Origin of the sequence: Gillisella vitis (assembly GCF_021559775.1) — a bacterium.
Lineage (GTDB): Bacteria > Pseudomonadota > Alphaproteobacteria > Rhizobiales > Rhizobiaceae > Allorhizobium > Allorhizobium ampelinum.
Window position 1 is genome coordinate 173,015 of the sequence record NZ_CP056049.1, and the last position, 57,510, is coordinate 230,524.

Genomic DNA, 57,510 nt, shown 5'->3' on the forward strand with positions numbered 1-57,510 from the left:
GGATCGGAAACACCGTCTCAAAATTGAAGCGGCGCTTGAGGGCGGCCGACATGTCGTTGACACCGCGGTCGCGGGTATTGGCTGTGGCGATGATATTAAAGCCCTCACGGGCGAAGACCATGCCGTCCTCACCGGAAAGCTCCGGCACGGCCAAAACACGGTCCGACAGGATCGACAACAGGCTATCCTGCACCTCCAGGGGGCAGCGGGTGATTTCCTCAAAGCGCACGACCTTGCCGTGGGACATCCCCGTGTGAAGGGGTGCCGGAACCAGCGCCCGACGGCTCGGTCCCTCGCTCACCAAGAGGGCATAGTTCCAGCCATATTTGATCTGATCTTCCGTCAGCGATGCACCGCCCTGGATTGTGAGCTTGGAATCGCCGCTGATCGCTGCGGCCAGCAATTCTGACAGGAAGCTCTTGGCCGTGCCCGGCTCGCCGATCAGCAGGAGCGCTCGTGATGTGGCCAGCGTCACCATGGCACGCTCAACCAGGGAAGGCGAGGCAACCAGCTTGGTTGTGGCGCCGTTGCCGCCGAGAATGAAGGATTTGACGCTTTTCAGTGACAGGTTCCAGCCCGGTGGTCGCGGTCCCCGGTCGGCCCTTATCAGGGCCTCAAGTTCGGCTCGATAGGCTATTTCGGCTGGGGGACGTTGGATTGAGGCAATACCTGTTTTGTCTTGCATGGGGACTCATCAATCTGTCTTGACGATCCCCATGTAGGGCGGGAAACTGTCAAATCCATGGGGTGCGTTTGCGTGGTGGCCGATTTTATTCTGACAATATGTTCCTGAAATATGACATCGTCGTCTCTAGGATTAAGTGCTGACGGTTCATGACAGACCGTGATCTTGCAGCGGAGCAAACCACCAAAGTCGGGATGGTGCAGAGAAATGCCAGAACCGGCATAACAAGGAAAACAGATTTCAGTGACTCCAGCGGGAGAGCGATGTCGGAGATACAGTGGATCACGGTCAGATTGGAACCTAGCCGAACGTGACGTCCTCACGGCAGGGGCCGAAGCTTTTACCTGCGAGCGGACATTGCAAATGACGACGTGCTGCCTCCAGCAGATCTTTGCCAGCGCCGGTTTCCCGAATATTGCTCCGCCACCAGACCGCCTGATCGGCGACCTGATCGAGGCACGTCATTGCGAAAGACGCCTCGACCCGCACTGAAGACCGAGCTTCGTCCTCAAGAATGGTTTTGGCCAGCAGATCGAGATCGAGCGCTCCGAACCTCAACGTGCCCTGCCAAAGGTTAGGGATATTCGTTGCATCTGGGTAGACCATCTCGGGCGTAGCCCGTGGAAATGGACCAGCGCCATGCCGTGTGGCGTAAGCGCGTGTCATGTAGATTGCCTTGATTTCACCAACCCCCCATTCCGCCGCAAGGATAGATGGATTGGCAATTCCGGTCTTGGAGGGAGTGACATGCGGAAAGAAGGCATGATCCTGATCGAGTAACAAGCCTTGGGCGCCCTCGAAAATGAGCCTGTCGCTTGCAGACGCCACTGCTGCGACCGTACCATCATTGGGCCAGACGACACGACTGAAATCTTCAACGTCCTGCGTAAATCGCTCCGCGATAACCGGAGAGGCAAGCCGCGCTTGCCAGGCCTCAGATGGCAAAAATCCTAGCTCCGTTAATCGAGAAGGCACCCACTCCTTCTGGATCCGTCTGACGAGTTCATCCATCTTTGTGAGGTTTGCCAGATCGCTGAACTGAAGCTTGAATCCATCTCTTTCGCTCCGTCGGATGGTCTCATTGATTCCAAGGCCGCAGGAGCCATGTCGCCTGCTATTGCGAGCCTCCTCTGCGATCTGGTTGATCATCATATCCCACGGAGTGGTCACCAGCCCGTTTGGGTCGGCAAACAAGCTTGGGCGAACGCCAATCTTGTCGAGTTCAGACAACTCCCGCAGCAGCAGCAGGGGGTTATGAATAAAGAAGCGCGACATGTAGGTAGTGGCACCCCGAAGGGCACCGCTGCCTACATGATGGAACACATGGCGTGTGCCATCCGGACGCTGGACCGTATGACCAGCTTGGGCGCCACCATTGGCCCGCACGACAACGCTTCCAGCGCTGGCCAGGGCATCAGTCATCAAGCCCTTGCCCTCATCGCCCCAACCAGCGCCGAGAACTGCATAAGCGGTGCTCATTTCTTACCGCCGAACCAACGTAGGCCTCCGCTTTTGGTCGCAGGCGAAAGACCTTTCGTCGCCTTCTGGACGACCAAAGCTGTATCGCCGCTCCAACTCGAAGCCACATCTGCCGCATGCTCGCCTTCGACGATCTGGATCGTCGAAACAACGACTTCCGCGAGCTTCGTATAGTCGGAAAGCATGAGGACATGCTGGCCCAGCACGGACTGCCAACTGTTGCGGACGCGGTCGGGATAGCTCTGGAAGTGAGAGCCCTGCTCAACCACGACGTGGAACACATGATACCGACGGCTCACAAGGTCCAGAAGCTGTTCGGCAGTGTAATCCATTTGGGGGCGAACGCCCATCACGCGTTCGATTTCCTCAGCCTTCAACAGAGGAGGGACTTCTTCATCGCCAACAGTGAAAAGAAACCCCTTTTTCCCGCGCTTTTCAAACGCATCAGTTGATGTGTGCATGGCGGCGAAATACCACGGCAGAGTATAAGACTCGCTGGAGTTACCACCGCCGCCGCCTTCCAGAAAGAGATCCTTCAGCTGTTCGGCAATGCGAATATCCGCTTCAAATTGCGAAACCTGTAGCGGAGCGCGATCACATACCACGTCCCCAATTCCCATGAACATGACGTGCGGATCGGATACAGGCTTGCGCTCATAGATGCTGGTAAAAAACGCGGGAAGCCCATCGCGAACCATATAGTCCGGAATCGTCCCCATGGAGCCAGTCACATCCAGCCCAATGATGATCGGGTTGGACGACGGGTTAACTGTGCCATCGCGCGATTCCCGCATAAGCCCCTTTGCCTTGGCAGGGTTAAGGCTGTCATGGAGGCTGCGACTGGAAAACACCGCGTCCCGCGTTTTGCCTGCCGTAGTCCTGGTTGTGAAGCTATCCCAGTCAGTTGGGTCAAAGCGGCCGTCACCCATTGTGGGCATCCTTTCCATAAACATCGCTTGCGTTAACGGACAGTTCGGTGAAGCGACGAGCACCGAAGCTGTCTTCAAGAGCCTTGATCCAAGCTCTGTATTCGCCTTTGGCATCGAGACCGCTAGGACGTTGAAGCCAATCCCGCATAGCCTGCGGAATAGCGTTGTCTTCGCCGATACTCACACCGGAGGTTTCGCCCAGCATTTCCCTTCCGATGCCTCGGATGAGTTCGAGATCGATCGCTCCACTTGCGCGCTCGGTATTTCGAGCAGCGGCGGGCAAAAGCTGATCCGTCCACTCTGGAAGCGCAACCAGAGGCTCATTCAGCGGCGTTGAATAGAACCAACCGCCAAGGATGACCGCGACATGTCCTTTCGGGGAGATAAAGACGGTATCAGTACACAAGCCCGCATGAGCGAGCTGACGAAAGGAGCCAAGGTAACAAGCTGTGTTCAGCAGGTCGCTCATAACCCAAGCAACGTGCCGTGGGTCCACCTTGCTGCCGAAATGCGAGATCAAATCACTCAGTCGGACAAGCCCAGCGGGCTTTTCCATCACCAGAACACGCTGACCCTGATCGGTATCAAAGGCTGATTTGATCTGTGGCAGCCGCAGGAGCATCTCGGTGGCCATTCTATCGTTGGCAAACGTCAGCCCTCTGATGGCAGCCTCGGCCCGGTGGGCCAAAGACAGGAAATCCTTTTCCACCACGTAGGCAATGATGCTGTTACCCACGTAAGCCGTTCCGAGTTCGAAGGGGTATGATTTGAAATACCTTATCTTGCGACCAGCGAGCTCAAGCAAACCGGGCACTTGCCAGCGGCCTTGGCTGACGTGGAGGTTTGCCTCGTCCCGCAACAGCGTCAGATGTTCAAACACATCGCGTTGACCGCCGGCATGGTCTGGATGCCACAGCTTGGCTAGCCTGTGATACTGGCCAGTGATTTGATCCGGTGCCTGAAACAGGCGCTCAGGCTCGTTCACCGGTATCGCCAAGATCTCATCTGCCGTGTCCATATCGATAACCCTTAGACCAGATAATCGTCTAACTACGATATGCGCCTTCTGGACTTAGGCGTCAATACCGTCTAAGTCTGTTTTTGCTGGCTATCGGAGCCGTTGAACAATGGAGGACAGTTTGATCACCGAGAGAGTCGCCCACGACGCTGAAGGGTATCCAGTGCCGCTGGTGATGGTCGACTGCGCCATTTTCACCCTCAAGGACCAAGGGCTGCATTTACTTCTGCCGGAGCGGGCCAAGAATCTCCAGACAGGCCAGCGGGCACTGGTGGGTGGTCGGCTTCACCTCAATGTGGACCGTTCGCCGGAGGATGGAGCAATGCGGGTCGCACGAGAGAAACTTGGGATCGACGTGCGCTATCTTGAGCAATTACACAGTTTTGGTGGTCTGGATCGGGATGAAGGTTGGACAGTAACGATCGCCTATATCGCCATTGTGCAGATGGATCAGATCCCGGTCTCGCTGCAGTCAGACCTGTTTCCGGTCGACAAGATACCGAAGCTAGCTTTCGACCACAATGAAATCGCAGCGATGGCGATCGCCCGCATGAGGAGCAAATCGTCTTACTCTTCTTTGCCGGCATTCCTGCTCCCGCCAGAATTCACAATCGATGATCTCAGGCATGTCTATCAGCAGGTCACAGGTGCAAAGCTCGTAAAAACGACCTTTCGAGACCAGGTATTGCGCCAAGGGTTTGTGGAAAAAACCGGAAAGATGAGCACTGGCCGCACATATCGGCCAGCCGAACTATGGAGACTAGCAGACCGCACAGTCGCGAATTTTAACCGCGTTGTATCTCGGGAGGCCGGTTATCGCCGTGCCATTAAGTGACAGTGCTATTCGCCAGTAGTCGGCTCGCGCGGCGCGATATATCGACCAATTGGCAAAGTGGCTGGCCTCGGCTATCGGTGACACGGGTGCTGCCAAGGCGGCCCACGCAAGTTAACGTGATATAGTGGATGGGTTTCTGTCGCAAGTTTTCGGAACGTCCAAAATATAGGAAAGCATTCCTGGAGTCTTCTGGCGGTGAATCTAGATAGCTGCTTCCTCTGCCGCGTGCAGCATCAAACGGGCAAGAATTCGGTCCGAAGCATGTCGATCCATAGGCATATTAGAATTTCATTCTACATCGACAAAACTTTGCGACAGAGCCCTTTTTTGAGATCGTATTCTCGAAAAAGCGCCGTACTTAAGATAAGAGCACCAATTAAGACCTTGATCGGTGGGCTGGAATGGGAGCCGTCTCAGAAACGGACCTACTCTTTTAGAGGGCGTCGGATTGATACTACGCTCAAAAAACGCAAGGTAGAACAAGGCGAGAACGTATGCTGAAAACGAGACTTGAAATCACGAAGGCCCGAAATTTCAGGCCTTCGTGATAAGGCTATATCGGGCTAAAGCGTCGCTAAAGGTCTCCACAATTTCACTCGTTCGGCCTCGGTGGAGAGGTCAATGATAACCTGTATACCAGTTTTGATACGCCGCCGCAGGACGTCGGGGCGGTCAGAATTTGTCTGAAGCATACCACTGTCATGAAACGTTTGGAGCCGCGAACGAGAAATTCTCAACTCTGATGCCAGCAGACTATCAAGGCGTGTGCTGGTTGGAAATAGAACCACCAGTTCTATCTGCAGTTTCGTCCAATGATCGGCTTCATGCAGAATCGCTTTTTCGATGCGAAACTCCAAAAACTCATCAACGCGCTGCGACTTGCGCCTCAAAGCTTCGAGGTTGAACGTCTCCGTCCGTATCCACTGTGGATCGTTGGACTGTAGTGCTTCAAGGACGACAGGATCGATGTCGCGAACATTCTGCCGCTCAAAGATTGGCCGGTTCCATGTCTTTTCGCAGGTCAGGCACTTGTAGATAAGCCACGCATCAAGCTTGCGACCATTGGCGTTGAGCCGGATTTTGCCGCTGGATTGGAAGGCTCTGAGGCCCCCACATCCGCTGCACACAATCCAAGGCTGGGGAGCAGTCTGAGGAATAATGGTCCATCGGACCCGAAGTGTATTGCACATATCGTCTTGGTCTTCCGTTCGGAAGTCCACCAAGATGGTGCATGAGAAAACCCTTGCGGGCACGGCGTGGCGATGTTTTGGGCGGCTGAAGAGCTGAGACAGCGGAGCTGCACATGGCACATTGTAACAATGCCAAACCGGTCTCTTGCCACCACCCGATGAACATAATCATACGCCGACAGCATGTTGCTATCCGGCAGTACGGGTGAAACTGGATTGAGACCGGTATTTACTTAGGCAAAGTCTACCTCAATGCGCGAATGCTCTTCGACAACAGCGATAACAAGTGATCGTCCCGAATTGAAGTCTCTTGGTCGTATCCATAAGCTGAAAGCTGCGGCGTTGCGGCTTTTATGCAACGTTATGATGAGAGAAGATAGCGGCTTATCGGGCTATGATCGACTCCGAAGCCGCGCTCGCGGACCATCTCTTCCAAATCCCGATAGCTGAGCGGATGACGTAGATACCAAGCTAACGCCTGCACGATGCAGCCATGCCTCTAAATGCCTGCCTTTGAAATCATCCTTCGACTCGCTCCACAACATTGGGAGCGCAAATTTCTCTGACGATGTTCCACACAGCGTTAACCAGAAAATTTGCGGCAAGGCCCTGCAGCGAATCCATATGCATGTTTCCAAATCTGGCGCGCAGTTGATGCGAGCTATATCGGTATAAAACACACGACCTTTAAGAAGATAATTATATCCGATAATGCATTATCGAGCATTATGCTCATTATGGTGAAATGACCCAAATCATCGAGCAAAACACCGAAGTTCACTGTCGGATGACCGGGACCTCTGAGATTCAAGGGCGGCTTGGGGTTTTGGGCATCCTTTTCAAGAAAAGCCGCTGAATAAAGCGAACTCCTGTAAAAACACAACCAAAATAAAATCTACAACCCAGATCTTGACCTTTTAGGATGCTGGCCTATTTTCGCCATGCGTATGGCGCGATTGGGATATTTTCGCACCTTGCCAATATTGCATTCGTTTTTAATGACGCGATAAGTGGAGGGGCTTTCCATGGACGACGTTCTGTCATCCACCGATTTCATTCAGGCAAGCCGTGTGCTGAAACTGTTGTCGCCCTTGGGTGAAGACCAGCTTTTGCCGGAGCGGATGACGGTGGATGAGGGCGTCAATCGTCTGTTCGAGATCACTGTGTCGGTGCGCGCCAAGCGCGAGGCAGTGAAGCCGGAAGAACTGATCGGCAAGCTGGTCGATGTGTCCCTGGAAATCCGCCAGGGCGAACTGGATGGGGATGGCGTGCGCCGACCATTCAATGGACTGGTGACAAACCTTTTCGAAGGCCCGCCAGTGACGCGTGGATTGCGGTCCTATACCCTGACCATCCGTCCGCAACTGTGGCTGCTGTCGCGCCGGTCCGATTGCCGGATCTGGCAGAATATGACGGCGATCCAGGTGATGGAAACGCTGTTTTCCGAGCATGGCATTCCAGCCGCCGCATCCGCGCCCCTGCATAAAACGCCGCCATCGCGCGAATATTCTGTCCAATGGAATGAAACGGATCTCGATTACCTACTGCGCCGCTTCGAGCAGGACGGGTTGTTCTACTGGTTTGAACATGAGACCGGCGTTCATCGCCTGAAGGTCAGCGACAGCAAGGTTGCCTGGAGCAAGCCATCGGCTGCGGCAGAAGGTGTCGACAAAGTCAGATTAGCCCAAGGCTCGTCGGACCGCAACCATATCAACGAATGGATGCGGCAATTCTCCTATGTTCCCGGCCAGCGCGCCGGTGCGGACTGGAATTTCGAGACGCCGAGCACTGTGCCACTGAATGTCACGCCGTCACTGATCCAGATGCCGGGCGCCAAGCAGCGCGAGCTTTACGAATATCCGGCTCGGATCTCCGATATCAAAGAAGCCGAAGTGGCAGAGACCTTTCGAACGCAGGCGACGGAAGCCGATCATGAACGGGTGACGGGCCAGTCCAATGTGCGCTTTCTGGAAGCAGGACGCCGGTTCACGCCCTATGAGGAGCCGCATCCCGAACATAAATACGAAGAGCATGTGATTACCCGCATCATGCATCGGGTGGTGGACCGCTCCTATGAGACGGCCAGCAATGAGATGGAATATGCCAACGCGTTTGAGGCCATTCCATCACGCGTTCCGCTAACGCCGCACCGGGAGACCAGGCGCCCGCGTATTGAAGGTGCGCAGGTGGCGATTGTTGCAGGGCCATCGGGCGAGGAAATCCACACCGACAAATACGGGCGCATCAAGCTCTGGTATCCCTGGGATCGCAAGGCAAAGAAGGACGGCAGTGACACTTGCTGGGTGCGGGTGGCGCAAAACTGGGCGGGCGGCCAATGGGGAGGACAGATCATCCCGCGCATCGGCATGGAAGTGATGGTTGCTTTCATCGATGGCGATCCGGACCGGCCGCTGGTGACGGGCGTCGTGCCGAACCCCAAAAACGCTGTGCCTTATGATCTGCCAACGAATAAGACGAAGAGCGTGTTTCGGACGAACACACATAAGGGCAAAGGCTACAATGAACTGACCTTTGAGGACGAGAAAGACCGCGAGGAGGTCTATATCCATGCTCAAAAAGACCAGAATATAAAGGTCGAGAACAATTATTCGAAGCGCATCAACACCAATAAGGTGGAAAGCGTGGGACATAACAAGGCGACGGAGGTGACCAATAACCATTATGAAGTGGTTGGTGGGGATATGGAAATTTCTGTTGGTCCTACCCAAAAAGGCAAGTACACCCCGCAGAATGCGTCGGACCTCAAAGAGGGAATTGGTGGCGTTGCCTATAGCCTGGGCAAAAATGGCGAGACGGCCAAAGGTTCTGGTACAATGCAGATCAGCATCGAGAAGAACAAGGTCGAGAGCATTGGTAACAACCACTCCCAACTAATTCAGAAAAACAAAAGTGTTAACGTAAAGAGCAATTATTATATCGATGTCACAGAAGAATTGGTCATCGATGCCGGAAAACGCATTGTACTCAAATGCGGGCAGAGCATCATTCTGTTGAACTCGGATGGATCGATTCAGATAAATGGCAAAAAATTAAGCAACAATATAAGTGATATTATCAAGCTTGTTTCTGATGTTGTCAAAGTCAATTGAGACGCTAATGAGGATGACACGGCGCGCAGCGATCATAAATTTCTTATTTTTCGTTCTTTTGTCCACAGGAGCCTGGTGGGCGTATAACGCAGTTTCGGAGTATTTTATGGAGCCGACTTATACTGCTGACAGGCTGTTCAAGCCTTATGACGAAGATGTTTACCGTATCGCGCAAAAAATAGAGCGGGGTCAGCCAATCAGCGCCAGTGCTGTGAAAGACCTGCCCGGTGGTGTCAATGCCCGGTATGGCGAGGAAATCACCCTGCTGTTTCATGCTGTGGGAGCACGTAATGTCGCGGCTATCGACACATTGCTGGGTGCGGGAGCCGATCCCTACATGGTGGATCGCCCCTCAACGGGATCAACACGTGATTTCGTATTCGTTCTGACACTACCCGGCAACTCAACAGATCCCAATGCGGGTTTTCCGTTCATCAATCAGCTGATCACGCTTTACCTCAAACATGGCGGTGACCCAAATAGGCGACTACAGGGGAGTGAGAAGGAGCCGTTGATTTCGGGTGTCGCACTCATTGAAAATTATGAAGGGTTTAAAATTTTGCTTAAGGCAGGAGCCGATCCTTGGATAGAAGATATTAATGGATACACCGCGATGTCGACCTTGGGATTTGAATCAACGGCCTATGAATTCGTAAATTTCTTAATTAACAATGGATACTTTAATAATGTTGAGGCACGTAAGCTTCAAGTATTCTTCAAGTCAATAGCATTTTATTCGCAACGAGGTGATATAAGAAGTCTAAATAACCAATCGCTTGGCATAAGGGTTTTGAAACGTAATCCAGATTATCCATCAGATGAAAACACACTCCGTTTGTTTCAAGGGCCTATCCCTTGGGATAAAGTTAAACAGGCGCAATGATAGCTGGGATGACTGGGTGTGATGACAAGACGTGTGGCTTTCATAAGTTTTGTTTTCTGCACCCTTTTATCCCTAGGAGCCTGGTGGGCGTATAACGCAGTTTCGGAGTATTTTATGGAGCCGACTTATACTGCTGACAGGCTGTTCAAGCCTTATGACGAAGATGTTTACCGTATCGCGCAAAAAATAGAGCGGGGTCAGCCAATCAGCGCCAGTGCTGTGAAAGACCTGCCCGGTGGTGTCAATGCCCGGTATGGCGAGGAAATCACCCTGCTGTTTCATGCTGTGGGAGCACGTAATGTCGCGGCTATCGACACATTGCTGGGTGCGGGAGCCGATCCCTACATGGTGGATCGCCCCTCAACGGGATCAACACGTGATTTCGTATTCGTTCTGACACTACCCGGCAACTCAACAGATCCCAATGCGGGTTTTCCGTTCATCAATCAGCTGATCACGCTTTACCTCAAACATGGCGGTGACCCAAATAGGCGACTACAGGGGAGTGAGAAGGAGCCGTTGATTTCGGGTGTCGCACTCATTGAAAATTATGAAGGGTTTAAAATTTTGCTTAAGGCAGGAGCCGATCCTTGGGCGACCGATGGACGTGGAAATAGTGCAATGGATAAGTTAATTTTGATGAATTCAGAAGAGGAAAGGAAGCAACTAAATCATCTTATCGATGAAGGGCTTTTTAATGGCGTTGCACTGAAACAGCTTCGATCTTTTATGAGAGGTTTATCTGGGTATGAACCGCGTGGAGATGAAATTACCCGAGAAAACCAAGAAATTTGTATTCGAATTTTGGCTCGAAATCCAAATTATACTGAAGATCAATATACTGAGAGATTATTTAACGGGCCAGTCCCCGTGGATAAGATCAAACAGGCGCGATGATTGCTGTAAGGACTGGGTGTGATGACAAGCGACAGCACAGTAACAGAATTACCAACGATTCCTGTGACAGCGCCGCCTGAGGCGCAAAATTCCAGCAACGCGACAGAGATCAAGGGCAAGGCAAGCTGGAAAACATGTTGGCGCCATGCCTGCTATCTTTCCAAATACATTTACAAGGATCCGCCTCCACCGAATGGATTTCATACGCAGTTCCCCGAAAAGATGGCCGACGTGGAGACGCATTGGGAAAAATGGGACGAGTTCGTTGATCAGACTGGAAGCGGTCTCGTCGCACGATTGTTCAAGGTGAAAGGCTATGATCCAAATTCGAAAACGGATTTATGCCCGCCTACTCTGGTGTTTCGCGGCACAGACTTCGAAGATATGCGCGATCTTGCCATCGTTCCGACGATCAAAATTTATGGGTATACGGTTTACGACACCCCTTTTCTTCTGGACAAAACAATTGCTCCAGCCACCAAGCCAGACGACTTACTAAGGCGTGGTTTCAAGCCGATTAGGATCTACGAGGAAACGGGTACGGTACGTGCACCTGGCTCGATAGAGGGCACAGGGTTTATCGATGCGGAGATCTTCATCCAACTCGATATTTACGCCAAAGAAAATGGCGATTGGACAAGTAATATTTATCAAGGCCTAGGAAAAGGGAGTTCGCAATATAAAAAATCGATAGATTACGGCAGAAAAATAACTTCAAATAAAATAATACCATCAGCAGATAAAAGATTGGAGATATCAGGTCACTCTCTAGGAGGTGGTTTGGCGAGCGCTGTTTGCGTCGTATTGGATCACGAAATTAACGGTATCTACTTTCACTCAATTGTATTCAACCCGGCTGGCGTTCATCCCAATACGATAAATCCAGCAACAGCGGCCGATGGACATATTAATGTATTTACCGTTAACGATGAAATATTGACAACCGTGGAGAATTATCGCGGTAAACTCCCAATCATCGGTGCTATTTTTCGCTTAGCGAAGCGAACCATTGGACAGGACGGCATGCCGCATACGATTGGCACGCTTCTGACCAATGATGGTATTAGTCCGGGCAAATCTGACGAGAAATGGGCAGTTCCACCCAAAGGGAAGCTTCTTCCCAAGCTTTTTCCTATCGGTGAGCAAAATCTGATAAAACCTCCGAAACCAGAGAAATTTCCTGAAATAACAAATCTGGACAATCTGTTAAATGGCTCAGCATCCGCTACCGATTTTGCCAATAAGCTACTAGTTTATTTACATAATAAATATGTTCCAAATAAATTTTCTCAAAAAGATATGTTGTGGCTTGATCCAAGATCAATCCTGACAAAAGATATTCTCGATTATTCGAATATTTACAAAAAGTATAAGGAAGAGCTTCAGCCAGAGATTGATGCACTCATGAAGATAATTGAGGCATCGATCAGCTATCACGGCATGGATTACGTCATTGCTACCTATGACCGTTATTACGGCGGCGCGTGATGGTAGAGATCAAAACCAAACTCCCATTCCCGCACATCTATTTTCGCCACTGGGGTCGCGATGACCGCGAAATGGCCGTTCTGATTGTAAAGGCTGGGTTGCGCATTTCAGATGGCGGTATCGCGGAAGACCTACGGTCTCCTCAACCTGACATTCTACTCAGCGATCTGTTTCATGGAGACGTGAACCGTTCAGCGCTTCGCCAGGAGAGCGATCTGGCGCCATTCAAGCCTAGGACAGACCTGACATTCAATGCCGTTGCTCGCTCGCCGGAAGAGAAGGAAATCGATAGTTGGCCCGTGTCGATTGCTGTCGATGGACGGTTGTCTCACAGCTTTCACGTTTTCGGGGAGCGGTTTTGGGAACCGCAGATCCGAGCGGTGAGGCGAAAGTGGCAGCTCTCGTCGGTAAAGCCGACGACGTCCGTACCTTTAACCTATGAACGAGCTTATGGTGGCGTCGCACCGATATCGGACGAAGAGCACACTACTCACGCTTATAATCCCATAGGGCGCGGCCTGATTTCCGATTATATGCTGGAGATGAACCGGGAGGTTGCCGCCCCGCAGATTGCGCTTGTCGGCGAATTTGCCGCCGAGCGTCCAACTGAATCTATGACGGTCTGCGGTTGTGGGCCAATTCAAAAATCCTGGCTGCCGCGGCTATCTCTCGCCGGCACGTTCGATGATGCCTGGGTTCGAGAGCGCCATCCGCGCATGCCTCTCGATTATGATTTCGCCTATTGGAATGCAGCACCGCTGCCGATGCAGGCAGCCCCTTATCTGATTGGCGATGAAACCATCAGGCTCACAGGGTTTCGGCATGATCCAAGGCCTTATGTGTTTCGGCTGCCGGGAATGGCACTTGGCATCAAGATTAGACGCGAAGGCCTTCATGATATTACCGAGCACATGTTGAATCTGGATACGGTTCACTGCGATATCGCTGACGGCGTGCAGGAACGACATACCCTTAGTATGACCTGGCGTCTGACATTGGCTGAACCGGATGACATCAGGGATATTGAACTGTTCGCACGCCGGCCATAGCCGTTCCCGAAACATCCTGGAGACAATTGCTCGTCAGCAAGTGAGTGAAGATAAAGTTTTGAAGGAGTAGCGACCATGAGCCACAGTGCTGCCCGTTACACGAATAAAAATAACGCGATTGTCTGCCTTTCTCCAGATGTGTGCCTGACGCCACGTGGATCAAAGGATGTGGCGGTTCCTTACATGATCCTATCGAAGCTGGAAGCGAGTGAGCGGACCGTCAAAAATGTCTCTTTCGGCGGCGATGAGGCCTTTACGATGAACAGCAGAACCTCAACAGTCACAGGGAACGAGGCCGGAACGAGCGGCGGTGTTCAATCCGGCGTCAATACTGGTTGGTGCCGGCCGCAATCGAACAAAACAAGCTTTTTCGTCAACGGACATCAGGTGATTCAAGACAATTGTCTTTATGAGATGAACTGTTCAGGGCCGGATGGATCGTCAAATACCCTGGGTAAGCTGATGTTTGTTGATACGGGCGGTAGCGGGAGAGATGGCTGATACGAAGGCCCAGTCGAAAGTAACCAACTCAACTTCAGCGATTAATGCTGACACCTACGCGCTGTTTCGTGAGGAGCATAACGAGAACCACGGTGGCGGCTGGTGGGTGGATTTGAGGCGACGCGGCATCCGGGTCGTGCGGCTGTTCAAGGACAGCATTTACGGATCGCCGCACGCAAGCTTCGATCAGGCGAAAGCCTATCGCGATGCGGTCATGTCTGTTTTGCCGCCTGCCACCAATCATGAGCAGGCAGTTCTGCTCCGCAAGAATAACAAGAGTGGCATCTCAGGTGTGCGCCACGTCGAACTGGCAGAGGACGAAGCTTGGGAAGCATCTCTCCTTAACCGCACAGAGCACAAACGCGAGAAGTTCTCCGTACGCGAATATGGTGAGGAGCAAGCGAAAGCCATGGCAATCGCACAGCGCCGAAAATGGCTGGAGGAATTGCCGGTCAAACACCTGGCTTATGCAGAACACTCAGAGGAGATGACCCGGCAATATTTCGGCGAACCGGTCATTTGCTCAGTTGCCTATGCCACTGAAGCGTCATCGCGGCATGCGGGCAAATCCCTTGGCAAGTATCGGTCCTGTGGGACGGCCTGTCGGCGAACCGCCTGCCTGCTCAAGCGTCAACTCATAAAGCTGATCGTTGCGCGGCTTCGGCAGCGTCGGCCCATGGAGGCGGGCGGAACGCACGCCTTCCAGCAGGCCGAGAGGGACCGGCCCGACATCGCGAGAGGGCAGGGTCCAGACCTGGATCGTCTTGTCACGCGGAACGACGAAATCCGCCAGAAGCCGCACGGAGGCCTCGTCATTGCCGAAATCCTCGACAACCGCCTGAACCTCTCCCGCCTCGTTGACGAGGACGGCGACGACGAGTGGCTCCACCGTTCTGGTCAGGCTGTAGACGAGGCCGACGACGAGCAGGAGTGAGGCGGCAAGCGACGTGAGTGCAGCCAACTTCCAGCGGCGAGAGCCATTATCGTTTGCGATATGTGTGTTTGGTTTGGCGGGACGGTTGTCCTGAACTGGCAGGGAAGCCTCGATACGCTTCCAGAGATCCTCGCTGACGGGTCGCGGAGCCATACTCGTATCGAGCGGCAGGAAGCGATCTCGACTGGCAGCAACGGCAGCCTTGAGTTCAGGGTCACGTTCCATGGCATTCTCGATTTCTTCCGCCTGCGTTGGCTCGAGCAATCCCAGCACATATTCGTCGGCGAGATGCGCTATGTCTTTGCGGTCGTAGCTCATGCCATGCACTCCCGCAGCGCCAGAAGCCCGCGCCTGATCCACGACTTGGTGGTGCCGAGCGGAATGCGCAGCGTGCCTGCAATTTCGCCATGGGAATAACCGCCAACATAGGCCATGAGAATTCCCTGCCGCTTTGTATCTTCTAGCGCACCGAGACAGTCATAGAGACGGGAATTGCGATCCAGGCGATGCCATGCTGCCATGATTTCATCCGTCTGCTGATCGTCCTGAAGCGTTTCAAACTCCTCGACGGAGTGTTCCCGCTTGCCATCACGCAACAGGTTGAGCGCCCGGTTTCGAACGATGGCATAGATCCAGCCGCGCGCCGAACCGCTATCAGAACGGTACTGGTAGGCATGCGTCCATATACGGATGAAAGAGTCCTGCACGACCTCTTCAGCAAGCTCGCGACGTCTGACGATGCGCTGGGCAACCGCCATGAGCTTACCGGCCTCCTGATCAAAGATGTGTCGCAATGCCAGGCGGTCGCCCTTTGCACAGCCATCAAGCGCCTCATCGAGATTAACCGGCCTGGAGCCCATCACTGTCAAAACCATCTCCTTAGATCAGTGCGCAAACCGCCTGCCTTTTGCAAACTATACCCGCCGCAAGAGCGGAATAGATGCAGTCATCAAAAATATTTTCGAGCGCTGCATCCAAACGCATCGTCTGTTGTGTCTTCAAGATGGAAGGTCGTGAGCCAGACGGCGGAACCTTCTTCGATTTTGAACGCACGGGAGAAAAACATGCAGACCATTCGTTTTACTTTAGCAGCCTCCATATCCGTCATTGCCACGGCAACATCGGCCTTTGCGGCACCCGTTCTGGCATTGAGCGGCGACAAGACGCTCGTGATTTTCGATACGGAAAAGCCTTCCGTGACAAAGACGATGGATGTTACCGGCGTTGATAAGCTCGTCGGCATCGATTATCGCCCCGGCAACAAGACGGTCATTGGCGTAACGCCGGACAACCGCATTGTCAGCATCAACCTGGAGACGGGCGCTGCAAGCGAAGTGGCGAAGATGGACAAGATGCTGACCATGACTGACGCGCCTGTCGTGGTCGATTTCAACCCGATGGCAGACCGCCTGCGCTTCATGACCGGCACCACCAACCACCGCGTTCACCCCGATACGGGTGCCGTGACGGTTGACGGCGTGCTCGCTTTCGAAGAGGGCGATATGCATAAGGGCGAGACCCCGAACATTGTAGCCGCCGCCTATACCAATTCCATCGGCAAGCCGGAAAAGACTGCGATGTACAATATCGACGCCACTATCGGAGCGTTGATCCAGCAGACAAAGCCGAATGACGGCACACTGAAAGCCATCGGCAAGCTTGGCCTGAAAGACAAGCCCGCGACCTATGCCTTCGACATTCAAGGAATGGAGGGTGGCAAGAACACGGCCTATCTGGTGGCAAGCAAGATGCTTTACACCGTCAATCTCGAAACGGGCGCAGCGACCGAAGTCGGCGCGATCTCCGGTCTGGAAAATGAGGTGCGGGACATCGCAGTCCTGCCGGCGACCTAATACTGAAGAGCAAGGCAGGCGATGAGCCTGCCTTGCTCGTCTTGTGACGCGGCGTCGGAGGGTGACCCCTGCGATTGGTTCCGTAAGGCTCTGATTAATTGAGATGAAATGGAGAGGTGCCGTGCAGACTTTAACAGAGAACAGTTCGCGTCACGTTACATCGGGATTATCTGAAATTGGATCAAAATTCCCTTTTGAATTATGTTCCATAAGATATCTTATCGATATTTACGACTTTAGTGGGTGGGTTCAAGGATGAAGTGCGACTTGCAATAGATAACAAAGGTTTATCGTTTGCAAGGAAAGCGCAATGAAACGCACTTACTCCCATATCGACTTGGACGAACGTCGCAAGATCGCTCGCTGGCGTATGGCGGGCCAGAGTATTGAGATGATCGCCGAGACACTCGGTCGCCATCGCTCGACGATCTTTCGTGAAATCAAGCGGAATACGTTTATCGATGAGGTGGTCCCGGACCTCAATGGCTATTACTGCGTCACGGCGCATGACATGGCTTGCGAACGGCGGGCCAAGCTGCGGAAGCTGGCGCGCTTTGCGAATGTGAGGCAGTCCGTGATCGACCGGATCATGCATGGTTGGTCGCCCCAGCAAATCGCCGGTCGCATGCGGCTGGAACAGCATCCGATCTTTGTCAGTCACGAGACAATCTACAAGTTCGCATACTCGGCCGACGGTCATGCCATCAAGCTGTGGCGTCACCTGCCGGAGCATCGAGCCAGACGGCGACCACGACATGCAAGACGTGAGCACAGTCAACGCTTTAGTCCGGAACTCAACATTCTGCACCGGCCGGATGTCGTTGCTGAACGCAAGCAGTTCGGGCATTGGGAATGCGATCTGATCCAGTTCCGCAAGAAGTTCGGCAAGGCGAATGTGACATCGCTTGTTGAGCGGGTGAGCCGCTTTACGATCTTGTTGCGCAACAATGATCGCCAGTCCCGCCCGGTCATGGATGGCATCATCCAGGCGCTGAAGAGCCTCCCTCACCTCGCCCGCCGATCGTTGACATTCGACCGAGGCACCGAATTCACTGACTGGCCGTACCTTCAGGCAGGCATAGGCACGCAAACATGGTTTTGTGACCCACAATCGCCCTGGCAAAAAGGAACGGTCGAAAATACCAACCGGCGAGCGCGAAAATGGCTTTCGAGAGACGTCGATCCCTTGTCCGTAGCCGCCGCCGATCTGATGGAGATCTGCAATCGGCTTAATCAGACACCGCGTAAATGCCTCGGCTACCGAACGCCGGCTGAGGTCTTCCGCAAGAAACTGCTCGCGCAGATGCGACATGCCAGCTAGCTTGAAAGCCACGCAGGTCGCACTTCGGCGTGAACTCACACTGTTAAAATTGCATAAACCGAATCGGAGGCTCCATTGGATACCGTCACCATTGAAACACGTGCAGACTTTGCTAATTGGGCGATAGAACGGGCGCGTGCCATTGTCGCTGAACAAGGGGGACATCTCGCACTCGCTGCTCGTGATATGGACGAGGCACAGATCGGCGTTGCGGGGAATGCAATGGGTCAAGCGATTGTTGATGCACTCCTCGAAGTGTTCGATGGCTTAAGTACATAATAAGACCTGCAATGATAACAGAATTTAGACGCGCCGAAGTGGTTGTCATGTCTATCTGAGTGTCCGCTGTGGCGTTTAACACCGCCATAGGCACCGAGCGTTGACCGCGATTATAAAAAAAGCAAATTGAACATGCAAAATGGCCCAAGCCGACGATTTATCCGCTTCTTGAGACCGATAATCATCATTCAATAGATCGCCAAGGCAGCAGCAGCTCCTAAAGTGAAGGCCACGCTGTCTTCAGAAGTCGAAGGCCAGTCAAGTCTGGAACCGGGAATCCAGCCACAGAGCAAATCCGCCTTTGAATGCATTGGCGTTATCGCCGTGACGGGCATTGGTCGGAAGCGTTTTTAACTTAGTGACATTGCCGCCGCCGATGACAACATAGTCCGGCTCCAGTGCTGTGCTGAGTTGCTCTACAGCCCTCAACACATGTTTCTCCCATTTACTGTGCCCGCGCTCTTTCAGGCTCGCCTGGCCGAGGTAGTCCTCATAGCTGCGGCCTTTTCGATAAGGAAGATGCGCCAGTTCCATGGGTTGGGTGACGTAGTTGACGATCATGGCCGCTCCCAGGCCGGTGCCAAGGCCGAGAAACAGCATACGTCCGCCATCATAGCTTCCCATAGCCTGCATCAGAGCATCGTTGACAATGCGCACGGGCTTGCCGAACCGCTTTGCGAAATCGAAACCTGTCCATCCGGCCGCTAAGTTATGCGGCTCCGTCAAAATACGATTGTGAACAACCGGACCCGGATAACCAATGGCGATAACGTCATAATCCATGCCTGACGCAAGTGTCTCAACCGCATCGGCCATGGCAGCGGCATCCATTTCCGGACCAGAGACAGCCTTGCTTTCCACGCCGTCAACGCTGTTCATGATTTTGACATGCGACCCGCCGACATCAACGGCAAGCACGATCTGGGGTTTCTCATCCATAGATGTCTTCCTTATGGTTGCGGATCGACCCAGCCACCTGGAGGGGCGAAATCCTTCATGGCATCCGCAGGGCCCCAGGTGCCAGGCAGATAGACGGCTGGCTGTTCCCTCAGATCAAGCACCGGATCCACCACGCGCCAGGCCAGCTCAGCCGCGTCCTGCCGGGTGAAGAGCTGGCGCCTGCCGTTCAGGGCATCGCCGATCAACCGCTCGTAGGGCATCATGTCGTCGGTCGTATCATCAAGCGCACCAAGTTCGACACTTTCACCGACCATCCCCTCGCCCGGCGCTTTACGGCGCGTACCGATGCCGATTGCCACCTGCGGTCCAACACGGAACCGCAAATAATTGGCTTCGGCTGCGGTAACTTCGTCGAAAAGAGCAACGGGCGGGCGGCGAAACCGCACGACAACTTCTGTCGCACGGACCGGCAGGTGCTTGCCGGCTCTGATAAAAAAGGGCACATCCTTCCATCGCCACGTATCCACGAACAGGCGCACGGCGGCAAATGTCTCGACAGGTGAGCCGGGCGCAACACCCGGTTCGTCGTGATAGCCCTGGAACTGTCCCCTGACGAGGTCATGCGTCGAGAGCGGGCGAATGGCCCGGAGAACCTGGACCTTTTCGTCACTAAGTTCATCAGAACCGTTGTTGACAGGCGGTTCAATCGTCAACAGCAGGAGAATATTGATCAGGTGGTTCTGGATGACGTCACGAATGCATCCAACCTCGTCATAGAACTTGCCACGGCCAGCAATTCCAAAATCCTCAGCCATGGTGATCTGCACGCTTTCGACGTGGGTGCGGTTCCACACCGGTTCCAGAAAAGCGTTGGCAAAGCGGAAATAGATCAGGTTTTGCACCGCTTCCTTGCCCAGAAAATGGTCGATGCGGAACACCGCTTCCTCCTCGAACACGGAGTGTAAGACACCATCGAGTGCCTTGGCTGAGGCAAGGTCCCGCCCGAAGGGCTTTTCCACCATCAGCCTGGCGTTCTCAGCAAGGCCTGCCGCCTTCGATGCCTTGATGACTGTCTCGAAAAGCGAAGGCGGGATGGCCAGATAGTAAAGCGGATGGGTGGCAGGACCGAGCGCCTCACGCAGCCGATCGAAGGTGGCCGGGCTTTTGTAATCGCCACTGACATAGCGCAGCAATCCCTTCAGCCTGGCAAAAACGGCCTCGTCAACCGTGCCGAACTGCTTGCTGATGCCATCGTGAGCGCGGGCTGCCAGGCGGTCAATATCCCAGTCGTCGAGCGCCACACCGATGACCGGCTCGTTCAACTGGCCTCGCCGCACCATCTGGTAAAGTGACGGGAGGATCATCTTATAGGCGAGATCACCGGTCACGCCGAACACCACGAGGGCATCGGATCTGCCTTGCATCATGACGTGCTCTCCGGCTTCTCCACATGGCCGCCAAAGGCGTGTCGCATGGCCGAGAGCAGCTTGTTGGCAAATTCATCGTTGTCGCGCGACGTGAACCGTCCGAACAAGGCGGAAGACAGGACCGGAGCCGGCACTCCAGTTTCTACCGCCGCCTGCAATGTCCAGCGGCCTTCGCCTGAATCCGACACGCGACCACCATAGTTTGACAATTGCGGATCCTGCTTCAACGCGGATGCCGTGAGATCAAGCAACCAGGAGCCAATGACACTGCCATGGCGCCAGACTTCTGTCACAGCCACCAGATCAAGATTGAAACGGTAGTATTGCGGATCCCGCAATGGCGCGGTTTCGGCATCGGCGTCACGCGCCTCGCTGCCTGCATCAGCAGCCTTCAGGATGTTCAGCCCTTCGGCATAGGCGGCCATGATTCCATATTCGATACCATTATGCACCATCTTGACGAAGTGACCGGCACCGGGCGGACCGCAGTGCAGGTAGCCTTCCGTTCCCGCGTCGGCCGTGCCGCCCGTGGCCCCTGCGCCGTCTTTTCCGGGAGCAAGCGCCGCAAAGATGGGGTCGAGATGCTGCGCGGCTTTCTTCTCACCGCCGATCATCAGGCTATAGCCACGATCGATCCCCCAGACCCCGCCACTGGTCCCGACGTCAACGAAGGAAATACCTTGAGAACCAAGCTCAGTTCCGAGATCGACCGCGTCGCGGTAATAGGAGTTTCCGCCATCGATCAGAATATCGCCGCTCGTCATTTCGCCAGCCAGGTCGCGGGCTACCTTTCCCGTGATAGCGGCTGGCAGCATCAGCCAGACAGCACGGGGCGTCGCCAATTTGGCGAGAAAATCGGCGTAGCTCGCCGCGCCGACAGCGCCTTCGGCCTCAAGAGAAGCAACGTTTTGCGGATTGACGTCATAAACGACGCATTGATGCCCCGCCTTTATCAACCGCCGCACCATGTTCGCGCCCATACGACCGAGGCCGACCATTCCCAATTGCATGTCTATCTCCGTCAAACGTTAAGCTATGATCTGAACTTTGAAATTGGCATTTTCCCAGAGATCCGCCTCCTCCCAGAAGAAGGTGAACACCAGGTCCTGGCCGATCGCGCCCTCCGCGAGGTCGATATCGACAACATGGGTCCCGAGACCGGTTTCGCGCGTCCTTGTGTCAGTCACCTCGTGCCAGTCCGTGGCGCTCCAATGCACCATGGCCGCTGCGTCCAGTTCCAACCGCAATGTCTTGCCGTGGGGGATGGTGGACATCTGATTGTTGAAACGCCAGATGCGCAGGGTTGATGGCGTCTGATCTTTTACATAGCGCTCAACTGTCTGCGGCGGCATGTCAAAAACCGCGCCATCATTCAGCGAACGCAACAGCTTGATGTATTCCGCATGCGCCCAGACCAGTGGCATGGCACTGCCTGACGGGCGGCCCAGGAACAGCTCGCGCTCGGGGAGATCTGGTCCATCCCAGCTCTGCTCGGGCAGAAGCCCCTCTGTCCCAGCCGAAGCCTCAAGCGTCTCCAGAAGCCGTTCGGCCATGTCGCGATTGCCAGCCGCCAGCTCGTAATGCGCGCGCTCGCCCGCCAGCAAGGGCCATGGACGCCCCTGGCCGATGCCATCGAACGGGCTGCCATCAGGATGTTCGCCATAGCCGTCACCCGTGTAGCGATACCAGAGCGGACCTTGCGGCAGATCGATCTTCAACTGATGGTCGATGACCTTTATCGTGTCGAGGATCCTCGGATCATCAGCGGCCCGCAACCCAAAGCGAACAAGCGCCAGGGCATCGGGGCTGATAACGTCACGGGTCGGCAATATCGACGTGTCGGCTGCCCGGTTGCGGATAATGGTTTGCCCTTGACTGCCCGTCGCCACGTCAGTGACATCTAGACCCCCGATACGGACATAATAGCCTCCCACGCCGACGGCATCGCAAAGGGTGGAATCGCTGGTATAAGTCCAGTTTTCAATCTGTTCATTCCAGCAGTCGGCGGTTTCGCGCAAATGCTGGGCCACATCAGGCTCGCCAACACGGTCCAGAATGTCTGCGCCGGCCAGCAATGCGGCAATCTCGACGGCCAGGGTGAACGGGCTATAACCGCCATCTTCTTCCCAGCGGTCCTGGCTGGTGGCAGGCCCATTTGCGATGATGTAGCCAGCCGCCTTGCGGATCATCGGAAGGAATCGGGTCAGCAGCGTGTCCGGCAGATGACCATTTCGATACAGGAGATCGGCCAGCAGAATAGGAAAAGCGCATTCATCCATCTGCACGCCGAGCCAATAGGGCTTGCCATCCAGCCAGAGATTCTGCGGCCAACGACCGGACGCCAACTGAACCTCGCGCAGATATTCCAGGATTTCGATTGCTTCCTTCCAGTCGCCAGCAGCCAGAAAGCCGCCCGCGCTTTCCACGAGATCGCGAGGCCAGACAAGGTGATAGCCACCCAGATCATCATCACCCTTGCTCGCCCCCCAAGGAATGGACAGGCTGGCGACAACCGCTCCTCGCCGATCAGCGGCGCGATGGGCTGCAAGCACGGCAGTCGAGACACGGTACATATTGATGGGCTTTGCGGTCTCGCGGTCCAGATCGTAGAGGCCCTTTTGCCAGCCGCGCCAGTTCGCGCAATACATGCCGAAAGCGACATCGAATCCATCGCGCAGACTGGCGAGTGCCTGGGCGCCCGCTTCCGTTTCCGACTGGCCAAAGCTAAGGGCCAGAATTGCGGTGTTGGCACTTTCCGTGAACGGGATTTGCCCCGTCAGCGCGGTATTGCCATCATCGGCACGCTGATATTGGGGATCGAGACTGCCGTTTTGCAGCAATTGGGTATAGCCATCGGACTGCCCGGCAAAGCCAGCAGATCGCTCGGCCCAAGGAAGTGATGATCCAAGCGCAAGATAGCGTGATCGGCCGCTTGCAAAGAGAAGTGTAGTATCGTCCTGCTCACCAATCCAAGCAGAATTATCCATCCCCGCGTTGACAAGATGAGGAGCAAGCAGCGCATAGACCTTGTAATCGGATATGTTACCGACCAAAGGCATGAACGTGATGCGCTGAAGAACCGTTGCGCGAGCAGGATCGGAAATTATCTGCTTTTCGATCCGGTAGCGGCCATCTCGTGACATGTTGACGACATGAAACGCCAGTACGCCGCTTTCGACCTGATGGGTCGTTGTGGTGCAATCGCGCTTTTCCTCGGAAAAATATCCTTCAGGACCAATAACGAGCAGCCCAAGATCTCGAATACAGGCGCTGTCCACTCTGGGATAATAGACCTCATTCAGCACCCCATGGCTCAACGTGAACCAGACGGGAGACCGGGCGGAAAGCGCAGTACCCAAACCGCTCTTTGCGCTCGACGTCCAACGCGCTTGAATTCCTGGATTGCCGGGAGCAAAATCGACGAGGGTGGTCAACTGCGTTCCCCTTGCTATGCAAGCCCGATAACGACTTATCGGCTCTCAAACATGTTGGACAGTGATCCAGAATACATAAGGCCGTTTTGTGATTTGGTAGTGCAAATAGTCGTGATTGTTATGAAATCGCTCGAAACAGCATTCCGGTTGCCGCGGCTTACGTGAGTGCGACTTTCTTGGGCGCGATTGTCAGAAGAAGGTGCCGGCCATTTGGGGAGAACCCTCCAGAGCGTGGCCCATGAACTCCAGCGCACCCTTGAGGGTCTCCCGGCGTATGGGGCCGCCGAGGCAAACCCGAACAGCTTCCTCGGCCACGCCATCGACAGTGAAGGCATCACTTGCGACGACGCCAATGCCGGATGCCCGCATGTGCGTGCCGAAGGTTGAGCGCGTCCATCCATTCTTCAAGGGTAGCCAGATGTTGAAGCTGATGGGGTCGCTTTGATAGCTGCCCGCCGGTAGCACTTCGGCAACGAGCGCCTGGCGTGCGGCGGCCTCGGTGCGGATAAAGCGCAGGATACTGTCGGCTGTGCCATCCTCGATCCAGCGGGTGGCAAGAGCGGCCGAAAGCGGCGAGGCCATGACGCTTGCCGCCCGCATGGCGCTGGCAAAGGGCCATGCGGCCTTGGTGTCGGGAACGACGACATAAGCAAGCCGCAGGCCAGCACCGATGCATTTCGCCAATCCGCCAATATGCCAGGTGAGATCCGGCGCCATCGCGGCAAGCGGTGCCGGGCTATGAAGCGGGATGAACCCATAGGCATCATCCTCGACGATTGGAACATGATATTTGCGGGCAACCGCGCAAATTTCCTCCCGTCGCTTTTCGGGTATGGTGAGGGTCATCGGGTTCTGAAGCGTCGGATTGAGATACAGCGCCTTTGGCTTTGCGGTCTCACAGATCTCGGCGAATGCGCCGGGAATAATGCCTTCCGCATCCATCGGCAGGCCTGTCAGATTGAGGCGGAGCTGGGCTGCAATCGAGCGCATGCCGGGATAGGTGATATTCTCGGAGAGCACCATTTCACCCGGTTTTGCCAGAAGCCCGAAAATCGCCAGAAGGGCCGGATGGGCGCCGGGCGTGACGAAGATACGCTCCTGGGAAGGAACAAGGCCACGGCGACTGAGCCATGATGCGGCGGCCTCCTTGTCCATGCCAGCTCCGCCGAATCCCTGATAGCGCAGGAGCGGGATCATATTGGTCGCGACGGCGGACAGCCCCTCCTGCATGCGCGCCAGAAGATCTGGATCATCAGGCTCCGGCGGCATGTTCATCGAAAAATCGACCACCGACATGCGTCGGGCATCCAGTGCTGCCTCCGATACGAAGCCGCGCCGTTCCTTTTCAGGACCGCCAGTCACGAAGGTTCCGCGCCCGACATGGGTCGCCACAAGTCCACGCTTTTGCGCCTCGACATAACCGCGCGCAACAGTCGTAAAATCGATGGCCAGCCGTTTGGCAAGGTCTCTTTGCGGCGGCAACCTGTCGCCCACCAGAAGCCTGCCGCTTTTCAAATCCATCTCGATAACGTCGGCGATCGCCAGATAACGCGGGCCGTCGCTGCGGGAAAGGTCGGGAGTCCAGGTTTTCATGAGAACTCATCAATATTGAACATTGACTGTATATTGTTGCTTTCTTTACCTGTCACTCTTGAAAATCGATTTTCACCAAAAAGAAGCATTCACGCATCAGACAAGGCTCATTGATCGCACATTGACTGCACTCAAAGTTGCTCGTCATGCCTATGAGCACAGCACAAAATTGCCTTGATATTGGCACTACGTTTCGTTCTTCGCTTATATTGACTGTAATATTGACTGCAAATTTCTCGATTTTGATTTGATAATAGGCAAAACCTCATCTGGCATAGGCTTTGCAATTGAGTGGGAGTGGCCCGTCAGGTGGGCCGACCTCTAAACAGGAGCCATTCATGCCCGCAATTACTGCACCGGCCCACGCTGATGGGGACTTCTTCGTTGATTACGAAGAAAAAGTTTTTGAAGACATCCAGGCCAATGAAGGTGAAAAAGCCCTCATCACCTTCCACACCGTTGCCTTTGAAGGCTCTATCGGCCTCGTCAATCTGCTTCAGGCCAAACGCCTTAAGCGCAAGGGCTATGACACGTCCATATTGCTCTATGGTCCCGGCGTCACCCTGGGCATCCAGCGGGGCTTCCCCAAGCTCGGCTCGGAGGCTTTCCCGGGGCATTTGAACTTCAACAACCAGATCAAGGGTTTTCTGGAAGAAGGCGGCAAGGTCTATGCCTGCCGTTTTGCCCTCCAGGCACTCTACGGTCATGGCGAGCCTGCGTTGATCCCCGGTATCACACCCATCAGCCCGCTGGATGTGCTGGACCTTATGCTCATCCACCGTCGTGCCGGGGCTGTCATTCTGGACACCTGGACGCTCTGACTTACCCCGCGCTGGTGTCAGCGTGCCCGGAAGGCGGGGCCAGCCCCGCCTCCTTCACCCCAATCCAAGGAATTCGTCATGGAGAAAAGCAGGACCGTTCGGGCTGCCGCCGCACAGATCGCGCCGGATCTCACCTCACGCGACAAAACGCTTGCCCGCGTGCTGGAGACCATCCGTGAGGCGGCTGGCAAGGGCGCGGAGCTCATCGTCTTTCCAGAAACCTTCGTTCCCTGGTATCCCTATTTTTCCTTCGTCCTGCCGCCGGTTCTGTCTGGCCGCGAACATCTCCGGCTCTACGACGAGGCTGTCACCATTCCGAGTGTCACGACCGAGGCCGTGGCGGCAGCGGCACGCGAGCACGGCATCGTCGTCGCACTCGGCATCAACGAACGGGATCATGGCACGCTTTATAATACACAACTGGTTTTTGATGCGGATGGAGAGCTTGTGCTCAACCGGCGCAAGATCACGCCGACCTTCCATGAGCGGATGATCTGGGGCCAGGGCGACGCCTCCGGCCTCAAGGTGGTCGATAGCAAAATCGGCCGCATCGGCGCGCTGGCCTGCTGGGAGCACTACAATCCCCTCGCCCGCTATGCGCTGATGGCCCAGCATGAGGAAATCCACGTCGCGCAATTCCCCGGCTCCATGGTCGGGCCGATCTTTGCCGACCAGATGGAAGTAACGATCCGCCATCATGCGCTGGAAAGCGGTTGTTTCGTCGTCAACGCCACCGGCTGGCTGACGGACGAGCAGATCCGGTCGATCACCCCTGAGGAAGGCCTGCAAAAGGCACTGCGCGGCGGCTGCATGACGGCGATCATTTCGCCGGAAGGCAAGCACCTGGCGCCGCCGATTACCGAGGGCGAAGGCATCCTCATTGCCGACCTGGACATGAGCCTGATTCTGAAACGCAAGCGAATGATGGATTCCGTTGGCCACTATGCGCGACCGGAACTTCTGCATCTCGTCATCGACGACCGCCCGGCAAATCCGATGGTGGCCGCCCATCCTTTCCTCGAAACCGCACCGACAGGGAGCAATACCGATGGATACCAGACCCCAGCTTTCGACGGAAACACTGATCAACGAATTGCAGTCGTTCGGCGCGAGGCTCGTTGATCCGAAGGCCGGCCACGAAAGCCGCCGCGGTGGTGCAGGCCCTTCCGATCACAAGGCCCTGACCATCGACGGCATGACGGTGATGGTGCCGGTACACACGGCACCGGCATTTGAGAGTCCGTACCTCGTCGAAAAACCTGACGACGCTGGCAACAGCCGCATCAGTCGCGACGGCCGTGTCATCGGGGAAGTCTCCTTCCCCTTGCGTCCACGCTTTTACGAGCGCTCAACGGCGGACGGTATTCCCTATTCGCAGATTGCCGTGCTTCACGGTCGCGACGTATTGGCAACAACCGTCCTACAGACCTGTATCCGCTACCAGAGCCGGACGAAAACCTGTCAGTTCTGCGCCATCGGCCAGTCGCTGGCGGCTGGCCGCACTGTTGCCCACAAGACGCCGGAACAGCTTGCTGAAGTCGCCAAGGCCGCCGTGGAACTGGACGGCGTCAAGCATATGGTCATGACCACAGGCACACCGAAAGGCGACGACCGGGGAGCCGAAGTGCTTGCCGAAAGCGCCCGCGCCATCAAGGCTGCCGTCAACATCCCTATTCAAGCACAGTGCGAGCCACCGGAGGATGACATCTGGTTTTCCCGGATGAAAGACGCTGGCGTCGATGCGCTGGGCATGCATCTCGAAGTCGTGACGCCGGAAATCCGCGCCCGCATCATGCCGGGCAAGGCGCAAGTCGGCATTGAAAAATACATGGCCTCCTTCAAGGCGGCAGTCGAGGTATTCGGGCGCGGACAGGTCTCCACCTATATCCTCGCCGGGCTTGGAGACACACGCGAGGCCATCCTCGATATCTGCGAAAGGCTGGTGGCGATAGGCGTCTATCCCTTCGTCGTGCCTTTCGTGCCGATCTCGGGAACACCGCTGGAAAGCCACCCCGCACCGAAACCGGACTTCATGCATTCGATCCTCGGCCCGCTCTCAAAAATGCTCGTAGAGAGTGGCCTGAAGGCCGTCGATATCAAGGCTGGCTGCGGAAAATGCGGTGCCTGCTCCGCCCTTTCCACCTATGAGAGGATGCTGACCCGATGATGATCGAACCTTTCTCCCCCTTTCACACCAGCGAATTTCAGGTGAAGTTCGCGACATCGACCTGGGAGCGTCGCGAGGCTCATGCCCTTCGCCGCGATGTCTTCTGCCGCGAACAGCAGATTTTTGAGAGCGACGACCGGGACGCGATCGATGACCACGCCACCCCCATCGTTGCGCTTTCCATGCTGGGTGTGGCCGCCGACAGGCTGGTCGGCACGGTGCGCATTCACGAGGAACAGTCGGGCCTCTGGTGGGGGTCGCGCCTTGCTGTGCATGAGGATTTCCGCAAGATCGGCGCGCTGGGCGCAACGCTGATCCGGCTTGCCGTCTCCTCCGCCAATGCCATGGGCTGCCAGACGTTTCTGGCCAATGTGCAGGTGCAGAACGGTCTGCTCTTTCGCCGCCTGCACTGGGATGTTGTCGAGGAATTCGAGATTTACGGCAAACCACACCTGCGCATGAAGGCGGATCTAAGCTGGTATCCGCCCTGCGCCACACCGGAGGCAGGTTTCGTGGCGTTGGCCAAACGGGCGGCATGACGATGGCCGATTTCAGGAGGGACATCGATCTCGACGCACTGGCTGAAAAGCTGCGCTCAAGCGCCGGGATCGCAGCAAAACACGATATCGGCAGCGTCACCGCGCGGCTCGGCGTGAAAGGCAAGTCTGTTCCGGTGGGGGACGACTGCGCCGCCCTGCGGGAGGGGGATGGCTACCTGCTTTTCGCCATCGAAGGGTTCATGAATGCCTTCGTCGCCGCCGACCCCTGGTTTGCCGGGTGGTGCGGTGTCATGGTCAACATCTCCGACGTCGTCGCCATGGGCGGCAGGCCAACCGCCGTGGTTGATGCCGTCTGGGCCGATGGCGAAGCGGGTGCGGCCCCGGTGCTGGATGGTATGCGGGCTGCCGCAGAGGCCTATGGCGTGCCCATCGTCGGCGGTCACACTAATATCCGCACCGACCGGGGCCAATTGTCCGTCGCCATCCTCGGACGCGCAACGCACCTACTCACAAGCTTCGACGCCCGTCCCGGCGACGTTCTGGTCGCCGCCGTGGATCATCGTGGCCGCTATCGCCCACCCTTCGACAATTGGGAAGCGGCCACCGACGCACCTGCCGAGCGGTTGCGCGGCGATCTAGAGATCTTGCCGCAGATTGCCGAAGCCGGGCTCGCCCTGGCCGCCAAGGACATCAGCCAGGGCGGCATTGTCGGCACCGCAATCATGCTGGCCGAATGCTCCGGCGTCGGTATCGACATCAATGTGGCGGCTATTCCCCTGCCCGACGACGTCAGCCTTGACCGTTGGTTGGCGACCTTCCCAAGCTTCGGCTATCTGCTGTCCGTGCCGCCTGAAAACATCAATGCCGTGCTGGCCCGTTTCGAAACGCGCGACATCACCGCTGCGGCCATCGGTACCGTCTCTGTCGGCAGCACTGTTGCGATCACCAATGGCAGCAAGCGGATTGTCATTCGTGACCATGCCGCAACACCCCTGATGCAACTCGGGCCAGCGGAGCATTGCACATGATCAGCCCGCTGCGCATCGCCATGCTCACGCATTCCACCAATCCACGCGGTGGCGTCGTGCATGCCATGCAGCTTTCCGAAGCGCTAACGGCCCTCGGTCATGCCGTGACCCTGCACGCGCCCGATCCAAAGGGCACCGGCTTCTTCCGCCCGCCCGCCTGTGACACGGCCTGCTTTCCCGTACCGCCTGCCCCGGCGGATATGACAGCCATGGTCGAGCAGCGGATTGCCGATTACATTGGCCACTTCGAACAGGCCGACAATCGTGATTTCGATGTCTTCCATGCCCATGACGGCATTTCGGGAAATGCGCTGGCGACACTCAAAGACCGTGGCCTGATCCCGAGTTTCGTTCGTACCATCCACCATATCGACCAGTTTGAAGACCCGCGCCTGATGGTCCTTCAGGACCGTTCGATCCAACGGGCCAATGCTTTCCTTGCCGTCAGTGCCGCGTGGCAGGCCATCTTGCGCGACAGCTACGGCGTAGACGCAGCCGTGGTCGGCAACGGCGTCGATAACAAGCGTTTTGCCCCTGCCTGGAGCGGCGAGCAGACGGCGCTGCGAGACCGGATCGGTCTTCATGCCGGTGCCGTCTTTCTCAGCATCGGCGGCATCGAAGCGCGCAAGAACACGCTCGGCATTCTCGATGCCTTCCGGCAGTTGCGGGCGGTCAAGCCGGATGCACAACTGGTCATCGCTGGCGGGGTCTCGCTGCTTGATCATCGGGATTATCAGGAGGAGTTCCAGTCCCACTTGCGGGCGCTGCGCGATGATGCCGCCGCCGTGCACATTATCGGCGCCGTATCTGACGACGATATGCCGAACCTCTACCGGCTTGCCGATGCGCTGGTGTTCCCGTCGCTGAAGGAAGGATTCGGTCTTGTCGTGTTGGAGGCGATGGCCAGCGGCGTTCCAGCCATCGTGCCATCCATTGCACCCTTCATCGACTATCTCAGCGGCGACGATGCCCTTTGGTGCGATCCCCTTCACTCTGCCTCGATCGCCGAAGCCATGGCCCTGGCGCTGGTGCCTGAGATCCGCGAGCGCATCATCCCGCGTGGCCTGGAGGTTGCCAGCCGTTTTACTTGGCGGCGCGTCGCCGAGGCACATCTTTCCACCTATGCAACTTTGAAGGAGGCAGCCCATGCCTGAGATGCGCTTTGTCATCACTTGGCCCGATGGCCAGGAAGAGACCTGTTATTCACCCTCGCTGATCATCCGCGAGTTCTTCACCGAGGGTGAAAGTTATCCGGTGGCGGATTTTGTCGAGCGCAGCCGAAAAGCGCTCACCATCGCCAGTGATCGCGTCGAGGCAAAATACGGATTTGCCTGCTCATCCGCAAACGACCAGCTCGCCCGCATCGAAACCGCCGCCCTCCCCTTCCTCGAGTGCGCCGATGCCCGCGTCCGCTGCGAGACCTTTATCCTGTGAAAGGACATACGATGACCCGATCCCTGAAGCCGCATTACAGCGCCGTCGTCGTGGGAGGCGGCCAGGCCGGCCTGTCCGCCAGCCATTACCTTAGGAAACACGGTATCGACCATGTCGTTTTCGAAAAGAAGACTGTCGCCCACAAATGGGAGGATGAGCGCTGGGATGCCTTCTGTCTGGTCACTCCAAACTGGCAATGCCAGCTGCCCGACCATCCCTATGACGGTGCCGATCCGCACGGATTCATGGTGAAGGAGGAGATCGTCGCCTATGTTGATCGCTTCGTCAAAAAGGTCGATGCGCCCGTTTTAGAAGGCACCAGCGTGACCGCGCTGGAGAAAACGGGAGAGCTGTTCCAGATCGAATCGACGGCGGGCACCATCACCGCCGACAGCGTCATTCTCGCCACCAGCCTCTACAGCCAGCCCTTCGTGCCGCGTGCCGCAGAACGCATTCCCGATGGCATAGCCCAGATCCATACGGCCGATTATCGCAATCCCGCGCAACTGCCGCCAGGCGGCGTCATCGTTGTCGGGTCCGGCCAATCCGGCTGCCAGATTGCCGAGGACCTGCATCTTGCTGGCCGCAAGGTTCATATGGTCACCGGCAATGCACCACGCTGCGCCCGCTTCTACCGGGGCCGCGATGTCGTCGATTGGCTGGCCGATATCGGGCAATATGACATCACCATCGCCCATGACGGTATGGCGAAAAAGAAGCATGATACCAACCATTACCTGACCGGACGCGATGGCGGACGCGATATCGATCTTCGAAAATTCGCGCTGGAAGGCATGGCCCTTTATGGTCGCATGACCGGCGTTTCCGCCGGAAAAATGCTGTTCGAGACCAATCTGAAGAGCAATCTCGACAGCGCCGACCGGGTGTATAACGGCATCAATGCCCTCATTGATCGCCATATTGCGGAAAAAGGCATCCATGCACCGGCAGGTGGACCTTACGTTGCGCTCTGGGAACCGCAGAGTGAAACGACCGAGCTGGACTTTGAGGCCGAAGACGTCACGTCGGTCATCTGGGCGACGGGCTTTACCCCTGATTGGTCCTATGTCGGATTACCGATCTTCGATGGCACCGGCTATCCGATCCAGCGCCGCGGCGTCACCGGCATCAAGGGCGTCTATGTCCTCGGCCTGCCCTGGCTCTGGACCTGGGGGTCCGGCCGGTTCCTCGCAGTCGGCAAGGATGCCGAATATGTGGTGGACCATCTGGCAATGCAGCTGGACCAGGCCCACCACCCGCAAACGCAAGCGGCGAACGGATAAGCGATGAACCTCGCATTGCGCACATCATGCTCATTGAATGCACCCTCGAGCCGCGATCTGATGGACCGCGCGCTCGAGCCTCACCTGCTGATCGGCATGCCGCACCTGACGCCACATGGCCTGTCGGAAACCTGGTTGATGAAGGAGCTGGGCCACCGCCATTGGCTGATGCTGGCGCGCGACCTTAGCATGGACAATGCCGATTTCCGAACCGCCGATGGAGAGGAGGTCTATGCGGCGATCTGTGCTACGTCACTGACAGACGCTCGCTTCGAACTCGTGCGAGCGAATGACATATTGACCATCCAATCCCTGATTTCGGCAGTATCCAGGACCCAGACGTCGACGACCCATCTCCTGTCTATCGCGGGCCGGAGCGTCGGAAGAATAGAATTGGTTTCCGCCTTCGTTCACAGGGCAGTCCAGGGGAGCAATCGCTCCATCGCACGGGTGACAGCGCCAAGGCCGCAAACGAGACCGTACGAAGTCAGTCTTCTGGCACAACATGCGGCGCATATCCGCAATGGGCGGCTTCAGACCTATTGGGGGCTTCCTTTAGATGCTGCCGAAGCGCTGCGCACCTTTAGATTTGCCCCCAGCACGGCGCAGGAGTTCAACGGAGCAGGACTTTTCTATTTCGCGGAGTTCCAGGCCGTGGCAGATCGCGCCCTTGAAGCCTGGTTTCCCGGCAGAAAACCCGTCGTGCAAAGGGATGTCTTCTTTCTCGGCAATATCGACCCACACGAAACCGTGTCCTTCGACCTCATGGGATGGTCAGACGATCATGACATACTGCACGGCAAACTGAGGCGCGAATCCGGGGATTTAATCGCGACGATATTCACGTCTTCAAAAGATCTCCCGTGGTGACAAAGTTTGGCTATGGCAACGCAGCCTCATTCAGCCGCTGCACCCAAAACAGTTGATCAATTTAATATGATTTCCAGCTCATTAAAGAACGACAAATGTGATGAATTGAGCGCGGGAAACAACGCAAGTCGACCTCTGGTATCACTCCAAACGCCGTCGAGCCCAGCGTCTAGCGCACGAAGTGGTTCTTCCAAGGTGCGGCCCGCCGTAGAAATTTCAGAGGCGAATGATCACATTTACTGAAACTTCCAGGTCCGGGATTGCTGGAACCATCCCCCATCCGTGGCGTTCTTTGGTTTTTAAAGGAGCGACATATGACAGCCCCCACGCCTGTCCGTTATTCCCCCGACCTCGAAACAGTCAAACCGGGAGAACAGGAGACTGTCTCCGCTCTTATCAACCAGTTCGACATCATCCTCGAAAAGACCGCCGGAGACTACGGCCATGCGGTGCGCTCCGTGCATGCCAAGGCACATGGAATTCTCGAAGCAACGATGATCGTCAAAGATGGTTTGCCAGCCGAACTCGCTCAGGGCCTGTTCGCCAAAGCCGGTGAATATCCGGTCTATATGCGTCTCTCCACAAACGCCGGTGACATCCTGCCCGACGCTATCGCTCTTCCGCGTGGTTTGGCCATCAAGGTCGTTGGTGTCGAGGGACCGCGCTTGCCGGACGCAAACGGCGATACGCAGGATTTTGTGATGGTGAATGGCCCGGTCTTCCAGGCACCCAATCCCGAGAAGTTTCTCTCCAGCCTCAAGCTCCTTGCGCGGACGACGGACAAGATGGAAGGTACCAAGACTGTGTTGTCGAGCGTGCTTCAAACCGTCAACAAAGGCCTTGAGGCGGTCGGCATTTCCAGCTCGACCATTCAGTCACTCGGCGGCGCACCGAATGTCGATCCGCTTGGCGAGACATATTTCAGCGTTACCCCGTTCCGCTACGGTGACTACATCGCCAAGTTCCGGCTGAAACCAGTCTCACCCGATTTGACGAAGCGGACCGGAACGGAAATCGATGTCAGCGTTCGTGAGGACGCAATCCGCGAGACCGTCCAGGCGGAGATGCAGGATACTCATGGGGAATGGGAATTCCAGGTGCAACTCTGTCGTGACGTTGATGCGCAGCCTATCGAAGACCCGACCGTGGAGTGGAAGGAAGATGAAGCGCCGTTCGTCACCGTCGCCACTGTAACCTCCATGCCCCAGGATAGCTGGAGCGATACGAAGGTTCAGAAGGTCGATGAACAGATGCGGTTTAGCGTCTGGACCGGCCTCGCGGACCATCAGCCCCTCGGCGGCATCAACCGCGTCCGCAAGGACACATATCAGCACTCGGCAGAGTTCAGGGCAAAGTTCAATGGGTGTCCGTTCCATGAGCCGCGCCAGTAGCCAGCTATCGATGCCGAACCATTTGGAGGCATGGCTGTTTTAAAGCCGCCTTTTTTCCTATTTAACCTCCCATCAAAAGAAAGGCCCGCCATGGCCGACCCTATCGAGAACCCGGAAGCCGAAGGTCCCGCTGGTGGCTGGGGATCGGTGAAGTCGGTCGCCCGTATGCTGGGCGATAACAAACCCTCACCGGCAATCCTTGAAACGCTTTACCGCCTGAATAAGCCTGCCGGGCTTATGTGCGTTTCCTGCGCGTGGCCAAAACCCGCAAACTACCATCCCTTCGAGTTCTGCGAAAACGGTGCCAAGGCAACGATCTCGGACCTGACCAGCGCGCGCTGTACGCCTGATTTCTGGAAGCGTCACACCGTGGCCGAACTCAGGAACTGGAAAGACTATGACCTCGAACAGACCGGGCGACTGACCCATCCTCTTCGCTATGACGCTGGAACGGATCGCTATGTTGAGGTGACGTGGGACAAGGCCTTCTCTGACATCGGCACGACGTTGAAATCATTGCCGCGCGAGAGCGTTGTCTTCTACTCTTCCGGCCATGCCGGTCTTGAAGCATCCTATCTCTACGCCCTGCTGGCGCGGGTCTTCGGCAACAACAACCTGCCCCAGAGTTCCAACATGTGCCATGAGACGACTTCGGTCGGGCTTCAGAAGGTTATCGGCTCGCCGGTTGGCACTATTGTCTGGGAAGACCTGGAGAAGGCCGACGCATTTTTCTTTTTCGGCCAGAACCCGGGATCGAACAGTCCGCGCTTCCTTCACCCATTGCAGGAGGCCAAGCAGCGCGGTGCGCGCATCGTCACATTCAACCCGGTTGTCGAGCAGGGGCTGGTATCATTCGTCAATCCACAAAGCCCGATTGACATGCTGACGGGACGCGAAACGCAGATTTCAGACGAGTATCTCCAAGTCCGGGCCGGCGGTGACATTTCCGCAATACTGGGCCTCTGCAAGGTTGTCATCGAAGCTGACGACGTAGCGGTGGCCAATGGACAAAAGCGCGTGCTCGATGTGGCGTTCATCGATGAGCACACGACAGGATTCGATAGTTTTATCGCCCTTGTCAGAACGACGAGCTGGGCCGATATCGAGCGGGAAAGCGGCCTGACTGAGGCGGCGATCCGGCGTGCCGGTGAAATCTATATCAGCGCGGAGAGGGTCATCGGTGTCTACGGCATGGGCCTGACACAGCATTCGCAAGGCGCGATTAACGTGGCCATGCTGGTCAATCTGCTGCTTCTGCGTGGCAATATCGGGCGCGAAGGGGCTGGCTGCTGTCCGGTTCGGGGCCATTCGAATGTCCAAGGTCAACGAACCGTCGGAATCGCTGAAAAGACCAAGCTTATTCCCATGGAAACGTTGAAGGAGCTCTTCGATTTCGATCCTCCGACCGAGGACGGCACGACGATCGTCGATGCGGTGAAAGGGCTGATGGCTGGCAAGATCAAAGCCTTCATTTCGCTGGGAGGCAATCTTGTCCGCGCTGTACCAGATCAAAAGGAGATGGAACGCGGCTGGGCTCGCCAGGAGCTGACCGTGATCGTCTCTACCAAGCTAAACCGGAGCCATCTTTTCCCTGGCAAGCAGGCCTATATCCTGCCCTGCCTGTCGCGTGCAGAGATAGATGAGCAGACCACAGGAAATCAAGCCGTATCCATCGAGGATAGCTTCTCCCATATTTCTGGATCAATCGGCAAAAGACCTCCCGCCTCCAAACATTTGAAGAGCGAACTGGCGATCGTCGCCAGCATTGCAAAGGCGACGCTCGCCGTGAGGCCGAAACTGAAATGGGATGAATGGCAAGGTGACTACAGCCTCGTGCGAGACCTGATCGAAGCGACCTATCCCGAGGACTTCAAGGACTATAATGCGCGCATGTTCCAGCCGGGCGGGTTTTATCGCGGCAATGCAGCTCATGAGCGCGTCTGGAAAACCGAGGAAAAGAAGGCTGTCTTCACGACGCCCACGCAATTGAACGCGCTGTCCTTCGAGGATGCCGACGGCCGCTTCCGGCTCTTAACAATGCGATCAAACGATCAGTTCAATACGACAATCTATGGTTACTCCGACCGCTTCCGCGGCATAGAGGGCACCCGCGACGTGCTGTTGATGTGCGAAAGCGATATCGCGACATCGGGGCTTCAACCCGGGCAGGTTGTCACACTCGTCAGCGATTTCGGCGACGGCGTTCGCCGAGCGCTCGGTGGCTTGACTGTCACCGCTCATAATCTGCCAAAAGGGACGATCGGCACTTATTATCCAGAAGCAAACGTGCTGATCGCCATTGACCATCATGACGAGATGTCGAAGACGCCCGCATCGAAAGCAATTCCAGTCCGGATCGAAGCCTAGAGTTTGCCAGGGAAAACCGGGTTCCACTTTTCCCTGATAAACTCTAACGAACCAGCATCGAAGCCCCTCCAAGCCAGTCGTCGCGCAGAAGCGCCATCAAAAGCAAATCGGCGCGACGGCCATCCGGGTAACGCAACGCGCTGCGCATCAGTCCCTCCTCGACAAAACCCAGCTTGGTATAGACGCGCCGGGCAATTGTGTTTGAGGGAAGGACATCGAGAATCAGGCGACCAATTGTCGGATCTGAGAAAACAGCGGCGCAGATACGCTGCACAAATACGCTGCCCATGCCGCGTCCGGACTGCTCCACGGCAAGACGGCGGATCACGACATTTCCCATGCCGTCGTCCGGCCTCAACACCGCAAAGCCAACGGGCTTTTCTCCACATATGCCGATCAGGTATTCGTAGTTTTCGTCAGCCATTCGGCTTTCATGCTCCTGAACCGAATAGGTACCCACCCGCTCTGGATAGCCGGGGAGCCGTTCGACACGCATGACGAAATCGATGTCATCCGGGGTTGCGGGCCGGATGGCAAGCGCATGAAGTGCTGGCATCGCGCCGCCCTCAGATTTTTCCGGGTGCGACATGGTCTATGTCCGCCTGGAGCCATCCATTGGAACGCGTCAGATAGGCAATGCTCTCAAAGCCAGCGGCTCGGATTGCGGCGACTGACTGCTCAAGCCCAACGCCGACGGTGTCCACGCCGTGGCTGTCATCACCCAGCGTCACGCGGATACCCATATGGCAAGCACGGTTGAGTATGTGCGGCAGCGGGTAAACCGGGCCGTAGCCATTGCGGTATGCGGCACAATTCACATCCACTATGCCACCATAGGCCTTGATCGCTTCGAGAAGGGTGTCCACCTCGCGCAAAACCTTGTCGGAAAATTCAAAGCCTGCCGGTTCATACTTCCTGACGAGATCGAGATGCGCAACGACATCTGGACGAAGGCGTTCCACCATGTCGGTCGCCGATTGGAAATAGGCGATCTGTAGCGCGTCGGTGCCGCCCAGCGCCTTCTTGAGGGCTTCAGTCGATTGCGGGGAGTAGTCGAGCCAGCACCCGTCGATATCATGGACACTGCCGACAATGTAATCGAATGGATGAGCGCGCCGTATGGCCTCCATTTTGGCAAGCCAGATGTCAGGCGGCAATTTCTCGGTCTCAAAACCGATCAGCAACTCGATCCGGTCCGCATAGGCGTCACGAAGCTTGAATGCGTGATCGACATAATCGGCGAACTGACGCGTCAGGCCAGCAACCCCCAACCTTTCTTCACCGGGATAAAGATCCTCGTCGCGATATCGCGGGCAGTGTTCGCTCAAGCCGTAATGGGTAAAGCCGCGGTCGATTGCCGTCTCGATCACCTCGGTAAGGGTCGATTTCGCATGGTCGCAGAATTGCCCGCTGTGGCCGCCGTGATAACTAAACCAGGTCATAGCTTGTCCTCAGGCCGTTTTCGCAGGCGAGCGGTAGATCGAGCCGTTGTAATCTTCGATATAGCTCTTCATCAGCCCGTCGATATCAATGAATTCGACCGAGATATCATCCTTGCCGAAGTCCAGCAGTGTCACGCCCAGCAGTTCTTTTCCCGGCTGGCTTGGCATGGACTCGTCGCGGGCCAGAAAGCTGGAAGCAGGTGTCCAGATCAGTACTGGCCCATTCTTCTGCCGCAGATGCAGCGTGCGATGCATATGTCCTGAGACCACCGCAAACACCGCGTGCTCGGCGATCAGCCGTTGCAGCCGCAACCGACCTTCGGTCTTGAGGGCCCAGGCCGGTCTGTCATCTTCGTTCCAGTCTTCAAGGAAAAGAGGCATGTGGAGGAACAACACCGCTTTGCGATCACCCCGCTCGTTCAGCATATTTTCCAGGGTAGACCATTGTTGCTCCTCGGCAGGCAGGCCTGAGCCGATAATCTGGCTGTTCAGGCCGATCAGCCTCCAGCCTTCGACTGCATCGCACTGCCAATACCAAGCGCCAAAATGCGTCTCCCAGGCAGCCAGACGGGTGTCGTCAGTGGGTTGGGTGCTGTCGCGGGCGATATCGCCAATATCGTGATTGCCCGGCAGGACGAGAACCGGGGTATTAATCGCCTTAAGCTGCGCGGCGCCAAATGCCAGATCTGCCTCAATATTTGCACCATCCAGCGTCAGATCGCCGAGAACAATTGCCAGTTCCACATCCTCACAGCCGTTGACGGTTTTAACAACCGCCTTCCAGTTTTCGACGAATACGTCGTTTTGAGAGCCGATGTGAGGATCGGCCAATATCGCTATTTTCATTATCTTTCCTTGGAAGCTTCCATCTGTACCTGCCGCTCAAGGCGCGGAGCACCGCAGGGCGGGGTCGGGCGCACCAAGGGGCGCGCCCGACTTGCATTACTTTGCCGCCATCACATCCGCGACATGCTCGCGGATTTTCGGCATGGCAGCCTCAGGCGTGATTTTGCCTCGCTGCAATTGGTCCAGGATTGGTGCCACGCCCTTCCAGACGCCATCCGCTGTGTTGTTCGGATAGGCAAACCATGGCATGGCCGTATTCATCGACTTGAAGACCGTTTGGAAGTTCGGATGCTCTGCATAAAAGCTCTCGAGTGCCTTGGCGGCCTGAACGTTGACCGGCATGTAGCCGCTTGCCTTGGAGACGTCGGCCTGAACGGAAGCGCTGGTCATGTATTTGACGAACTCCCAGGCTGCTGCGCGCTTGGCGGCGTCCTTGGAAAACACCATCAGGGCATTTCCACCAGCAGGCAGGCCGCCCTTCTTGGCATCGATCAGCGGGAAGCGGACGGTGCGCATGGTGAAACGGTCGCCGATGGCCGTCTCGTAAGCCACGAGATCGGATGGTGATTCAACCACCATGCCGATCTTCCCGGCAAAGAACTGCTGCTGTGCAGGCTTGGGGTCGGCATAAACCGACATGCCCGTCTTGACCGCCAGGTCCTGGGTGATGCGCAATGCTTCCAGCCCAGCCTTATTGTCATAACCGATACCCGTGGCTTTGGCGTCGAGCATCTGGTCACCAGCGCTCATCACCATCATCTGCCAGTACCAGTCATCGCTCAGCCCACCGACCGAGAAACCGATGCCCGAGACGCCGTTGCCAAGCTTGCTGATCTTGGCTGCCAGATCAATGATGCCATCCCATGTGGTCGGGAACTGATCGACATTGCCACCGGCCTTTTCGACCAAATCCTTATTGACGTAGAGAAGCGGCAGGGATGCCGTAAATGGCATCGCATACTGTTGACCATCGACTTTTGCGAGGTCAAGAATGGCGGGGGCATAATTGGCCGCCTGCCAGTCCTTCCCTTCCTTATCCAGCAGTGAATCGAGCGAACTTGTCTCGCCCCGATCCTTCATCACGCCGACGAGGGTAGGAATGGAGGAGTAAGAGGCGAGATAGACATCCGGCGTCGAGCCCGTCATCATTCCACGAATGACGCTTTGGTCACCAGCGCTGTAGTTTTCGGCTGGAGCCTGCTCGTTGATGGTGATCTCTGGATGTGCCTTCTTGAAACCCTCCAGAATAGGCTGCATAAAGGCAAGTCGTGTGTGATAAAAGGTCAGCGTGACTGGATCAGCGGCGAAAGCCGGTGCAGTCCCGAACACGGTCAGGGCTGCAACCGCGAAGATGTTTTTCATTTTCATGGTGTTTCCTACAAGGTGGAGTGGTCTTGACTTTCGGACCTGCCCGGTGGCCGCCGGGCAGGTCCGTATCATTTGACGCCGGTCATCGTAACGCCCTGTACGAACCCGCGCTGTGCGGCGAGAAACAACAGGATCAGCGGTGCGGTGATCAGGGTCGCGCAGGCCATCAAAGGCCCGAAGCTGTCGCCGCCTTCCTGGCTCCGGAAGAACAGGAGGCCGAGTGTTGGCGGTGACAGATCGATGGATCTGATCACGATCATTGGCCAATAGAGATCGTTCCAATGAAAGGTGATCGAGAAGATCGCGAAGGCGGCAATGGCTGGTTTCATCGCTGGCAGAATGATGCGGACGACAATTTCTATCTCGCTCATCCCGTCCAGCCGTGCAGCCAGAAGAATCTCGTCGGGGAACGAGCGAATAAACTGATAGAACATGAAGATCGCAAATCCCGAAGTCAGGTATGGCAACATCACGCCAGCATAGGTATCCAAAAGCCCGAACTTGGCCAGCACCATGAAGATCGGCAGAGCGGTTGCCTGGGCGGGAACGGAGAGGCTGATCAGAACAATTGCGAAAAGCAGGTGCTGGCCGCGAAACGTGAACTTCGCCAGTGCATAGGCACAGGTCACCGTGGTCAGGATCTGGAACAGCAGGATGCCGCCGGTCATGATGACACCGTTCAGCATGAACCGTGGCAAGGGAGAGTCGAACAGCGCCCGCGTGTAATTGTCCGTTATCGATGTGAGGATCGGCGGCGCGTCATGGAGGCTGCCGAATATCTCCCCCGGGGCCTGCGTTGACGCACGCCACATCCAAAAGAACGGATAGACCATCAGAAAGGCACCGCCCAGCAGAACGGCATGCGACAGCATTGCGCGAAGCGGAGAGCGGACCATCAAAAATGCGCCTTTCTGTTGCTTAAGCCGACGTGGACGATTGAAAATGTCCCGATCAACAGGAGATAGACGACAGTTAGCGCGCTGCCATAACCGGCTTTCAGGCCTGTGAACGTATCCGTGTTGATCTTGTGCAGCAGCATTTCAGTCGCGCCATAGGGGCCACCATTGGTCAGAACCGCCACCGTGTCGAAGACCTGGAACGACTGTATGCAGCTCAACACGACAACCACGATGGTCGTGGGAGCCAGAAGCGGCCAGGTCAGGTAACGCAGCCGATCGCAAAAGCCGTCCATTCCATCGAGAGCAGACGCCTCCTTCAGCTCGGCCGATAGGACCGTGAGCCCCGCCAGAAACAGGATCAGATTGAAGCCAAACAGATGCCAGATGCCGATGATGGCAAGGCCGATCAACGCAAGTGTTCCATCGGCAAAAAAATCGAGAGCCGGTAAGCCCAATGCGTCTAACAGGCTTGCCAGCGGCCCGATATGGCCATTGAGCAGGTAACTCCAGACAATGGACATGGCCGTCAACGTGGAGGTGACCGGCAGAAAATAGACGATCTCGTAGAAACGTCGCGAGCGGCGGCGACCATCGAGCAGCACGGCAACGCAGAGTGCACCGAACACCGATACCGGCACGACAATTGCCGTATAGATTGCGCTGTTGCGCAGGGCCGCCCAGAAGAACGGGTCATTGATCATTCTGGCATAGTTGCCGAGGCCGACAAAATTCAAGGTGAGCCGACCGAGGCGATAATCGGTCAAGCTGATCAGGACCACGACGAAGATCGGCGCAACCACCGTTGCGATTAGCAGCAGGAAGGCCGGGGCCGCGAAGAGATGCGCCATGGCGGCATAACTGAAGCGCTTCGACGCGACCGCAGACGATTGGGAGTGCAGCTCAGACAGAGACGTCATGCCATGCCTCCTCGACCGAAGCTGCCAAAGGAAGCGAAACTGGAACACGACGACCGCTTTGATCAAAGATGAGTGCGGCATCTGAGGCGATCCGCAGCGCAATCCTTTCACCTATCTTGCGGCCCGTCGCCAATCGGGCAAATCTCTCTGGCCGCAGTTGCACGCGCACAGTACCCGCACCGATTTCCGAGCCGTTGCAGCGGATGCCCACATCGTTGCCCGCAAACTCCACCTGTTCCACCCGCAGCGAAAAATCGCCATTTACATCTTCAGTCGGATGCAGTCGTTCTGGCCGGATCGCCAATTGGTACGACCCATCCGCGATGCCCGGAAGTATCAATTGCAATGCCCGTCCATTGATCGAAACCGCCCCCTTGCTGACCGTCACCGGCATCTCGTTGATCGCCGTTGCGCCGACAAACCGTGCGACGGAAAGATAGTTCGGCTGGTCATAGATCTCTGCCGGTGCTCCACACTGCTTGATCTCTCCACCTTCCATAACCGCAATCCGATCTGACATCGTCATGGCCTCGGTCTGGTCGTGGGTGACGTAAATGAAGGTGATGCCGGTCCGGCGGTGAAGATCGACGATCTCGTCGCGCAATTGCTGGCGCAATTTCGCATCGAGGTTCGAGAGTGGCTCGTCCATCAGAAAGACACCGGGATGCCGGACCATTGCGCGACCAACCGCCACCCGCTGTCTCTGGCCGCCGGACAGCTGTGACGGCTTGCGCTCCATCAGCATGTCGAGGCCAAGCTGTTTTGCTATCTGGCTGATATCCGTCTCGATATCGTTGCGGATACCGCGAACCTTTGATGACAGAAGGGAAGCACCCGGCAGACGCTGGCTGAACGACAAACGCGCCATTTCGAGTGGCACAGTCAGATTTCCACGGACTGTCATATGCGGATAGAGCGCATAGTTCTGGAAAACCATGGCAATACCGCGTCGCTTCGGCGGCAGCGAGGACACGTCACGTCCTGCGATCATGATATGTCCGTCTGTGCAAGGTTCAAAACCGGCCAACAACCGCAACAGCGTCGACTTTCCACACCCGGAAGGCCCAAGCAGAGTCAGGAATTCACCCTCACAGATTTGAAGGTTGATGCGCTTTAGAACCTGCACGCGCTCAAAGCACTTTTCCAGATTCACGATATCAATGGAATGACCGACCATATTCTTCACTGCTTTTCCAGGATCACACCGTCAAAATTACGCGGGTCGAAACACAGCGGTGTTTTAGCCAACGCCCTCAGTCAATTCGCCCCTTGCTTTAAGAGAGTTTTTTAACGTCCCGATGACACGCTCTTTCAAATAAAGTATTTTTATCCATATTTTTTCGTGAGATAGGTTGTATAAATAACGAAATGGTTACTTTGTAAGTCACTCTAAGCTGTTGACGCAGGCCGTAAAAACGCCTTATCGACCATCGGCAATGGCCGGGCCGAAATCGCCGTTTGAAACTAGGCGAGGCAAGGACGAAGTTCTTCAAGTGAGGGTGATCGTGACGGAAGAAAAGCAGACACAGAAGCAGCCTCGGCGCCGCCATCCGCGCAGGCCAGATTTGTCTCAAAACCGAATTCTGGAGGCTGCCGTTGTCGAGTTTGCGGCAAATGGTCTGACTGGCACCCGGGTTGAAGCCATTGCTGAACGGGCTGAGATCAACAAGCGAATGATCTATCAGTATTTCGGAAGCAAGGAATTGCTCTACCAGGCGGTGATCGAGAAGGTCTATCGCGATGTGTGGGATGCCGAGGCGGCGTTGAATCTCGAGCAGCTACCACCGCGCGACGCGCTGATCGCCTTGGTCACGTTCGTCTGGACATATTACCTTGAACACCCGGAATTCATTACCATCCTGAACTCCGAGAACCAGTTGAAAGCCATCCACTTCAAAAAGTCCCGCGCCATCCGGGAAGGTGCTGCCAGCTCCCGGCCACTCGTCGATGACATCCTGCGGCGTGGTGAGGCGGATGGCACCTTTCGTCTTGGAATTGATCCGATCCAGTTGAGCCTGACGATCACCTCGATCTGCTACTACTATTTCACCAACCAAGCCACCAGTTCAATCGTCTATGGGCAGCGAATGATGACGCGGGCGGCCTTGGAACGGCGCCTCGCTTTCAACATTCAGACGGTTCTGGCCATCGTAAGCTCTGATCGGAGCGCGCTTTGAAAAACGTGGGGTCGCAGTCGCGCACCCGGTAGTCCGACGGACTGCGAAGCAAAATTGAACCTAGAGCATTTCCGCGTTTCGTTGAATCGCTGAAATGCTCTAGGCCTTTGTTTTTACGCTTTTTCCGAACGCAAAACCGCGTCACACTTTTCCTGGAAATACTCTAGAGATGGAACAGGATCCGCCCCCTGGCGTTTGCCTGCCATCATCAAAGGAGATTCAGGATGGCTTTTATCGAAGCGAAAGATGGTACGCAATTGCATGTAAAGGACATGGGAAAAGGTCGTCCCGTGGTGCTTATCCATGGATGGCCTTTGACCGGCGATATGTTTGAATATCAGTCACTTGCTCTGCTGGAAGCGGGTTTTCGCGTCATCACTTACGACCGTCGGGGCTTTGGTCAGTCGGGGCATCCCGCCGATGGCTACAATTACGACACGTTTGCCGATGACCTCGCCAGCGTGATCGATAGCCTGGATGTTCAGAATGTGTCGCTTGTCGGCTTTTCCATGGGTGGGGGCGAGATCGCCCGCTACCTGTCGCGACATGGGGCCTCGAAGGTGTCAAAGGCGGTTCTGGTTGCATCCGTGGCGCCGTATCTTCTCAAGGATGCAAGCAATCCTGATGGTGTCGACGCCAGCGTATTTGAGGGTATGAAGAATGACATCCGCAAAGACCGTTTTGCGTTTCTTCAGAGCTTTGCCAAGACCTTTTACGGCGTCGGCCTGGTTACCAGTCCGGTGAGCCAGGGCGTATTGGATTGGTCATTCATTCTCGGTGTCATGGCCAGCCCCAAAGCGACAATTGATTGCGTCGATGCATTTGGTAAGACCGATTTCAGGCCAGATCTTGCCGCCTTCACCATTCCCACACTGGTCATCCATGGCACGGCAGACAAAACCGTGCCGATTGACCCCGCAGGTCGAGCAGCGGCCAATGGTATCGCAGGTGCCAAACTGATCGAATACGAAGGTGAGCCTCACGGCCTGTTTGCCACGGCTCCAGACCGCCTCAATCGAGATTTGATCGAGTTCCTTGGATAATTCGTTTTCGGTGCGCCTTGTGAAACCATGAGGCGCACCAAATCCTCGTCCCCCACACAGAGCCTTCTGTGCCGCTTATTCTGTCGTCAGCTTCTCGCCAATCTTCCGGATCTCCCATTCCTGAGGTGTCAGCGTTTTGATGTCGAACTGGTCACGGGTGCGGGCATAGGTGTGTCCTCCCATGCGGCCGACGGCATCCATAAGCTGCTGGTCGATATGCAGATTGGCAGGATTGACTGCATCGCTGCGGACAAACACGCCGATGACCTCGCCGAGAATGATCTCGCGGGCCGGGCCGACCTGAAGCGTTGTGTGGCGGCGGCATTCCAGAGCCGCAGGAGCGGCCAGAATACGGGGGCTGCGCACCATCTGACCGGGAACGGTCGCAAGACCGGCCTCTTCCATCTCGTCGACCTCGGGGCCGAACTTGATGGCACAAACTTCCATCCGGTCAACCAGCGCATTGTCGCAGATATGGACCGTGAATTCACCCGTCTCACGGATATTGCGGGCGGTGTCCTTGAAGCGCATATCCGAATAGTTCTCGACACCGATGGCGACAATTGCCGGATCGTGGGTCAGGACGTTGAAGAAGCTGAACGGACCAGCATTCGGCTGGCCATCCTTGCTCACTGTCGTCACCAGCGCAATCGGGCGCGGGATCACGGTTCCGATCAGGAGCTTGTAACGCTCCCGCTCGTTGAGCTTGGCGAAATCGAAATGGGTATGGTCGGTCATATTAGGCCTCGGCAGCAATGCGGTGCGTTTCAAGCGGAGTGTGGCGGGAGAGGTTCTCGAACCCATCCCTGGTGACAACATACATGTCACCGACGTTGCAGCCAGCAGACATTGGCTCAAGCCACTGCGTATGCAGCACGAATACCATGCCCTCTTCCATCCGGTCGTAATTATGCGAGGAGATGTTGAAGCTGTTCTGCCCACCAGCCATGCCAACGGAATGACCGAGATTAGGGTTATGCGGGCCATGGGTTGCCGGGTAGACATGCATCAGGGTACGGCCCTGCGCCTCCCAATCGATGTTCTTGACATACTGGCGCGGGATCAGCCGCGCACTGCCATCCTCCATCGGCGCCCAGTTGTAAGGCATGGTGCGCGCTTCCGGCGAAGACAGCATGCCGCGCTCGATCATCGGCTCGAAGGCTGCATTGTTGACATCGCGCATCAGCGCGCCCGGGCGGATCAGCTTTTCCGCCCGCTTCACACCATCTGTGCAGGCCGCCAGCACGTCTTCCTGCCGCTTGGTGATGTCGCCAACGGCAATCATACGGGCGGTCTGAGCCGTGTAGCCGCGATAGGTGATGTTGGAGACATAGAGATTGATGAGATCACCGGGACGGACGACATGGCCATAGGGCTTGCCGCAATGGGTGCCGAACTCGTTGATGCCGATCTGGTAGCCATCACCCGTTTCGCCGCCGAAGGAAAGCTGTCCTTGCGTAAAGGCAGCATAGATTTCATGGTCGGTGACATCAGGCTTAGTGACATGATAGGCCGCCTGCGTGGCGATGCTGACAAGCTGGGCCGCGGCTCGGAACATCTCGATTTCGCGCGGCGAGCGTATTTTCTGCATCCGGTCGAGAATGGCATTTTCGGCAACGAACTTGGTTTTGGGCATCAACTCGTCCAGTGCGGCCCAGAAGGTTAGCGAAGTGCGATCACCAATGCGGCCGATCTGCCCCTTCGCCAAGCCGATGCCTGCCAATAGTTCGGCGCATTTCTCAGCCGTCTTGATCACCGAGTCGCCCGGCCGGTCGGCATATTCGCGGCCGATCGGACCAATCTGCCAGATATCTTCCACCAGCACTGGTTCGCCGCCCGGCGGTAGAAGCACGGATTGGGTGAAGAAGGATAATAGCACCATAGGCCTATCGACATCCGTGGGGATAATCAGCACGCCCTCGCGCATCCAGTCGCAGATATAGCGAAGATAGTGATTGGAGGTGTGGAACCAGCCAACGCCACCGGTATGGACGACAAGCGCATCATGGCCAGCTTCAACAGCCTGGCGGCGAATGCGCCGCAGGCGATCCTCGAACTCTTCGACGGGCAAAGGCAAAGGGGCCGCAAAATCGAAATCCGGCTGGAAATCGGCAAGCAGTGATCCGATGCGATAGGTGCCTGACGTGTTGGCATGTGTGTTCATTGGGTATTCCTTCCAGATGTATTTTGGGTCAGGCTTGACGAGATGGTGCCAGCACCCGCCTCGCAACCAGCATCACCACCAGGGTCAGCCCAATCAGGATTCCTGACATTGCCGCCACCCGGACATCGAGCGACTCCTCGATCAATGCGAACATGCGAAGCGGCAGCACGGTCGTTTGCGCGTCGGCGAGGAAGAGCGAGACAGAGACGTTGTCGAGGGACTGGATGAAGACGAGGAAGGCGCCAGCCAGAATGCCTGATGTCAGCAGCGGCAGGATCACGCGCCGGAGCGTCGTGTACCAGGTTGCACCCATCACGGTAGAAGCTTCAGCCAGCGACGGATTGATCCCTTGCGCGACAACGGAAGCGGCACGGTACATCAGTGGCCCGAAGACGACGACATGGCCGACGACGGTGAGCCAGAGCGAAGGTTGAAAGCCGACAAAATTCGCCACGATCAGCGCAGCCAGACCATAAACCAGGCTTGGCAGGACGAGCGGGGCCAACAGAAACGGCTCCAGCGAATTGACCGTGCTGCGTCGCATCCGTGCCATGCCAATGGTGGCAGGTACGGCAAACAGCAGCGATCCGAGCACCGCGAGGCCTGCGATCTTCAGTGAATTGCCGGCCGCAATATGTTCGGTTCCTGAGCGGACGGGATCGATCAGCGCCTCATACCAGCGCAGAGAAAAACCCTCTGGCGGATATTTGAGCGTCTGGCCTGAGGTGAACGACATGGTGATCGCAATGATAATCGGTGCCACCAGATAGATCAGGCTGAGACTGCCGAAGCCGAAAACAAATGTCTTATAGAGAAGGGTCGGGATCGGATTTTCGCGGGGACTATGCATGGCCGACAAGCCTCCTGTGACGTGAAATCATGGTCATGACGACGAGAAGGATGCCGGTTGACAGAAGGAGGACAACGGCGATGGCAGAGGCCATCGGCCAATCGAACAATGTGCCGACCTCGCGGTAGATCAGCTGCGGCACATAGACGTTTCGCGCACCACCAATGACTGCTTGGGTGACGAAGGACGCACTGGTACTGGCAAACACAAGGATCCAACCCGCCAGCAGGCCGGGTAGCATCATTGGCAGGAGAACCGTCACAAAGATACGCCATGGACCCGCGCCTGAAACCTGCGCCGCCTCGGTGAACTGCACCGGCGTGCGCGAGAGAATGGCAATTAAAGGCAAGATGATCAAAGGTAGGTCGATCTGACACATGGCCATGACGAGACCGAGTTCGGTGGACAGCAGCGTGAACGGGCGCTCTGTGAGCCCAAGCGCCATAAATGCCTCGCTAATCGGTCCCTGTCGTCCAAGAATGACGATCCAGGCAAAGGTCCGAACCACATTGCTGGTCAGCATCGGAATAAGTGTCAGAAAGATGATGACCTGTCGCGCGGTCTTGCCACTGTGCCAATAGAAAAGCGCAATCGGAACACCGAGCAGGGTCGTGCTGGCAATGGTCTGGAGACCGAGCGTGGCGGTGTTGACGACAACACGGTAGTTAAATGCGTCGCCAAAAAACCGTGCGTAATTGTGGAGAGACGGGCCGTCGGGGCCGATGAAGCTGAATCCGACGAGAACGGCGAGCGGCGTCGCAAAGAACGCCACCGACAGCAGAAGCATCGGGACAATGTATGGGAAACCGCTCGCTTTCATTGTGAACCCTCAACCGGCGACGAGAGCATCGAACTGGCGGATCCATTCCGCACGGTTCTTGTTGATCGCCGCCCAGTCGGGGTAGACCAGCGTGGCCAGCTGTTCGCGTTTCACATAGGCCTCAATGCCGGGTGTAAGAGCGACCTCCTTATTGGTCGGGAACATCTCGGTCGGTGGCAGTTTCAGCTTGTCCTGCGCGGCCTTTGAGATGGCGGCGTCCATATAGGCATAGGCTGCATCAATGTTCTTGGCGCCCTTGGTCAGATGGATATTGACGGGAGCTGCCGGAGAGCCGGTTTCCGGTTGGACGAACTCGGCTTTGAGGCCCATGGACTTGAGGCGCGCAACATTGCCGGTCGAGCACATGAACACAGCGATTTCGCCCTGCTGGAACAAGGTCATCTGGTGGTTTGTGCTGGCGACGACGCCCTTGATCTGCTCGGGATTGTCCTTGAACAGTTTGAACACGGCGTCCATATCGGTCGGACCGTTCCCAAAAATCCTGGCGATTTCGGTATAGGCCATCACGCCGGTGTTGGAGGCGAAACCGGTCCAGGATACCAGGCCCTTATAAGCCGGCTTTTCGAACAGGTCGCGATAGCCTTTCGGAGCCGGCACCAGATCCGGGTTATAAGCGATACCATTGACTTCGACCGTCACGGTCGGTCCGTACTCGCCCTGGAATGCCGGATCGAGCATGCTCCAGTTCTTGAGCTTGGACGGATCGATCTTCTGAATGAGGTCGTTCTCGATGGCGACGGCCATCTGACCGGGCGACATCAGCAGGGTATCGTAAGGCGGGTTGCCGGGGCTTGCCATCACCTTGGCAAGCTGGTCCTGCGCCAAGGCGGGAGCGACTGTCAGGTCGAAACCGGCTTCCTTGACGAGCGGCGTCAGCACGGAGCGGTAGCCATCCTCCCAGTTTCCGGGGAAGGTCGCCGCAACAGCCGTACCACCAGCGGCGCGTACAGCAAAGGGCAGCGTGGCGGCCGCAGCCGCACCGGCGGCAAGCAGTCCGAAATGACGTCTTGTGATGTTGAAGTTTTGCATCTGTTCACCTCTGTTGTTGTTCATTGACTGGATGCTTCCGGTTCGCTCGGAAAGGCGTGACACCTGGCGGTGTCGATTTCGGCAAAGAGTTGGGCTCCCGGCTCTGGAATGAAGGTGGAAGGGCTGCGGACCTGCGACGCGCGAAGGCCCGTCCCATCGTCAAGAAGAAGATCGTGGACGAGCGTCGGCCCAAGTGGCACGGATACGGTCACCCTGGCCGGCAAAGCAAAGTCACTCGGGCTGGCAGACAGGCGGACATCTTCGGGACGGAAGGTCATTATCACCTTGGAACCGATCGTAAAGTTCAGCCGACGCGGCAGAACAATGGCCTTGCCGTTCACCAGCGCAATGCTGGTTGCCTCTGCATCCAGGCGCTCCACCGTCCCATGCAGCACATTGGCCTGGCCAATGAAGGTGTTGACAAAAAGCGTCTTCGGCCGGTCATAAACGGCCATGGGCGTGTCGATCTGCTCGACATTGCCCTTGTTCATCAGCACGAGCCGACCGGCGAGGCTCTGGGCTTCTTCCTGATCATGTGTCACGATCAGCGTCGTGATCCCGAGCGTCTTCTGCAAATGCAGAAGCTCGACCTGCAGATCGAAACGAAGCGCCCGGTCGAGCGCCCCGAACGGTTCATCGAGCAGCAGAAGCGAGGGACGTCCGGCAATGGCGCGGGCAACCGCGACACGCTGCTGCTGACCGCCGGAAAGTTCGCGTGGCAGCCGGTTGCCGTAGCTCTTCAACTGCACGAGTGAGAGCATTTCCTCCACCCTTTCCCTGCGCTTTGCGCGCGGAACCTGCTGGCAGGCCAGTGGATAGGCGATGTTCTCGGCCACAGTCAGGTGCGGAAACAGGGCGTAATTCTGGAACACCATGCCGATGCCGCGGGAGCGGGCCGAAACATTGGCAAGGTCCTGGCCGCCAAGCTTGATAACCCCGCTCTTCGGTTGGATCAGCCCCGCGATGGCACGCAGGACGGTAGATTTGCCACAGCCGCTTGGCCCTAGAAGAGCGACGATCTCGCCAGCCTCTATCTCAAACGAGATGTCGCTGATCGCGTTCTGTCCGCCATAGCTGTGTGTCAGTCCGCGAATGCTGAGATGCTTGCCCTCTGCGGCCTTTGAGGTCTCTGCCATGAATGTCCCCTTCAGTTGCCCCGTGTTGCCAAAGCGCTCAAGGCTTTGCGGCACAAGACAGACATTTGGTTGATCGACGATCTTGACTTCTGTATCGGTCATGGCAGTGAGAGCAGCAATCTGTATGCCAGTTGAGAAAAACTCATCAATATGAATTTCTAAGTTACCGAATTTTAACAATTATTTTTGTGTTTTATAGTTTCGTATATTTACAATAATTTTTAGACGAAAATATTTTAGAATCTAAAAAATGTGCAATTTTCGTCGACTTCGCTTATCCATTAAGCAGCATTTAGGCTTGATTCAGCGACCTTGCGTGGGGATTTCCGGGTCAGTTCGCTATGGATCACTCTCTATGCATTCTGAGTAACCGGCAAAATACCCTGTTTAAGCAGCCGTTTAGATGGCCAGTCCAGATTCAACGCATCAATATCGATGTATGCGATGAATTTTTGACCTTCATATTTACGAATATTTATGCGCATATTTTTCCGGAAAAAATTTAAATGACGATCCAAAAAATAAATTTTTAAAAACAATACCTTGAAAAGATGCAGATCAAGCTGGCACGCCGATTGCTTCGAGGTTTGCGTCAATTCACGCCGATAAAAAGTTAAATGGGGATCATATGCGCAGCGTCACGAAAAGTCTCAAAGACAGCCTGGCCGGCATCGCATTCGCTTTGCTTGCGACCTCGACACTTGCCGCAGAAGGGACCGCCATTAAGATGGTGCCCGATGCAGAAGTCGCGAAACTGCCTGGTATCGCGTTCGACCAGAGCCTGGCAGACCGCCTGCCGTCTGCCATCAGGGACAAGAAAGCCATCAAGGTAGCAACCGACCTGACGCCCCCGATCAGCTTTCAGGCCGAGGATGGAAAACTCATCGGGATCGATGCTGATATTGCCGCAGCCCTCGGCGTTATTCTCGGGATAGATGTTCAGATGACCAATGTCGGCGCTGGCGCCGCAATCGTACCGGCTGTCCTGTCCAAGCGTTTCGACATGACGATTTCCGGCATCAACGACGATTTGGAACTGGAAAAGCAGGTCGATGTCATCGACTACATGTTTGATGCCACGACGATCATGACCATCAAGGGCAATCCACTCGGCATCAAGAGCATGGAAGATCTGTGCGGCAAGAAGGTTGCTGCCCCCGTCGGTACGTTCCAGGCGCGCCTGGTTGAGGCCGCATCGGCAAAATGCTCGAAACCTATAAATATCATCTCGATTCCGAAAATGCCTGACGTCCTGCAAGCTGTTCGCACCGGCCGCGCCGACGCGACCGTTAACGGCTTCGCGACAAGCGTTTATACGACGAAAAACCAGACCGGTAAGGGTGTTGGCCTTCAGGCGCTTCCGGATGTCCGCCTCGCAATCGGTTATCTCGGCATGCTGACGTCGAAGGACAATCCGGAACTGCGTGATGTGGTCATCGCCTCGTTGCAACACATGGTCGACAGCGGCGCCTACAAGGCGATCATGGAGAAATGGGGCCTTGGCCCGCTAGCCGTGACGACTGTCAAGTTCAATGACGCCGCCAGCATGCCGGTGAACTGAGCCATGTCGCTTTTTGCTCAACCCGTCAGCATGGCTATCGCACCTCCGATCGGCAAGCCGATACGGTGGTGGCAGATTACATCAGGCACCAGCGCGATTCTTGCGCTGGCGTTCCTCATCACCATCGTCGCGCGAAACCAGAGCGTTCAATGGGGCGAAATACCCCATTACATGGTCGACCCAGTCATCCTCAGCGGCGTTGTTCTGACCTTGCAACTGACATCAGGCGCAATGGTGTTCGGTATCGCTTTCGGCTGCATCGTTGCTGTCATGGCAACAAGTCAGAATATCGTTTTGAAAGCCCTGGCAATTGCCTTCGTCTGGTGGTTCCGTGGCGTGCCGCTCATTGTCCAGATCTTCTTCTGGTTCAACATTGCGTTGTTCATTCCGGAAGTGGGCATCGGCAGCTACTCCATATCGATCAACGCGCTCGTCACTCCGGCACTTGCCGGGTTCCTGGCGCTGGGCCTGCATGAAGCCGCCAATATGAGCGAGATCATTCGCGGCGGATTGACCGCCGTCGACCGGGGCCAGCGGGAGGCAGCCTCGTCACTCGGCTTGCGACCACTTCAGACCCTTCGAACCGTGGTTTTGCCCCAAGCGGTCCGTCTGATCGTACCGCCTACGGGCAACCAGGCGATTGGCATGCTGAAGGCCAGCGCCATCGTCTCCGTCATCGGTATGCAGGATTTGCTGACCCAGGCGCAGGCCATCTACGCGCGCAACTTTCTTGTCATCGAGCTCCTGTGTGTTGCGTCGCTCTGGTACCTCCTCATCACAACCATCGCTTCGATCGGCCAGTATTTTCTGGAAAAGCACCTCGCACCGAAAGGTCGAAACGCCGGTGCACAGAAAGATCAACCGCGACGCGGCTGACGCACTGGCCGCTCGACCACCAATCAAACGGAAACGCCTTTGCAGCGCATCCGATCAGGAAACATCACGGAGAAGAGCATGAGATTAGGAATTGACGGACAAAAACTGCCCGAAGCCAAGAAGCGTGGGCCACTCAAAAGCCTTGATCACGTCAGGGAGCTCGGTCTTGGTGGCATCTTCTTCAGCACGGTCCTTGATATGAGTGAGACGCTGGACCAGGGAGAACTGCGCGACATCAGGGCCAAAGCCGATGAGCTTGACCTTTACCTCGAAGCCGGTCTTGGCAAGATCAACCCCTATTGCAGCGCTGAGGCCCCAGAATTCCGGGCAATCGGCGATGGCGATGTCATCCTCGGCTTTATCAGGATGATCGAAGCGAACGCAGCAATTGGCTGTCGCGAACTCTGGGTGTCGCCGGGAAATTTCAAATCAGAATATCGCGGGCGGCTTGCCAATGACCGCTTCCGGACCGATGTCACCTGGGACGAGCAATTGACCGCCATTGAAAAGGTGCTGCAGAAGCTGGCGCCCGTGGCGCGCGCCAATGGTGTTCACCTCAACATGGAGACCCATGACGAGATCACCTCCTTCGAGATCCTCCGGCTGATCGAAACGGTCGGTGAGGAGTGCATGGGTGTCGTCTTCGACACAGCAAACGGCCTGCAACGGGCAGAACATCCGGTCTTCGCTGCAAAACGCGTTGCTCCCTATGTTCGCCAGACCCACATCAAGGATGCCTATGTCGGCCATGCCACAGGGGGGCTCGATTTCCAGACCCGTCCGGTCGGCCGGGGCATCGTCGATTTCGCCACGATCATCCCCATCCTTGCCAAGGCCAATTCCGAACTGAACCTTTCCCTTGAAGTCGCCGCCTCCGTCGAAGACAAACCGCGCAAGGCCAATCCTCGCCAATGCATCGAGATCAACGACCCGATCTGGCGCGCTGGCCATCCTGACCTGACAGCCGAAGAACTGGAGGCCTATCTGGCGCTGGTGGATGCGTTCGAGAAACGTGTGGCCGCCGGAGAGATCCCGGACTGGGAAACCTATGAGGCCAACCAATATGGCTACCCAAGCTATCAGCATCAGTCCTACGGCTTCAATGAGGCGATCACGTTTATCAAAACCTCGGCGCGCCATATCGAAGAGGTTTGCACACAAAACAGCATTCCGCTTTCAACGCCATCGACAAAGCAGCGCGCGGCTTGACATCGAATACCAAGGGTCATTGAAAATGGCGCTTGGTATAAGAGGTTGAGTGCCGGTCGCTTCTGGTGCCGGCCCATCCTAAAATGTTGCGAAGATCTGGATTTTGGTATTACAGCGCCGTGCGTTTTATAAAACGCACAAAGGACGCTGTAATACTTTAAATTTAATGCATAATTTTCTCCTTAAATCGATTCCGATTTAAGGAATTATGCAGTAAGCGCATATACGCAGGAATATTATAATGGACATAATTACGTCGCTTGATCGGAGCTGGAGAGGGAAATGAAGAAGGTGACGCGCCGCCAAAGCGCCAAGGTCGCACCGAAAGCTGGTGGTGCGGCGGATACGGGCGAAAATGCCAATGATGACGTGACTGAGCGCATTCGGATCACGCTTGCCACGGCGATTGGTGAAGGTGCGCTCAAGCCAGGCGTCAAGATCCTTGAGGATGCGATTGCCGACCATTTCGGGGTCAGCCGGACAGTCGTGCGTGGCGCGCTCGGCGTCCTGGAGAGCGACCATCTCCTGGAGCGCAAGAAAAACCGTGGCACATTCGTCGCCGAGCCTGGCATCGAAGAGGCAAAGGCCTTGTTCGAGGCAAGGCGCAAGCTGGAGCATGTCATTCTCGAGCTCGTCATGGACCGCGCGACCGTCGAGCAGTTGGATGCCCTTGAAAAGCTGACGGATGAGGAGGAGCATATCCATCACCATGGTGACGAGAAGTCAAAGACCGTGCTATCGGGCAAATTCCATGTCGTTCTGGCTGAACTTGGCGGCAACGCAGTCATGACGGAGATGCTGTCGAAGATCGTTGCCCGCCTTTCTCTTGTCATGTCCCTCTACGAGGAGGAGCGGAAGGACGATTGCGGCGCCGATCACCACCGCCTGATCGTCAGCGCCATAAAAGCGAAGGACCTGGCAAAGGCGCAGCAGCTAATGGATCACCACCTCGCAGATATCGAAGGCCGCGTTCGGCTCACGGAGGGACAGGGCGATCGGCATACTTTCCTGGCCGTACTGGAGAACTTTTCCTGATGAACCGCCTTGAAGGCGCAGAAGCTGAGGCATGCTAATCTCCACAGCGTTATGAGTGGTCCGTTAAAGTGAATGACTTGCCAACTTTTCATGGCCACCTGCAGGTCGACAACGGAATGAAAGGTCCAGCCGATGCCTTGCCAGCCAGACGCGAACCTTCGGCTGCTTATGAGGCGCGTAGCTGTCGCGAATGACGTGAACAGCCCATCGAGAATATTAAGAGCGGCACACAAGGTCGTCGCGCCGTGGCGTTTGTCGTCATGCCTCATTGTGCTGCCACGTGGTAGACTCGGCTGCATCCGGTTAAAGGTAAGCGGCAAGTTGACCGCATCTGGCGTTGGTAGTGCGGGCTTATGTATTGCGGACAGACGAGTCACAAACTGTGCGCTTCTATGTCTACGTTAATGGACCTCGACGTCATCGCCGACATGAGCAGACTGAACGGGGATTA

52 protein-coding genes and 2 pseudogenes (1 of these 54 running past the window's edge) are annotated in these 57,510 nt (G+C 56.1%); 27 read left to right on the plus strand and 27 right to left on the minus strand.

The features are described 5' to 3' along the window. The 4 genes from AVCG78_RS22845 to AVCG78_RS22860 all read right to left on the minus strand — a co-directional run. A protein-coding gene (locus tag AVCG78_RS22845) for an ATP-binding protein (protein ID WP_015918600.1) crosses the window boundary here: on the minus strand, positions 1-685 show its 5' portion. It extends 407 nt beyond the left edge of the window; 685 of the gene's 1,092 nt are visible here — the first part of the coding sequence; the start codon lies at positions 683-685; the stop codon falls past the left edge of the window. A 300-nt stretch (positions 686-985) separates the two neighbouring features. After that, positions 986-2,164 (minus strand): adenylosuccinate synthetase, encoded by a 1,179-nt coding sequence (locus AVCG78_RS22850; protein ID WP_071206102.1) that lies wholly within the window; start codon positions 2,162-2,164, stop codon positions 986-988. Then, positions 2,161-3,093, minus strand: a complete 933-nt coding sequence (locus AVCG78_RS22855) for a hypothetical protein (protein WP_015918602.1) — start codon at positions 3,091-3,093, stop codon at positions 2,161-2,163. The genes AVCG78_RS22850 and AVCG78_RS22855 overlap by 4 nt, the downstream gene beginning before the upstream one ends. Continuing rightward, entirely contained in the window at positions 3,086-4,111 is a 1,026-nt protein-coding gene (locus tag AVCG78_RS22860) for a J domain-containing protein (protein ID WP_071206103.1), read from the minus strand. Before AVCG78_RS22860 ends, AVCG78_RS22855 begins: the two co-directional genes overlap by 8 nt. 109 nt (positions 4,112-4,220) lie before the next feature. On the opposite strand from AVCG78_RS22860, the gene AVCG78_RS22865 reads away from it, so the two are divergent. Next, entirely contained in the window at positions 4,221-4,946 is a 726-nt protein-coding gene (locus AVCG78_RS22865) for an NUDIX hydrolase (RefSeq protein WP_071206105.1), read from the plus strand. A gap of 563 nt (positions 4,947-5,509) precedes the next feature. Here AVCG78_RS22865 and AVCG78_RS22870 read toward each other — a convergent pair. Beyond that, entirely contained in the window at positions 5,510-6,136 is a 627-nt protein-coding gene (locus tag AVCG78_RS22870) for a DUF1062 domain-containing protein (protein WP_071206106.1), read from the minus strand. A 367-nt stretch (positions 6,137-6,503) separates the two neighbouring features. Beyond that, positions 6,504-6,681 (minus strand): annotated as a pseudogene (locus tag AVCG78_RS22875) (IS6 family transposase); the annotation flags it as partial. Positions 6,682-7,161: 480 nt separating this feature from the next. On the opposite strand from AVCG78_RS22875, the gene tssI reads away from it, so the two are divergent. The 6 genes from tssI (at position 7,162) to AVCG78_RS22905 (ending at position 14,064) form a co-directional block, all read left to right on the plus strand. Continuing rightward, positions 7,162-9,246 (plus strand): type VI secretion system tip protein TssI/VgrG, encoded by a 2,085-nt coding sequence (tssI, locus tag AVCG78_RS22880; RefSeq protein ID WP_071206109.1) that lies wholly within the window; start codon positions 7,162-7,164, stop codon positions 9,244-9,246. Between the two features lie 106 nt (positions 9,247-9,352). Then, positions 9,353-10,129, plus strand: a complete 777-nt coding sequence (locus tag AVCG78_RS22885) for a hypothetical protein (RefSeq protein WP_143049381.1) — start codon at positions 9,353-9,355, stop codon at positions 10,127-10,129. 114 nt (positions 10,130-10,243) lie between these two features. Then, on the plus strand, positions 10,244-11,026 hold the full coding sequence (locus AVCG78_RS22890) for a hypothetical protein (RefSeq protein WP_139191528.1): 783 nt from the start codon (positions 10,244-10,246) through the stop codon (positions 11,024-11,026). Between the two features lie 21 nt (positions 11,027-11,047). Then, positions 11,048-12,514: a hypothetical protein gene (locus AVCG78_RS22895; protein ID WP_139191529.1), complete on the plus strand. Its 1,467-nt coding sequence runs from the start codon at positions 11,048-11,050 to the stop codon at positions 12,512-12,514. Further along, positions 12,514-13,563, plus strand: coding sequence for a DUF2169 family type VI secretion system accessory protein (locus AVCG78_RS22900; RefSeq protein WP_071206114.1), 1,050 nt, complete (start codon positions 12,514-12,516; stop codon positions 13,561-13,563). The genes AVCG78_RS22895 and AVCG78_RS22900 overlap by 1 nt, the downstream gene beginning before the upstream one ends. Before the next feature lie 75 nt (positions 13,564-13,638). Further along, positions 13,639-14,064: a DUF4150 domain-containing protein gene (locus AVCG78_RS22905; RefSeq protein WP_081355316.1), complete on the plus strand. Its 426-nt coding sequence runs from the start codon at positions 13,639-13,641 to the stop codon at positions 14,062-14,064. 547 nt (positions 14,065-14,611) lie between these two features. Here the strand turns inward: AVCG78_RS22905 and AVCG78_RS22910 are convergent. Then, positions 14,612-15,316 (minus strand): anti-sigma factor, encoded by a 705-nt coding sequence (locus tag AVCG78_RS22910; RefSeq protein WP_156583030.1) that lies wholly within the window; start codon positions 15,314-15,316, stop codon positions 14,612-14,614. After that, a complete protein-coding gene (locus AVCG78_RS22915; RefSeq protein ID WP_071206132.1) occupies positions 15,313-15,858 on the minus strand; it encodes a sigma-70 family RNA polymerase sigma factor in 546 nt (181 codons plus the stop codon). The genes AVCG78_RS22910 and AVCG78_RS22915 overlap by 4 nt, the downstream gene beginning before the upstream one ends. Positions 15,859-16,062: 204 nt before the next feature. Here AVCG78_RS22915 and AVCG78_RS22920 point away from each other — a divergent pair, with 204 nt between their 5' ends. From AVCG78_RS22920 to AVCG78_RS22930, 3 genes are all read left to right on the plus strand, one after another. Continuing rightward, entirely contained in the window at positions 16,063-16,851 is a 789-nt protein-coding gene (locus AVCG78_RS22920; protein ID WP_071206122.1) for a DUF4394 domain-containing protein, read from the plus strand. Positions 16,852-17,161: 310 nt separating this feature from the next. After that, positions 17,162-18,172: an IS30 family transposase gene (locus tag AVCG78_RS22925; RefSeq protein WP_156620490.1), complete on the plus strand. Its 1,011-nt coding sequence runs from the start codon at positions 17,162-17,164 to the stop codon at positions 18,170-18,172. A 75-nt stretch (positions 18,173-18,247) separates the two neighbouring features. Next, positions 18,248-18,451 carry a hypothetical protein gene (locus AVCG78_RS22930; RefSeq protein WP_041699854.1) on the plus strand — a complete coding sequence of 68 codons (204 nt, stop codon included), beginning with the start codon at positions 18,248-18,250 and terminating at the stop codon, positions 18,449-18,451. Positions 18,452-18,709: 258 nt separating this feature from the next. Here AVCG78_RS22930 and AVCG78_RS22935 read toward each other — a convergent pair whose 3' ends face one another. The 5 genes from AVCG78_RS22935 to AVCG78_RS22955 form a co-directional block, all read right to left on the minus strand. Next, the gene (locus AVCG78_RS22935; protein ID WP_071203545.1) at positions 18,710-19,390 is read right to left on the minus strand and encodes an ROK family protein; all 681 of its coding nucleotides are present in this window, start codon (positions 19,388-19,390) and stop codon (positions 18,710-18,712) included. A gap of 11 nt (positions 19,391-19,401) precedes the next feature. Then, positions 19,402-20,778 (minus strand): glucose-6-phosphate dehydrogenase, encoded by a 1,377-nt coding sequence (zwf, locus tag AVCG78_RS22940; protein WP_071584833.1) that lies wholly within the window; start codon positions 20,776-20,778, stop codon positions 19,402-19,404. Next, entirely contained in the window at positions 20,775-21,788 is a 1,014-nt protein-coding gene (gene gnd / locus AVCG78_RS22945; protein WP_071203543.1) for a phosphogluconate dehydrogenase (NAD(+)-dependent, decarboxylating), read from the minus strand. The genes zwf and gnd overlap by 4 nt, the downstream gene beginning before the upstream one ends. Before the next feature lie 18 nt (positions 21,789-21,806). Further along, the gene (locus tag AVCG78_RS22950) at positions 21,807-24,212 is read right to left on the minus strand and encodes a glucan 1,4-alpha-glucosidase (RefSeq protein ID WP_071203542.1); all 2,406 of its coding nucleotides are present in this window, start codon (positions 24,210-24,212) and stop codon (positions 21,807-21,809) included. Between the two features lie 189 nt (positions 24,213-24,401). After that, on the minus strand, positions 24,402-25,805 hold the full coding sequence (locus tag AVCG78_RS22955) for an aminotransferase-like domain-containing protein (RefSeq protein WP_071203541.1): 1,404 nt from the start codon (positions 25,803-25,805) through the stop codon (positions 24,402-24,404). Between the two features lie 338 nt (positions 25,806-26,143). Between AVCG78_RS22955 and AVCG78_RS22960 the strand changes: the two genes are divergently transcribed. From AVCG78_RS22960 to AVCG78_RS23010, 11 genes are all read left to right on the plus strand, one after another. Continuing rightward, a complete protein-coding gene (locus tag AVCG78_RS22960; protein WP_015918620.1) occupies positions 26,144-26,626 on the plus strand; it encodes an MSMEG_0572/Sll0783 family nitrogen starvation response protein in 483 nt (160 codons plus the stop codon). A 78-nt stretch (positions 26,627-26,704) separates the two neighbouring features. Further along, positions 26,705-27,748, plus strand: a complete 1,044-nt coding sequence (locus tag AVCG78_RS22965; protein WP_071203540.1) for a Nit6803 family nitrilase — start codon at positions 26,705-26,707, stop codon at positions 27,746-27,748. Then, positions 27,675-28,793, plus strand: coding sequence for an MSMEG_0568 family radical SAM protein (locus tag AVCG78_RS22970; RefSeq protein ID WP_071203539.1), 1,119 nt, complete (start codon positions 27,675-27,677; stop codon positions 28,791-28,793). Before AVCG78_RS22965 ends, AVCG78_RS22970 begins: the two co-directional genes overlap by 74 nt. After that, entirely contained in the window at positions 28,790-29,332 is a 543-nt protein-coding gene (locus AVCG78_RS22975) for an MSMEG_0567/Sll0786 family nitrogen starvation N-acetyltransferase (RefSeq protein WP_071203538.1), read from the plus strand. Before AVCG78_RS22970 ends, AVCG78_RS22975 begins: the two co-directional genes overlap by 4 nt. Before the next feature lie 2 nt (positions 29,333-29,334). Next, on the plus strand, positions 29,335-30,321 hold the full coding sequence (locus tag AVCG78_RS22980) for a sll0787 family AIR synthase-like protein (protein WP_071203595.1): 987 nt from the start codon (positions 29,335-29,337) through the stop codon (positions 30,319-30,321). After that, entirely contained in the window at positions 30,318-31,475 is a 1,158-nt protein-coding gene (locus AVCG78_RS22985; RefSeq protein ID WP_071203537.1) for an MSMEG_0565 family glycosyltransferase, read from the plus strand. Before AVCG78_RS22980 ends, AVCG78_RS22985 begins: the two co-directional genes overlap by 4 nt. Further along, positions 31,468-31,755, plus strand: coding sequence for an MSMEG_0570 family nitrogen starvation response protein (locus AVCG78_RS22990; RefSeq protein WP_071203536.1), 288 nt, complete (start codon positions 31,468-31,470; stop codon positions 31,753-31,755). The genes AVCG78_RS22985 and AVCG78_RS22990 overlap by 8 nt, the downstream gene beginning before the upstream one ends. A gap of 11 nt (positions 31,756-31,766) precedes the next feature. Then, positions 31,767-33,038: an MSMEG_0569 family flavin-dependent oxidoreductase gene (locus AVCG78_RS22995; protein WP_071203535.1), complete on the plus strand. Its 1,272-nt coding sequence runs from the start codon at positions 31,767-31,769 to the stop codon at positions 33,036-33,038. 3 nt (positions 33,039-33,041) lie between these two features. Then, a complete protein-coding gene (locus AVCG78_RS23000; protein WP_071203534.1) occupies positions 33,042-33,908 on the plus strand; it encodes a Pnap_2097 family protein in 867 nt (288 codons plus the stop codon). 314 nt (positions 33,909-34,222) lie between these two features. Then, positions 34,223-35,299, plus strand: coding sequence for a catalase family protein (locus AVCG78_RS23005; RefSeq protein WP_071203533.1), 1,077 nt, complete (start codon positions 34,223-34,225; stop codon positions 35,297-35,299). Between the two features lie 90 nt (positions 35,300-35,389). Then, positions 35,390-37,666 (plus strand): FdhF/YdeP family oxidoreductase, encoded by a 2,277-nt coding sequence (locus AVCG78_RS23010; protein WP_071584832.1) that lies wholly within the window; start codon positions 35,390-35,392, stop codon positions 37,664-37,666. 43 nt (positions 37,667-37,709) lie between these two features. On the opposite strand, the gene AVCG78_RS23015 is transcribed toward AVCG78_RS23010, so the two are convergent. The 7 genes from AVCG78_RS23015 to AVCG78_RS23045 form a co-directional block, all read right to left on the minus strand. Beyond that, positions 37,710-38,255: a GNAT family N-acetyltransferase gene (locus tag AVCG78_RS23015; protein ID WP_234665162.1), complete on the minus strand. Its 546-nt coding sequence runs from the start codon at positions 38,253-38,255 to the stop codon at positions 37,710-37,712. After that, positions 38,233-39,108, minus strand: coding sequence for a histidinol-phosphatase (locus tag AVCG78_RS23020; protein ID WP_071203530.1), 876 nt, complete (start codon positions 39,106-39,108; stop codon positions 38,233-38,235). Before AVCG78_RS23020 ends, AVCG78_RS23015 begins: the two co-directional genes overlap by 23 nt. 9 nt (positions 39,109-39,117) lie before the next feature. After that, complete coding sequence (locus tag AVCG78_RS23025; RefSeq protein WP_071203529.1) at positions 39,118-39,954, minus strand: metallophosphoesterase family protein; 837 nt, start codon at positions 39,952-39,954, stop codon at positions 39,118-39,120. Positions 39,955-40,050: 96 nt separating this feature from the next. Beyond that, a complete protein-coding gene (locus tag AVCG78_RS23030) occupies positions 40,051-41,322 on the minus strand; it encodes an ABC transporter substrate-binding protein (RefSeq protein WP_234665161.1) in 1,272 nt (423 codons plus the stop codon). A 68-nt stretch (positions 41,323-41,390) separates the two neighbouring features. Next, positions 41,391-42,218 (minus strand): carbohydrate ABC transporter permease, encoded by an 828-nt coding sequence (locus AVCG78_RS23035; RefSeq protein ID WP_071203527.1) that lies wholly within the window; start codon positions 42,216-42,218, stop codon positions 41,391-41,393. Then, a complete protein-coding gene (locus AVCG78_RS23040) occupies positions 42,218-43,138 on the minus strand; it encodes a carbohydrate ABC transporter permease (protein WP_071203526.1) in 921 nt (306 codons plus the stop codon). Before AVCG78_RS23040 ends, AVCG78_RS23035 begins: the two co-directional genes overlap by 1 nt. Beyond that, positions 43,122-44,315: an ABC transporter ATP-binding protein gene (locus tag AVCG78_RS23045; protein ID WP_071203525.1), complete on the minus strand. Its 1,194-nt coding sequence runs from the start codon at positions 44,313-44,315 to the stop codon at positions 43,122-43,124. Before AVCG78_RS23045 ends, AVCG78_RS23040 begins: the two co-directional genes overlap by 17 nt. A 388-nt stretch (positions 44,316-44,703) precedes the next feature. Between AVCG78_RS23045 and AVCG78_RS23050 the strand changes: the two genes are divergently transcribed. Together AVCG78_RS23050 and AVCG78_RS23055 are read left to right on the plus strand one after the other, a co-directional pair. After that, positions 44,704-45,315, plus strand: coding sequence for a TetR/AcrR family transcriptional regulator (locus AVCG78_RS23050; protein ID WP_156582788.1), 612 nt, complete (start codon positions 44,704-44,706; stop codon positions 45,313-45,315). Between the two features lie 224 nt (positions 45,316-45,539). After that, positions 45,540-46,358 (plus strand): alpha/beta fold hydrolase, encoded by an 819-nt coding sequence (locus AVCG78_RS23055; protein WP_015918639.1) that lies wholly within the window; start codon positions 45,540-45,542, stop codon positions 46,356-46,358. Positions 46,359-46,433: 75 nt separating this feature from the next. On the opposite strand, the gene AVCG78_RS23060 is transcribed toward AVCG78_RS23055, so the two are convergent. The 6 genes from AVCG78_RS23060 to AVCG78_RS23085 are packed head-to-tail and all read right to left on the minus strand — an operon-like array spanning position 46,434 to position 52,378. Further along, positions 46,434-47,096: a flavin reductase family protein gene (locus AVCG78_RS23060; protein WP_071203524.1), complete on the minus strand. Its 663-nt coding sequence runs from the start codon at positions 47,094-47,096 to the stop codon at positions 46,434-46,436. 1 nt (position 47,097) lies between these two features. Next, a complete protein-coding gene (locus AVCG78_RS23065) occupies positions 47,098-48,522 on the minus strand; it encodes a M24 family metallopeptidase (protein WP_071203523.1) in 1,425 nt (474 codons plus the stop codon). Between the two features lie 28 nt (positions 48,523-48,550). Beyond that, positions 48,551-49,372, minus strand: coding sequence for an ABC transporter permease (locus AVCG78_RS23070; RefSeq protein WP_071203522.1), 822 nt, complete (start codon positions 49,370-49,372; stop codon positions 48,551-48,553). After that, complete coding sequence (locus tag AVCG78_RS23075; protein WP_071584830.1) at positions 49,365-50,192, minus strand: ABC transporter permease; 828 nt, start codon at positions 50,190-50,192, stop codon at positions 49,365-49,367. Before AVCG78_RS23075 ends, AVCG78_RS23070 begins: the two co-directional genes overlap by 8 nt. Positions 50,193-50,201: 9 nt before the next feature. Further along, positions 50,202-51,242, minus strand: a complete 1,041-nt coding sequence (locus tag AVCG78_RS23080; RefSeq protein WP_071203592.1) for an extracellular solute-binding protein — start codon at positions 51,240-51,242, stop codon at positions 50,202-50,204. A gap of 20 nt (positions 51,243-51,262) precedes the next feature. Further along, a complete protein-coding gene (locus AVCG78_RS23085; RefSeq protein ID WP_139191358.1) occupies positions 51,263-52,378 on the minus strand; it encodes an ABC transporter ATP-binding protein in 1,116 nt (371 codons plus the stop codon). 628 nt (positions 52,379-53,006) lie between these two features. Between AVCG78_RS23085 and AVCG78_RS23090 the strand changes: the two genes are divergently transcribed. From AVCG78_RS23090 to AVCG78_RS23105, 4 genes are all read left to right on the plus strand, one after another. Next, positions 53,007-53,939, plus strand: coding sequence for an ABC transporter substrate-binding protein (locus tag AVCG78_RS23090; RefSeq protein WP_071584829.1), 933 nt, complete (start codon positions 53,007-53,009; stop codon positions 53,937-53,939). 3 nt (positions 53,940-53,942) lie between these two features. Continuing rightward, positions 53,943-54,815 (plus strand): amino acid ABC transporter permease, encoded by an 873-nt coding sequence (locus AVCG78_RS23095; protein WP_071203517.1) that lies wholly within the window; start codon positions 53,943-53,945, stop codon positions 54,813-54,815. Positions 54,816-54,893: 78 nt separating this feature from the next. Beyond that, entirely contained in the window at positions 54,894-56,024 is a 1,131-nt protein-coding gene (locus tag AVCG78_RS23100; RefSeq protein ID WP_071203516.1) for a sugar phosphate isomerase/epimerase family protein, read from the plus strand. A 282-nt stretch (positions 56,025-56,306) separates the two neighbouring features. Then, entirely contained in the window at positions 56,307-57,059 is a 753-nt protein-coding gene (locus AVCG78_RS23105; protein WP_071203515.1) for a GntR family transcriptional regulator, read from the plus strand. Positions 57,060-57,169: 110 nt separating this feature from the next. On the opposite strand, the pseudogene AVCG78_RS23110 reads toward AVCG78_RS23105, so the two are convergent. Then, positions 57,170-57,364: pseudogene (locus AVCG78_RS23110) on the minus strand (IS630 family transposase); the annotation flags it as partial. Between the last annotated feature and the right edge of the window lie 146 nt (positions 57,365-57,510).

Excerpts from the sequence above, each read along its gene's own strand:
- AVCG78_RS22995 (WP_071203535.1), top strand. The coding sequence starts at position 31,767 with ATGACCCGATCCCTGAAGCCGCATTACAGCGCCGTCGTCGTGGGAGGC.
- AVCG78_RS23090 (WP_071584829.1), top strand. The coding sequence starts at position 53,007 with ATGCGCAGCGTCACGAAAAGTCTCAAAGACAGCCTGGCCGGCATCGCA.
- AVCG78_RS23025 (WP_071203529.1), bottom strand. The coding sequence starts at position 39,954 with ATGAAAATAGCGATATTGGCCGATCCTCACATCGGCTCTCAAAACGAC.
- AVCG78_RS23010 (WP_071584832.1), top strand. The coding sequence starts at position 35,390 with ATGGCCGACCCTATCGAGAACCCGGAAGCCGAAGGTCCCGCTGGTGGC.
- AVCG78_RS22850 (WP_071206102.1), bottom strand. The coding sequence starts at position 2,164 with ATGAGCACCGCTTATGCAGTTCTCGGCGCTGGTTGGGGCGATGAGGGC.
- AVCG78_RS23060 (WP_071203524.1), bottom strand. The coding sequence starts at position 47,096 with ATGACCGACCATACCCATTTCGATTTCGCCAAGCTCAACGAGCGGGAG.
- AVCG78_RS23030 (WP_234665161.1), bottom strand. The coding sequence starts at position 41,322 with ATGAAAATGAAAAACATCTTCGCGGTTGCAGCCCTGACCGTGTTCGGG.
- AVCG78_RS22855 (WP_015918602.1), bottom strand. The coding sequence starts at position 3,093 with ATGGGTGACGGCCGCTTTGACCCAACTGACTGGGATAGCTTCACAACC.
- AVCG78_RS23075 (WP_071584830.1), bottom strand. The coding sequence starts at position 50,192 with ATGAAAGCGAGCGGTTTCCCATACATTGTCCCGATGCTTCTGCTGTCG.
- AVCG78_RS23095 (WP_071203517.1), top strand. The coding sequence starts at position 53,943 with ATGTCGCTTTTTGCTCAACCCGTCAGCATGGCTATCGCACCTCCGATC.
- AVCG78_RS22960 (WP_015918620.1), top strand. The coding sequence starts at position 26,144 with ATGCCCGCAATTACTGCACCGGCCCACGCTGATGGGGACTTCTTCGTT.
- AVCG78_RS23070 (WP_071203522.1), bottom strand. The coding sequence starts at position 49,372 with ATGCATAGTCCCCGCGAAAATCCGATCCCGACCCTTCTCTATAAGACA.
- AVCG78_RS22865 (WP_071206105.1), top strand. The coding sequence starts at position 4,221 with ATGGAGGACAGTTTGATCACCGAGAGAGTCGCCCACGACGCTGAAGGG.
- AVCG78_RS23005 (WP_071203533.1), top strand. The coding sequence starts at position 34,223 with ATGACAGCCCCCACGCCTGTCCGTTATTCCCCCGACCTCGAAACAGTC.
- AVCG78_RS22935 (WP_071203545.1), bottom strand. The coding sequence starts at position 19,390 with ATGGATGAGAAACCCCAGATCGTGCTTGCCGTTGATGTCGGCGGGTCG.
- AVCG78_RS23085 (WP_139191358.1), bottom strand. The coding sequence starts at position 52,378 with ATGGCAGAGACCTCAAAGGCCGCAGAGGGCAAGCATCTCAGCATTCGC.
- AVCG78_RS22910 (WP_156583030.1), bottom strand. The coding sequence starts at position 15,316 with ATGAGCTACGACCGCAAAGACATAGCGCATCTCGCCGACGAATATGTG.
- AVCG78_RS22965 (WP_071203540.1), top strand. The coding sequence starts at position 26,705 with ATGGAGAAAAGCAGGACCGTTCGGGCTGCCGCCGCACAGATCGCGCCG.
- AVCG78_RS22870 (WP_071206106.1), bottom strand. The coding sequence starts at position 6,136 with ATGTGCAATACACTTCGGGTCCGATGGACCATTATTCCTCAGACTGCT.
- AVCG78_RS23040 (WP_071203526.1), bottom strand. The coding sequence starts at position 43,138 with ATGACGTCTCTGTCTGAGCTGCACTCCCAATCGTCTGCGGTCGCGTCG.
- AVCG78_RS22985 (WP_071203537.1), top strand. The coding sequence starts at position 30,318 with ATGATCAGCCCGCTGCGCATCGCCATGCTCACGCATTCCACCAATCCA.
- tssI (WP_071206109.1), top strand. The coding sequence starts at position 7,162 with ATGGACGACGTTCTGTCATCCACCGATTTCATTCAGGCAAGCCGTGTG.
- AVCG78_RS23035 (WP_071203527.1), bottom strand. The coding sequence starts at position 42,218 with ATGGTCCGCTCTCCGCTTCGCGCAATGCTGTCGCATGCCGTTCTGCTG.
- AVCG78_RS22970 (WP_071203539.1), top strand. The coding sequence starts at position 27,675 with ATGGATACCAGACCCCAGCTTTCGACGGAAACACTGATCAACGAATTG.
- AVCG78_RS22980 (WP_071203595.1), top strand. The coding sequence starts at position 29,335 with ATGGCCGATTTCAGGAGGGACATCGATCTCGACGCACTGGCTGAAAAG.
- AVCG78_RS22920 (WP_071206122.1), top strand. The coding sequence starts at position 16,063 with ATGCAGACCATTCGTTTTACTTTAGCAGCCTCCATATCCGTCATTGCC.
- AVCG78_RS23000 (WP_071203534.1), top strand. The coding sequence starts at position 33,042 with ATGAACCTCGCATTGCGCACATCATGCTCATTGAATGCACCCTCGAGC.
- AVCG78_RS23020 (WP_071203530.1), bottom strand. The coding sequence starts at position 39,108 with ATGACCTGGTTTAGTTATCACGGCGGCCACAGCGGGCAATTCTGCGAC.
- AVCG78_RS23080 (WP_071203592.1), bottom strand. The coding sequence starts at position 51,242 with ATGCAAAACTTCAACATCACAAGACGTCATTTCGGACTGCTTGCCGCC.
- AVCG78_RS22900 (WP_071206114.1), top strand. The coding sequence starts at position 12,514 with ATGGTAGAGATCAAAACCAAACTCCCATTCCCGCACATCTATTTTCGC.
- AVCG78_RS23105 (WP_071203515.1), top strand. The coding sequence starts at position 56,307 with ATGAAGAAGGTGACGCGCCGCCAAAGCGCCAAGGTCGCACCGAAAGCT.
- AVCG78_RS22990 (WP_071203536.1), top strand. The coding sequence starts at position 31,468 with ATGCCTGAGATGCGCTTTGTCATCACTTGGCCCGATGGCCAGGAAGAG.
- gnd (WP_071203543.1), bottom strand. The coding sequence starts at position 21,788 with ATGCAATTGGGAATGGTCGGCCTCGGTCGTATGGGCGCGAACATGGTG.
- AVCG78_RS23045 (WP_071203525.1), bottom strand. The coding sequence starts at position 44,315 with ATGGTCGGTCATTCCATTGATATCGTGAATCTGGAAAAGTGCTTTGAG.
- AVCG78_RS22915 (WP_071206132.1), bottom strand. The coding sequence starts at position 15,858 with ATGGGCTCCAGGCCGGTTAATCTCGATGAGGCGCTTGATGGCTGTGCA.
- AVCG78_RS23015 (WP_234665162.1), bottom strand. The coding sequence starts at position 38,255 with ATGTCGCACCCGGAAAAATCTGAGGGCGGCGCGATGCCAGCACTTCAT.
- AVCG78_RS22925 (WP_156620490.1), top strand. The coding sequence starts at position 17,162 with ATGAAACGCACTTACTCCCATATCGACTTGGACGAACGTCGCAAGATC.
- AVCG78_RS23100 (WP_071203516.1), top strand. The coding sequence starts at position 54,894 with ATGAGATTAGGAATTGACGGACAAAAACTGCCCGAAGCCAAGAAGCGT.
- AVCG78_RS23065 (WP_071203523.1), bottom strand. The coding sequence starts at position 48,522 with ATGAACACACATGCCAACACGTCAGGCACCTATCGCATCGGATCACTG.
- AVCG78_RS22885 (WP_143049381.1), top strand. The coding sequence starts at position 9,353 with ATGGAGCCGACTTATACTGCTGACAGGCTGTTCAAGCCTTATGACGAA.
- AVCG78_RS22905 (WP_081355316.1), top strand. The coding sequence starts at position 13,639 with ATGAGCCACAGTGCTGCCCGTTACACGAATAAAAATAACGCGATTGTC.
- AVCG78_RS22975 (WP_071203538.1), top strand. The coding sequence starts at position 28,790 with ATGATGATCGAACCTTTCTCCCCCTTTCACACCAGCGAATTTCAGGTG.
- AVCG78_RS22955 (WP_071203541.1), bottom strand. The coding sequence starts at position 25,805 with ATGAAAACCTGGACTCCCGACCTTTCCCGCAGCGACGGCCCGCGTTAT.
- AVCG78_RS23055 (WP_015918639.1), top strand. The coding sequence starts at position 45,540 with ATGGCTTTTATCGAAGCGAAAGATGGTACGCAATTGCATGTAAAGGAC.
- AVCG78_RS22860 (WP_071206103.1), bottom strand. The coding sequence starts at position 4,111 with ATGGACACGGCAGATGAGATCTTGGCGATACCGGTGAACGAGCCTGAG.
- zwf (WP_071584833.1), bottom strand. The coding sequence starts at position 20,778 with ATGATGCAAGGCAGATCCGATGCCCTCGTGGTGTTCGGCGTGACCGGT.
- AVCG78_RS22895 (WP_139191529.1), top strand. The coding sequence starts at position 11,048 with ATGACAAGCGACAGCACAGTAACAGAATTACCAACGATTCCTGTGACA.
- AVCG78_RS22890 (WP_139191528.1), top strand. The coding sequence starts at position 10,244 with ATGGAGCCGACTTATACTGCTGACAGGCTGTTCAAGCCTTATGACGAA.